36 protein-coding genes are annotated in these 41,118 nt (G+C 73.9%); 9 read left to right on the top strand and 27 right to left on the bottom strand.

The genetic code is table 11. The features are described from left to right. Positions 1-65 precede the first annotated feature (65 nt). The 3 genes from dapF to DLJ47_RS09625 are packed head-to-tail and all read right to left on the bottom strand — an operon-like array spanning position 66 to position 2,585. Positions 66-917: a diaminopimelate epimerase gene (dapF, locus tag DLJ47_RS09615; RefSeq protein WP_109899707.1), complete on the bottom strand. Its 852-nt coding sequence runs from the start codon at positions 915-917 to the stop codon at positions 66-68. 7 nt (positions 918-924) lie between these two features. Beyond that, positions 925-1,872, bottom strand: coding sequence for a tRNA (adenosine(37)-N6)-dimethylallyltransferase MiaA (miaA, locus tag DLJ47_RS09620; protein ID WP_109899708.1), 948 nt, complete (start codon positions 1,870-1,872; stop codon positions 925-927). After that, positions 1,869-2,585, bottom strand: a complete 717-nt coding sequence (locus DLJ47_RS09625) for a hypothetical protein (protein ID WP_109899709.1) — start codon at positions 2,583-2,585, stop codon at positions 1,869-1,871. Before DLJ47_RS09625 ends, miaA begins: the two co-directional genes overlap by 4 nt. A gap of 201 nt (positions 2,586-2,786) precedes the next feature. Here DLJ47_RS09625 and DLJ47_RS09630 point away from each other — a divergent pair, with 201 nt between their 5' ends. Beyond that, positions 2,787-3,995, top strand: coding sequence for a DUF349 domain-containing protein (locus tag DLJ47_RS09630; RefSeq protein ID WP_088995368.1), 1,209 nt, complete (start codon positions 2,787-2,789; stop codon positions 3,993-3,995). A 191-nt stretch (positions 3,996-4,186) separates the two neighbouring features. Here DLJ47_RS09630 and miaB read toward each other — a convergent pair whose 3' ends face one another. Next, positions 4,187-5,686 carry a tRNA (N6-isopentenyl adenosine(37)-C2)-methylthiotransferase MiaB gene (gene miaB, locus DLJ47_RS09635; protein ID WP_109899710.1) on the bottom strand — a complete coding sequence of 500 codons (1,500 nt, stop codon included), beginning with the start codon at positions 5,684-5,686 and terminating at the stop codon, positions 4,187-4,189. A gap of 52 nt (positions 5,687-5,738) precedes the next feature. On the opposite strand from miaB, the gene DLJ47_RS09640 reads away from it, so the two are divergent. Then, positions 5,739-5,969, top strand: coding sequence for a DUF2277 family protein (locus DLJ47_RS09640; protein ID WP_088995370.1), 231 nt, complete (start codon positions 5,739-5,741; stop codon positions 5,967-5,969). 110 nt (positions 5,970-6,079) lie between these two features. On the opposite strand, the gene DLJ47_RS09645 is transcribed toward DLJ47_RS09640, so the two are convergent. Both DLJ47_RS09645 and selD read right to left on the bottom strand, forming a co-directional pair. Then, positions 6,080-6,559 (bottom strand): hypothetical protein, encoded by a 480-nt coding sequence (locus tag DLJ47_RS09645; protein WP_088995371.1) that lies wholly within the window; start codon positions 6,557-6,559, stop codon positions 6,080-6,082. A 221-nt stretch (positions 6,560-6,780) separates the two neighbouring features. Further along, complete coding sequence (gene selD / locus DLJ47_RS09650; protein WP_396773535.1) at positions 6,781-7,776, bottom strand: selenide, water dikinase SelD; 996 nt, start codon at positions 7,774-7,776, stop codon at positions 6,781-6,783. A gap of 187 nt (positions 7,777-7,963) precedes the next feature. Between selD and DLJ47_RS09655 the strand changes: the two genes are divergently transcribed. The 4 genes from DLJ47_RS09655 to DLJ47_RS09670 all read left to right on the top strand — a co-directional run bounded on the left by DLJ47_RS09655 (position 7,964) and on the right by DLJ47_RS09670 (position 11,316). Next, on the top strand, positions 7,964-8,719 hold the full coding sequence (locus DLJ47_RS09655; RefSeq protein ID WP_109899712.1) for an amino acid ABC transporter ATP-binding protein: 756 nt from the start codon (positions 7,964-7,966) through the stop codon (positions 8,717-8,719). 57 nt (positions 8,720-8,776) lie between these two features. Further along, positions 8,777-9,712, top strand: a complete 936-nt coding sequence (locus DLJ47_RS09660; RefSeq protein ID WP_109899713.1) for a glutamate ABC transporter substrate-binding protein — start codon at positions 8,777-8,779, stop codon at positions 9,710-9,712. A 78-nt stretch (positions 9,713-9,790) separates the two neighbouring features. Continuing rightward, the gene (locus DLJ47_RS09665; RefSeq protein ID WP_109899714.1) at positions 9,791-10,447 is read left to right on the top strand and encodes an amino acid ABC transporter permease; all 657 of its coding nucleotides are present in this window, start codon (positions 9,791-9,793) and stop codon (positions 10,445-10,447) included. After that, on the top strand, positions 10,444-11,316 hold the full coding sequence (locus DLJ47_RS09670; RefSeq protein WP_109899732.1) for an amino acid ABC transporter permease: 873 nt from the start codon (positions 10,444-10,446) through the stop codon (positions 11,314-11,316). Before DLJ47_RS09665 ends, DLJ47_RS09670 begins: the two co-directional genes overlap by 4 nt. 61 nt (positions 11,317-11,377) lie before the next feature. Here the strand turns inward: DLJ47_RS09670 and rny are convergent, their stop codons facing one another. The 10 genes from rny to DLJ47_RS09720 form a co-directional block, all read right to left on the bottom strand. Next, complete coding sequence (rny, locus tag DLJ47_RS09675) at positions 11,378-13,144, bottom strand: ribonuclease Y (protein ID WP_109899715.1); 1,767 nt, start codon at positions 13,142-13,144, stop codon at positions 11,378-11,380. A 684-nt stretch (positions 13,145-13,828) separates the two neighbouring features. Further along, complete coding sequence (locus DLJ47_RS09680) at positions 13,829-14,545, bottom strand: 3-keto-5-aminohexanoate cleavage protein (RefSeq protein WP_109899716.1); 717 nt, start codon at positions 14,543-14,545, stop codon at positions 13,829-13,831. 94 nt (positions 14,546-14,639) lie between these two features. Further along, the gene (locus tag DLJ47_RS09685) at positions 14,640-15,335 is read right to left on the bottom strand and encodes a regulatory protein RecX (protein WP_109899717.1); all 696 of its coding nucleotides are present in this window, start codon (positions 15,333-15,335) and stop codon (positions 14,640-14,642) included. A gap of 8 nt (positions 15,336-15,343) precedes the next feature. Continuing rightward, a complete protein-coding gene (gene recA / locus DLJ47_RS09690) occupies positions 15,344-16,390 on the bottom strand; it encodes a recombinase RecA (protein WP_088995380.1) in 1,047 nt (348 codons plus the stop codon). A gap of 184 nt (positions 16,391-16,574) precedes the next feature. After that, complete coding sequence (locus DLJ47_RS09695; RefSeq protein WP_088995381.1) at positions 16,575-16,775, bottom strand: DUF3046 domain-containing protein; 201 nt, start codon at positions 16,773-16,775, stop codon at positions 16,575-16,577. A 4-nt stretch (positions 16,776-16,779) separates the two neighbouring features. Further along, a complete protein-coding gene (locus DLJ47_RS09700; protein ID WP_109899718.1) occupies positions 16,780-18,120 on the bottom strand; it encodes an MFS transporter in 1,341 nt (446 codons plus the stop codon). Positions 18,121-18,199: 79 nt separating this feature from the next. Beyond that, a complete protein-coding gene (locus DLJ47_RS09705) occupies positions 18,200-19,339 on the bottom strand; it encodes an acyl-CoA dehydrogenase family protein (RefSeq protein ID WP_109899719.1) in 1,140 nt (379 codons plus the stop codon). A 70-nt stretch (positions 19,340-19,409) separates the two neighbouring features. Next, positions 19,410-20,303, bottom strand: coding sequence for a GNAT family N-acetyltransferase (locus DLJ47_RS09710; protein ID WP_199235769.1), 894 nt, complete (start codon positions 20,301-20,303; stop codon positions 19,410-19,412). Positions 20,304-20,352: 49 nt separating this feature from the next. Next, a complete protein-coding gene (locus DLJ47_RS09715) occupies positions 20,353-21,057 on the bottom strand; it encodes a UdgX family uracil-DNA binding protein (RefSeq protein WP_109899721.1) in 705 nt (234 codons plus the stop codon). 243 nt (positions 21,058-21,300) lie between these two features. Next, on the bottom strand, positions 21,301-22,641 hold the full coding sequence (locus tag DLJ47_RS09720) for an aminotransferase class I/II-fold pyridoxal phosphate-dependent enzyme (RefSeq protein WP_109899722.1): 1,341 nt from the start codon (positions 22,639-22,641) through the stop codon (positions 21,301-21,303). 34 nt (positions 22,642-22,675) lie between these two features. Here DLJ47_RS09720 and DLJ47_RS09725 point away from each other — a divergent pair, with 34 nt between their 5' ends. Beyond that, positions 22,676-23,917 carry a bifunctional pyridoxamine 5'-phosphate oxidase family protein/GNAT family N-acetyltransferase gene (locus tag DLJ47_RS09725; RefSeq protein ID WP_109899723.1) on the top strand — a complete coding sequence of 414 codons (1,242 nt, stop codon included), beginning with the start codon at positions 22,676-22,678 and terminating at the stop codon, positions 23,915-23,917. Then, positions 23,917-24,585 carry a leucine efflux protein LeuE gene (leuE, locus tag DLJ47_RS09730; protein WP_109899733.1) on the top strand — a complete coding sequence of 223 codons (669 nt, stop codon included), beginning with the start codon at positions 23,917-23,919 and terminating at the stop codon, positions 24,583-24,585. Before DLJ47_RS09725 ends, leuE begins: the two co-directional genes overlap by 1 nt. Before the next feature lie 17 nt (positions 24,586-24,602). Here the strand turns inward: leuE and DLJ47_RS09735 are convergent, their stop codons facing one another. The 11 genes from DLJ47_RS09735 to DLJ47_RS09785 all read right to left on the bottom strand — a co-directional run bounded on the left by DLJ47_RS09735 (position 24,603) and on the right by DLJ47_RS09785 (position 36,914). Next, complete coding sequence (locus tag DLJ47_RS09735; RefSeq protein WP_109899724.1) at positions 24,603-25,529, bottom strand: sporulation protein; 927 nt, start codon at positions 25,527-25,529, stop codon at positions 24,603-24,605. 89 nt (positions 25,530-25,618) lie between these two features. Further along, entirely contained in the window at positions 25,619-26,683 is a 1,065-nt protein-coding gene (locus DLJ47_RS09740; RefSeq protein ID WP_109899725.1) for a hemolysin family protein, read from the bottom strand. 52 nt (positions 26,684-26,735) lie between these two features. Further along, complete coding sequence (locus tag DLJ47_RS09745) at positions 26,736-28,094, bottom strand: hemolysin family protein (RefSeq protein WP_088995390.1); 1,359 nt, start codon at positions 28,092-28,094, stop codon at positions 26,736-26,738. 194 nt (positions 28,095-28,288) lie between these two features. After that, a complete protein-coding gene (locus DLJ47_RS09750; RefSeq protein WP_109899726.1) occupies positions 28,289-29,851 on the bottom strand; it encodes a M28 family metallopeptidase in 1,563 nt (520 codons plus the stop codon). Positions 29,852-30,079: 228 nt separating this feature from the next. Continuing rightward, complete coding sequence (gene mnhG / locus DLJ47_RS09755; protein ID WP_109899734.1) at positions 30,080-30,412, bottom strand: monovalent cation/H(+) antiporter subunit G; 333 nt, start codon at positions 30,410-30,412, stop codon at positions 30,080-30,082. 94 nt (positions 30,413-30,506) lie between these two features. Further along, positions 30,507-30,770 (bottom strand): monovalent cation/H+ antiporter complex subunit F, encoded by a 264-nt coding sequence (locus DLJ47_RS09760; protein ID WP_109899727.1) that lies wholly within the window; start codon positions 30,768-30,770, stop codon positions 30,507-30,509. Further along, entirely contained in the window at positions 30,767-31,360 is a 594-nt protein-coding gene (locus DLJ47_RS09765) for a Na+/H+ antiporter subunit E (RefSeq protein WP_109899728.1), read from the bottom strand. Before DLJ47_RS09765 ends, DLJ47_RS09760 begins: the two co-directional genes overlap by 4 nt. Then, positions 31,357-32,862, bottom strand: a complete 1,506-nt coding sequence (locus DLJ47_RS09770; protein ID WP_109899729.1) for a Na+/H+ antiporter subunit D — start codon at positions 32,860-32,862, stop codon at positions 31,357-31,359. The genes DLJ47_RS09765 and DLJ47_RS09770 overlap by 4 nt, the downstream gene beginning before the upstream one ends. Before the next feature lie 34 nt (positions 32,863-32,896). After that, positions 32,897-33,376, bottom strand: a complete 480-nt coding sequence (locus tag DLJ47_RS09775; protein ID WP_109899730.1) for a Na(+)/H(+) antiporter subunit C — start codon at positions 33,374-33,376, stop codon at positions 32,897-32,899. Next, entirely contained in the window at positions 33,373-36,210 is a 2,838-nt protein-coding gene (locus DLJ47_RS09780) for a Na+/H+ antiporter subunit A (protein ID WP_109899735.1), read from the bottom strand. Before DLJ47_RS09780 ends, DLJ47_RS09775 begins: the two co-directional genes overlap by 4 nt. 317 nt (positions 36,211-36,527) lie before the next feature. After that, positions 36,528-36,914 (bottom strand): hypothetical protein, encoded by a 387-nt coding sequence (locus tag DLJ47_RS09785; protein ID WP_109899731.1) that lies wholly within the window; start codon positions 36,912-36,914, stop codon positions 36,528-36,530. Between the two features lie 237 nt (positions 36,915-37,151). On the opposite strand from DLJ47_RS09785, the gene DLJ47_RS09790 reads away from it, so the two are divergent. Further along, positions 37,152-41,118 (top strand): DEAD/DEAH box helicase (locus DLJ47_RS09790; RefSeq protein WP_446723547.1); only part of this gene is annotated, 3,967 nt, incomplete at its 3' end.

Genomic DNA, 41,118 nt, shown 5'->3' on the forward strand with positions numbered 1-41,118 from the left:
ACCTTCCCGAGATCGCCGCCGAGGCCTCCGCCACCCCCTGACCCACCCGGCCACCCGGCCGCCCGTCAGGCGGACGTGGTGAGGGCGGTGGGGGCGATCTCGCCGGTGGCGACCAGCACGGCCGGGCCGGCGAGCCAGCACGAATCCGCGGTGACGGTGACCGAGAGCCGGCCGCCGGGGACGTCCACCGCCACCACGCCGGTGTCCCGGCCGGCGTCGCGCAGGGCCACCGCGGCCACCGCGCAGGCGCCGGTGCCGCAGGAGAGCGTCTCGGCGGAGCCCCGCTCGTACACCCGCATCAGCACGTGTCCGTCCGTGCCCTCGACCGGGTCGCCGAGGGCGGTGAACTCGACGTTCACGCCGTCGGGGAAGGCGGCCGGGTCGACCTCGGGTGCCCGGGTGAGGTCCAGCCCGGCCAGGTCCAGCCCGGCCGGCAGCGCGCAGACCAGGTGCGGGTTGCCCACGTCCACCGAGGTGCCGGGCAGGGTCAGCCCACCCAGCGAGGCGGTCGACGGGTCGTACAGCCGGGGACGGCGCATCTCGACGGCGACGCTGTCGCCGCTCACCCGCGCCCGCACGACGCCGGCCCGGGTGGCCACCGGCAGCGTCCCGTCCGCCGGGTCGGCCAGGCCGGCGGCGATCAGGAAACGGACGAACACCCGGGCGCCGTTGCCGCACATCTCGGCGTACGAGCCGTCGGCGTTCCAGTAGTCCATGAACCACTCGGCGTCCCCGGCCTGCCCGGCCGCCTCGGGGTGCGCGGCCGACCGGACCACCCGCAACACGCCGTCCGCGCCGAGGCCGCGCCGGCGGTCGCAGAGCGCGGCGACCATCCCCGGCGTCAACTCCAGCCGCCCGTCCGGGTCGGGCAGGATCACGAAGTCGTTGCCGGTGCCGTGCCCCTTGGTGAACTCCACGCCCCCATCATCGCGCAGCGGCGGGGAGCAGCCCCAGGGCCTCGGCAACCAGGTCCGGCGCGGCCGCGTCGAGCCAGTGGATCCGCGGGTCGCGGCGGAACCAGGAGCGCTGCCGGCGGACGAACCGCCGGGTCGCCCGGATCGTCTCGTCGTGCGCCTCGGCCTCGGTCAGCTCACCGGCCAGGAACCGCAGCACCTGCTGGTAGCCGAGCGCCCGGCTGGCCGTACGCCCCTCGGGCAGGCCGCGGCCGACCAGCTCGCGGGTCTCGGCGACCAGGCCGTCCGCCCACATCCGGTCCACCCGCAGGGCGATCCGCTCGTCCAGCAGCGCGGTGTCCAGGTCGACCCCGACCTGCACCGACGGGTAGTACGGCGTCGGCTCGGGCAGTGCTGCGGTGAACGGCGCCCCGGTGAGCTCGATCACCTCCAGCGCCCGGACGATCCGCCGGCCGTTGCCGGGCAGGATGCCCGCCGCGGCGGCCGGGTCGGCCGCGCGCAGCCGCGCGTACAGCGGCGCCGGGCCGGCCTGGGCCAGCTCCCGCTCCAGCCGCTCGCGCACCGCCGGGTCGGTGCCGGGGAACTCGAACCGTTCCAGCACCGCCCGCACGTACAGCCCGGAGCCGCCGACCAGCAGCGGCACCCGGCCCCGGGCCAGGATGTCGTCCACCGCCGCCCGGGCCAGCCGCTGGTACTCGGCGACGCTGGCCGGCTCGGTGACCTCCCAGATGTCCAGCAGGTGGTGCGGCACCCCCGCACGTTCGGCCGGGGTGAGTTTGGCGGTGCCGATGTCCATGCCCCGGTAGAGCTGCATCGAGTCGGCGTTGACCACCTCGCCGCCCAGGGCGTGCGCGAGGGCGATGCTCAGCGCCGACTTGCCAGCCGCGGTCGGCCCGACCACGGCCACCACCGTGCCGGCCGGCGGGCGGCTGCCACCGGCCTCGACCGGCCCGCTCACGCCGGCTCCCAGCCGGCGACGAAGTAGGCCACGCCGTAGGGCGCGGCGTGGTAGCGCAGCTCGCCGCGCCAGGCGCCACCCGCCGCCCGGGCCGCGCCGGCGAGCACCTGCCAGGGGGCGCGCCCGGCGGCCTTCAGCTCCGCCGACAACTCCGGGTCCAGGCCGAGCAGGGCCGCGGCGTCCGCGTCGGCCAGCGCCCGGGCGACCCCCTCGTCGTACGGCTCGGCGCGCGGGTCGTGGTGGCCGGGCGACTTCTCCCCCCGGCTGGCGGACCCGTCCCCCATCACCAGCAGCGCCACCCGGGGGCGGTACCCGTCGACCTGCCGGGCGAGCTCGGCCACCTCGTCTGCGGTCGCGTCCGAGGCCACCTGGGCGGCGACCACCCGCGCGCCGACCCGGTGGCGGCCGAGCAGCCACGCGCCGACGGTCACGCTCGGCGGCAGCGCCGCCGGCCCGTCGGGCAGCCCGGGCACCAGCGGCACGGTGAGGTCCACGCCGAACGGGCGGAACGTGCCGACCGCGGGCGGGACGATCCAACCCGTCCCGGTGCCGGAGCCCAGCACCACGACGCAGTCCGGCTCGGTGGCCAGCAGCCGGGCGACGGCGGCGTCGCAGGCGGCCCGGAGGTCGGCCAACTCACCGGCGGCGGCGCCCGCCACCTCGGGCACGAGCAGGGGCGGATGCGGGCAGACGGCGGCGGCGACCAGTGGCACGGGTCCACGTTAGCGGGACGTTCCGGTGCGTCCCCGCGCCGATCCGGTCATTCGACGGCTAGGACACCGTATGGTCACGGTCGGCGATAGGCGCTCGACGCGGACGGGGGCGGACCTGTGACAATGCCGGGAGAAACTTTGCTGCGCCGTGGCGGCGATCGCGGGACTGCTCCCCGACGCCGGGAGAACGAGGATGGGCACATGAGCGACTGGACTGCCTTCGGACGGGTGGACGCGGACGGCACCGTGTACGTCAAGACCGCCGAGGGTGAGCGGGTGGTCGGTTCCTGGCAGGCGGGAGCACCGGAGGAAGGGCTGGCGCACTTCGCCCGGCGCTTCGCCGACCTGGTGACGGAGGTGGACCTGACCGAGGCCCGGCTCAACTCGGGTGCGGCGGACGCGGGCCACTCGCTGACCACGATCCGCCGGCTGCGTGCCTCGCTGGCCGAGGCGCACGTGGTCGGCGACATCGACGCGCTCGCCGCGCGGCTCGACAAGCTCGCCACCGTCGCCGAGGAGAAGGCCGGCGAGGCCCGGGCCGCCCGGGACGCCGCCCGCGGCGAGGCGCTGGCCCGCAAGACGGCCCTGGTCGAGGAGGCCGAGAAGATCGCCGCCGAGTCGACCGGCTGGAAGACCGCCGGGGACCGGCTCAAGGAGATCCTCGACGAGTGGAAGACCATCCGCGGGGTCGACAAGAAGACCGACGGTGAGCTGTGGAAGCGGTTCGCCGCGGCCCGGGACGGCTTCACCCGCCGGCGCGGCGCCCACTTCGCCTCCCTCGACGCGCAGCGCAAGCAGGCGCAGTCGGTCAAGGAGGAGCTGGTCACTGAGGCCGAGAAGCTGAAGGACTCCACCGACTGGGCGGCCACCGCCAACCAGCTCAAGGACCTGATGAACCAGTGGAAGGCCGCGCCGCGCGCCTCGAAGGAGGCCGAGCAGCGGCTCTGGGAACGGTTCCGGGCGGCGCAGGACGAGTTCTTCACCCGGCGCAGCGAGGTCTTCTCGGCCCGGGACAACGAGCAGCGGGCCAACCTCGAGCGCAAGCAGGCCCTGCTCGCCGAGGCCGAGGCCCTGGACGTCGACGGCGACCCCAAGGGCGCCCAGGCCAAGCTGCGGGAGATCCAGGCGCAGTGGCACGAGGCCGGCCGGGTGCCCCGGGAGGCGGCCGCCGGGCTGGAGCGCCGGCTGCGCGCGGTCGACGAGAAGGTCCGCGAGGTGATGGACTCGGCCTGGCGGCGGACCACCAAGGAGGACAACCCGCTGCTCGCGCAGATGCGGGCGCAGGTCGCCGAGGCGGAGGAGCGGCTGGCCCGCGCCCAGGCCGCCGGCGACGCCAAGCGGATCCGCGAGGCTGAGCAGGCGCTGGCCTCCAAGCGGCAGTTCCTCCAGCTCGCCGAGCAGTCCGGCTGACCTCTGACCTGAACGAGCATCGGAGCGCCGGTCCCGCACGGGACCGGCGCTCGTGCGCATCCTGGACGGCGCGCCCGCCGCCCGGATGGCCGCGCCGGTCCAAGATCGCGCTACAACACGGACAGTGGCCTCGACGTGCGGTCGAGGGCACGACATCCAGGTTGCAGCGTGATGGTGCGAACGGGCGAGGGTCAGTGGGCGGCGCAGCCAGTGGTCGGCGCGGGCGCCGCGGCCGGCGCGCCGATCGTGGGCAGCCCGAGCAGCACCCCGGGCGTACGCGGGGAGCGCCCCGCCTCGGCCGCGTCACCGGCCCGGGTACGCCGGTGCGACACTGGCTCGCCGTCGGCGTTGAGGTGGTGTGGGGCGGCGTACGTCACGGTGGTGTGCACGATGTCGCCGGGGCGGATCTGCCCGGCGTACGACCCGGCGTCGAAGTGCACGAGGCGGCCGTCCCGGGCTCGGCCGGACATCCGCCCGGTGCGCTCGTCCTTGCGCCCCTCGCCGACGGCGACCAGCACCTCGACGGTCTCCCCGACGAGCTTCCGGTTCTCCGCCCAGGTGATCTCCTCGACGCAGGCGATCAGCCGCTCGTACCGCTCCTGGACGACCTGCTTGGGCAGTTGGCCGTCCATCGTCGCGGCCGGCGTGCCGGGGCGCTTGGAGTACTGGAAGGTGAACGCGGAGGAGAACCGCGCCTCGCGCACCACATCGAGGGTGCGCTCGAAGTCGGCGTCGGTCTCGCCGGGGAAGCCGACGATGATGTCGGTGGTGATCGCCGCGTCCGGCATCGCCGCCCGCACCTTGGAGATGATGCCGAGGTAGCGCTCGGCCCGGTACGACCGGCGCATCGCCTTCAGCACGTCGTCCGAGCCGGACTGCAACGGCATGTGCAGCGAGTGGCAGACGTTCGGCGTCTCGGCCATCGCGGCGATCACGTCGTCGGTGAAGTCCTTCGGGTGCGGGCTGGTGAACCGGACCCGCTCCAGGCCCTCGATGTCACCGCAGGCGCGCAGCAGCTTGCCGAAGGCGAGCCGGTCGCCGAACTCGACGCCGTAGGAGTTGACGTTCTGCCCGAGCAGGGTCACCTCCAGCACGCCCTCGTCGACCAGCGCCCGGACCTCGGAGAGGACGTCGCCGGGGCGGCGGTCCTTCTCCTTGCCGCGCAGGGCGGGCACGATGCAGAACGTGCAGGTGTTGTTGCAGCCCACCGAGATCGACACCCAGCCGGCGTACGTGGACTCGCGGCGGGTGGGCAGCGTGGAGGGGAAGACGTCGAGGGATTCGAGGATCTCCACCTCGGCGGCGGTGTTGTGCCGGGCCCGCTCCAGCAGCACCGGCAGCGAGCCGATGTTGTGCGTGCCGAAGACCACGTCCACCCAGGGCGCCTTGCGGACGATGTCGCCGCGGTCCTTCTGGGCCAGGCAGCCGCCGACGGCGATCTGCATGCCGGGGTGCTTGTCCTTCACGGGGCGCAGATGACCGAGGTTGCCGTAGAGCCGGTTGTCGGCGTTCTCCCGCACCGCGCAGGTGTTGAAGACCACCACGTCCGGGTGCTCGTCGGCCTCGGCGGCGCGCACGTAGCCCGCCTGCTCCAGCAGCCCGGAGATGCGCTCGGAGTCGTGCACGTTCATCTGGCAGCCGTACGTGCGCACCTGGTAGGTGCGCGGGCTGCTCGCCGCTGCGGTAGTCATGACCCGGACAGCGTATCCGGGCCGGGTAGCCCGAACCGAACGAGGAGGAGCCGTGTGCCGGAGCATCAAGACCCTGCGTGAGCCGTACGTCGCCGAGGTGACCCCGGCCGACGTCGACGCCGCGGCGTTGCAGTACGTCCGGAAGATCTCCGGGTTCCGCAAGCCGGCCGCGCACAACGCGGCCGCCTTCGACGCGGCGGTGACCGCCGTGGCGGCGGCCACCCGGACCCTGCTGGAGCAGTTGGAGGTCCGGGGCGGGCGGTCCACCGGCCCGACCCGCTGACCGGCGGGTTCCGCCGGCCGGGGCTCGATCGGCCCGCCCGGGCCCGCCAGCCGACGCGCGATCCGCGGCCCGGCCCGGGCCGGCGGGTCCGTCGGCCGGGCGGCGGGCGGTCAGGCCGCGGCGAGCGCGGGCAGCACCGAGTCGGGCGCCCACCGCGAGCGGTGGCACTGGGACCAGCCCCGACAGCCGGCGTTGGCCTCGGTGCAGAGCCGCTGGTCGCCGAGGACCTCGCCGTCGTCGGTCTCCCGGACGGTGAAGTGCACCGGCCGGATCGTGCCGTCCGGCGCGACGAGCAGGTGCCGGCTGGCGTCGAGGGTGTCGTCGCGCAGCAGGCAGTTGCGGTCCAGCAGCCGCGCCAGGGCGGCGATGCTGGCGTGCTCGGGAAGCCGGTCCGGAACCCCGTAGCAGTCCACGATCGTGCCGAACTCGCCCGGCGCCTCCCAGACGTCGCAGATCACCGCGTACGTCGGCAACCGGGTCGGGTCAGCCACCGCCAGGGGCATCACCACCCGGCCGAGCGCCTCGGCCAGTGCGGGGTAGACCTGCACCGGCGCCGCCCGGTCGATTCTCCAGTTCCACAGCTCGGTCATGCCGCCTCCTCGCTGTGCTCGTCCCACCGGCCTCCGGATCGGGCCTTACTGACGATGGTGGGGTGCATTTGACCTCAGCCGGGGGCAAGTTACCGGTCTGTGACCATTCCGGGCAAAATTTACCCGAGCCGCGTTGCTCCGAGTAGCCGGAAAATGACAGTTTATCGGGTATGGTGCCGCGCCCGGCGCCACCCCGCGTCGCGTCTTCCGACCCGCGCCACTCACCCGAGGACCAGCAGATGCTCGCCCCGCGGACGCAGTTCGCCGACCACGGTGGCGCCCGGGAGTTCGCCGGCCACCAGCAGCCCGCCGGAGGTCTGCGCGTCGGCCAGCAGCAGCCGGTCGTCCTCGCCGACCCGGCCGAAGTCCGTCCACGGTGTCACCCAGTCCAGGTTGCGCCGGCTGCCGCCGCTGACGTACCCGTCCCGTACCGCCTCCCGAGCGCCGGCCAGGTACGGCACCCGGGCCGCGTCGAGGGCGACCGTGAGCCCGCTCGCCCGGGCCAGCTTGGCGGCGTGGCCGAGCAGCCCGAAGCCGGTCACGTCGGTGCCGCAGCGCACGCCGGCGGAGACCGCCGCCCGGGCCGCGTCGCGGTTCAGCGTGGTCATCGCGGCCACCGCCTCCGGAAAGCGCTCCCCGGTGTGCTTGTGCCGGGTGTTGAGCACCCCGACGCCGAGCGGCTTGGTCAGCGACAGCGGCAGGCCCGCCCGGCCGGCGTCCAGGGTGATCAGCTCGTCCGGCCGGACCACCCCGGTGACGGCCAGCCCGTACTTGGGGCCGTCGTCGTCCACGCTGTGCCCGCCGGCCAGGTGGCAGCCGGCGTCGCGGGCCACGTCCTGGCCGCCGCGCAGCACCTCCCGGGCCAGCTCCAGCGGCAGCACGTCGCGTGGCCAGCAGAGCAGGTTCAGCGCCACCAGCGGGGTGCCACCCATCGCGTACACGTCGGATAGGGCGTTGGTCGCGGCGATCCGGCCCCAGTCGTACGCGTCGTCGACCACCGGGGTGAAGAAGTCGGCGGTGCTCACCAGGCCGGTGCGCTCGTCCAGCCGGACCACCGCGGCGTCGTCGCCGTGGTCCAGGCCGACGAGCAGCTCCGCCGTGCCGGCGGCCGGGCCGAGGCCGGCGACCATCGCCTCCAGCTCCCCGGGCGGGATCTTGCAGGCACAACCGCCGCCACGGGCGTACCGGGTCAGCCGTACCGGTTCGGTCATCCCCACATGATTTACTCGACGCGCGCAGGTCGCCACACGGCGCACCAGGACGGTGGTCGAATTCGGACTTCGCGCCGTGATCACGAATGGTGTTACCGCTCCGTGACCAACTGAGTTGCATTCCGCCACATCCCCCCGCCTACAGTTGCCCAACCGGGGGTCATCCGACCCCGCTGGGGCGACGACAGGGACGGTGGACGACGTGACGACGGGCGAACCGCTCATCGTGCTGGACTCGGTCAACAAGTGGTTCGGGCCGCTGCACGTGCTGGACGACGTCTCACTCTCGGTCGGCAAGGGCGAGGTGGTCGTGGTGATCGGCCCGTCCGGCTCCGGCAAGTCGACGCTCTGCCGCACGATCAACCGGCTGGAGCCGATCAACTCCGGCACCATCACCTTCGACGGGCAGCCGCTGCCGGCCGAGGGCAAGGCGCTGGCGAAGCTGCGCAGCGAGGTCGGCATGGTCTTCCAGTCGTTCAACCTCTTCGCGCACAAGACCATCCTGGAGAACGTCACCCTCGGGCCGATCAAGGTGCGCAAGGAGAAGCCCGCGGCGGCCCGCGAGCGCGCCCTCGCCCTGCTCGACCGGGTCGGCATCGCCAACCAGGCCGACAAGTTCCCGGCCCAGCTCTCCGGTGGTCAGCAGCAGCGGGCGGCGATCGCCCGCGCGCTCGCCATGCAGCCCAAGGCGATGCTCTTCGACGAGCCCACCAGCGCGCTCGACCCGGAGATGGTCGGTGAGGTGCTGGAGGTGATGACCTCGCTGGCCCGTGACGGCATGACCATGGTCGTCGTCACCCACGAGATGGGCTTCGCCCGGCACGCGGCCAACCGGGTCATCTTCATGGCCGACGGCCAACTGGTCGAGGACGCTCCCCCGGCCGAGTTCTTCGGCAACCCGCGCAGCGAGCGGGCCAAGGACTTCCTCTCCAAGATCCTCACGCACTAGGCGTCCGTACCTGGAGCGCGCCGTCCCCCGGCGGCTTCGTCGAAGAAGGAGAAGAGTATGCGTATGAAGCGCGTGGCGGCGCTCGCCATGATGGCGTCGCTCGCCCTCTCGGCCGCAGCGTGCGGCAAGGAGGGGTCGCCGACCCCCAGCGGTGGCGGCAACGCCTCCGGTGGCGCTCAGTCCGACGCCTGCACCACCTCGGGCGTGACCTTCACCCCCAAGGCGGACGCCGCGGTCGCCGGCAGCCCCACCTTCGAGAAGATCAAGAGCGGCGGCAAGGTGGTTGTCGGCGTCAAGTTCGACCAGCCGAACCTGGGCTACAAGGACGCGCAGGGCAAGCGGTGCGGCTTCGACATCGAGATCGCGCAGTACATCGCGAGCACCCTCGGCGTGGACCCGGCGAAGATCGAGTACAAGGAGATCGCGTCGGCCAACCGGGAGACCGCAATCAAGGGTGGCGAGGTCGACTACTACGTCGGCACCTACTCCATCACGGACAAGCGGAAGAACGACATCTCCTTCGCCGGGCCGTACTTCGTCGCCGGCCAGGACCTGCTGGTCCGCAAGGACGAAACGTCGATCACCGGCAAAGATAGCCTCAAGGGCAAGAAGGTCTGCTCGGCCACTGGTTCGACTCCGATTCAGAAGATCCGCGACGAGGGCCTGACTGAGCCGGAGAACATCGTCGAGTTCAAGACCTATTCCGAGTGCGTCTCGCAGCTGCTCGACAACAAGGTCGACGCGGTGACCACAGACGACGCGATCCTCAAGGGCTACGCGGCGCAGAACCCGGACGAGCTTAAGGTCGTCGGCCAGCCGTTCAGCACCGAGAAGTACGGCATCGGCCTGCCGAAGGACGACAAGGCGCTGCGCGACTACGTGAACAACCAGATTGAGGCGGCCTTCACCGACGGCACCTGGAAGAAGATCTACGACGGCACCCTAGGCAAGTCCGGTTCGCCAGCTACGGCGCCGCAGCTCGAGCGGTACTGACGGCAGTTCGAAACGTGATGCGGCACCGGGCGGGGGTTCGTCCCCGCCCGGCGCCTGCCCGAGGACTGAGAGCGAGGCATGGGCGAGTTCTTCCGCGTACTGACGGACAATGCCGACCTGTTCCGCGACGGGTTTACCAACACCGTCAAATTGTTCCTGATCGCCGCCGTCGGCAGCCTCGTCCTCGGCACGCTGCTCGGCGCCATGCGGGTCTCCCCCGTGCCCGCGCTGCGGGCGTTCGGTGCCACGTACGTCAATCTCGTGCGGAACACCCCGCTGACTCTGGTCTTCGCGTTCCTTGTGTTCGCGGTGCCGAAGCTGGACGTCAACATCGACTACTTCCCCAGCGCCTGCATCGCCCTGACGATCTACACCTCGGCCTTCGTATGCGAGGTGGTCCGGTCCGGGGTCAACACGGTCGCCGCCGGCCAAGCGGAGGCAGCCCGGGCGCTCGGCATGACCTTCGGTCAGGTGCTGACACTCATCGTGCTGCCGCAGGCGCTGCGGGCGATGGTGCCGCCGATGATGAGCGTGTTCATCGCGATGCTGAAGAACACTACGATCGCCGCCGGCTTCTCGGTGCTCGAGGCGGGCGCCATCCCGGCGTACATGTCGGAGCGCGGTGAGCCGCAGTTCGCCGTCCTGCTCTGGATCACCATCGGTTTCCTGATCCTGATCCTGCCGCTGGTGGCGTTGCAGCGATTCCTCGAGCGCAAGTGGACGGTGGCGCGATGAGCACCCAGGTCTCGATCCTCTACGATTTGCCCGGTCCGAAGGCCAAGCGGCGCAACACGATCCTCGGCGTCGTCTCGACGCTGGGCATCATCGCGCTGATCGCCTTCGTTGGGTACAAGTTCGCCGACACCGGCCAGTTCGAGGCCCGCAAGTGGGAGCAGTTCCAGTACGCCTCGGTGCAGCGCGAGCTGCTCGGCGGCCTCTGGGCGACGCTCAAGGCGGCCGGCATCGCGGCGGTGCTGGCGCTGCTTTTCGGCGCGGTCTTCGCCGGCGCCCGATTGAGCGACAAGTGGATCCTGCGTGCCCCTGCCACCTTCGTGGTAGAGCTGTTCCGGGCCATCCCGCTGCTGATCCTCATTTTCTTCGGCTACTACGTGCCGCTGCAGTACGGCTGGTCGATCGACAAGCTCTGGGCCCTGGTCATCGGGCTGGTGCTCTACAACGGCTCGGTGCTGGCGGAGATCTTCCGCGCCGGCATCAACGCGGTGCCCGACGGGCAGTCCGAGGGCGCGTACGCGATCGGCATGCGCAAGAACCAGGTGCTCCGCCTGATCCTGCTGCCGCAGGCGGTCCGCTCGATGCTGCCGGCGATCGTGAGCCAGCTCGTCGTCCTGCTCAAGGACACCGCGCTCGGCTTCATCATCACGTACCCCGAGCTGCTGTTCGTCGGCAAGCAGATCGGCGGGCGGCTACCGTTCGGCCTGCCGTACGTCCCGACGTACCTGATCGTCGCGGCGATCTACATCGCCATATGCGGGATGCTGTCGATCCTCGCCTGGTGGCTGCAGAAGCGGATGGGTCGCGCCCGTACCTCCGCGAAGCCGCTGCCGGCCCTCCAGACCGGTGAGGACACCCCGCGGGGGATCTGACCGCATACGGCATGGGGCGGATGGTGTGGCCGCCCGCCCCATGCCGTATGCGTACGGCGCCTCAGCGGGCGATCTCGGTGACCCGGGACTCGCGGACCACGGTGACCCGGATCTGACCGGGGTAGGTCAGCTCCTCCTCGATCTGCTTCGCCACGTCCCGGGCCAGCACGGCGGCGCCGATGTCGTCCACGTCGTCCGGCTTAACCATCACCCGGATCTCCCGGCCGGCCTGCATGGCGAAGACCTTCTCCACGCCGAGCTTGCCGGCCGCGATCTCCTCGATCCGCTCCAGCCGCTTGACGTACGCCTCCAGGCTCTCCCGGCGGGCGCCCGGCCGGCCGCCCGAGCAGGCGTCGGAGGCCTGGGTCAGCACCGCCTCGATGGTCTGCGGCGGCACCTCGTTGTGGTGCGCCTCGATGGCGTGCACCACGTCCTCGCTCTCGCCGTACTTGCGGGCCAGGTCCGCGCCGATGATGGCGTGGCTGCCCTCCACCTCGTGGGTGAGCGCCTTGCCGATGTCGTGCAGGAACGCGCAGCGCTTGATGGTGGGCACGTCCAGGCGCAGCTCGGCGGCCATGACGCCGGCGATGTGCGCGGTCTCCACCAGGTGCTTGAGCACGTTCTGCCCGTACGAGGTGCGGTAGCGCAGCCGGCCGAGCAGGGTGACCAGCTCCGGGTGGATCTCGGTGATGCCGACCTCGACCAGGGCGTCCTCGGCGGCCCGCTGGCAGAGCTCCTCCACCTCGTGCCGGGCCAGGTCGTAGACCTCCTCGATCCGGTGCGGGTGGATCCGGCCGTCCAGCACCAGCTTCTCCAGGGTCAGCCGGCCGACCTCCCGGCGGACCGGGTCGAAGCAGGAGAGCAGCACCGCCTCGGGGGTGTCGTCGATGATCAGGTTGACCCCGGTGACCGACTCGAAGGCCCGGATGTTGCGGCCCTCGCGACCGATGATCCGCCCCTTCATCTCGTCACCGGGCAGGTGCAGGACGCTGACCACGCTCTCCGCGGTCTGCTCGCTGGCCACCCGCTGGATGGCGTCGACCACGATGTGCCGGGCCCGCTGCTCGGCGGTGCTGCGCGCGTCCGCCTCGATGTCCCGGACCAGCAGCGCCGCCTCCCGCTTGGCCTGCGACTCGATGGCCTCGATCAGCTCGGCCCGGGCCGCGTCGGCGGTGAGCCCGGCCACCCGTTCCAGCTCGCGCCGCCGCTGCTCCTCGGCCTCGGTCAGCTCTACCTCCCGGCGGGCCAGCTCGGCCTCCCGGGCGGCCAGCGCGGCCGTCGCGGCGGTCAGCTGCCGCTCCCGCTCGGCGAGCCGCTCGACCTCCTCGGTGTGCAGCCGCTCCCGCTCGTCCATCCGGGCCGCCCGGCGCTCGACCTCGGCCGCCTGCTCGCGGGTGGTGGCGGCGAGCACCGCCACCTCACGCTCGCCGCTGCGCCGGGCCGCCGCCCGCAGTTGCTCGGCGTCCGCCTCGGCCTGCTTGTGCGCCCGCTCCAGCACGGTGTCCGCCTCGGCGCGGGCGTCGTCGAGCACCCGGCGAGCCTCCGCCCGGGCCGCCTTCGCCTCGGCCTTGGCCGCGGCCGCCTCGGCCCGCGCCGCCGCGGCCGCGGACTTCGCCACGTCGATGGTGCTGTTCGCCTCGTCGGCGGCGCTGCGCAGCGCGGCCAGGGACTGCTCCTGCCGGTCCTTCTCGGCGATGAAGGCCGGATCCTCGGGGGCCGGCGCGGCCTGGAACCGGCGCAGCGTCCGGACGCCCAGCAGCACCGCCCCGACCACCACCACGGTCAGGATCAGCACCACCACGAGTAGCACGACGTCGAACCCGCTCATGCCGGCACTCCGCTCCGCTGCGTGCCGCCATGAGACACAAGCGCACCGCCCCGCTGATCCGCTCGCTGACGCTCCCTCATGCCGGGACCTCGTGGGGACCACCGGTGAACCTGTGCCGCCCCGCCATGGCCGCCTCCCCTGAACGTCGGCGCCGCAGTGACCGTGCCGGAAGGCACACTCCTGCGGCTCTGGACGCCCGACCGGAGCGACTGGCCGTGGGTAGCTCTCTCCGCCGGCGGTGCCCGAAGCATCGCCGGCGACCGGGTGCAGTTGTCTCCTCAACTCCCGACCGGCCTGTCCGGAGCTGCGGTGGTATGGCCGATGGTGCTGGCCAAAGTGATGCGGTTCTGTTACGCGATCTATGTTGTGCGCTTAGCCTGCGCTGGTCGGGCAATGTGAGCCTGTATGGCGAGGCTAGGTCGCGAGGGCCGGTCTGGTCAAGAACTCATGATCAAACCCCCCGAACGGAGCGAAGTTACGGCGTCACTTACCGCTGATGAAACGCCGGACACCAGCGGACAAACGCCACCGGTCGAGCCGGTGTCGGATGGATGTCATCGCTGCTCAGCCCAGGCCGACCGGGCCGCCGCGCCTCGGCCCAGGTTGATCGACTCCGGGTCGCCGGTGTGCGGTGTCCTTGGCCCGCCCGATACCGCCACCTCGCCGAGCTGGCGTCCGCGCGGCTCAGCGGGCGCCGGCGGCCAGCGCGGCGATGACGAGTGCCGGGTTGTCCGGGGCGGGCGTGCCGTCCGGTAGCTGGAGCGTGTCCTCCAGGCCGACCCGGGTGTGCAGTCCCCGGCGGACCGCCTCGGCGAGCACCGCCCAGGTGGCCGGCCCTTCGGCGTGCAGCAGCACCGACGGCTCGATCGGCCCCGCGGCGCGCGGCAGCGCGGCGAGCATCGCGGCCGCGTCCGCGAGCGCCACCGGCGGTTCCTCAGCCATGCACTCGATCAGCTGCCGCCCGGCCGGCACCCGCCAGGCCCGGTACGCCGCCACCGCCTCGACCGTCCAGAGCCCGGCCTCCACCAGCACGCCCCGCTCGTGCAGCGCGGCGGCGACCGCTTCCGCGCCCTCCTCGTGGGCGTTGACCGACGCGAAGTCGGGCAGGGTCCGCCAGTCGCGGACGGCAGCCACCCGGGCGGCCGGATCCGGCTCGATCCAGGCGCCGGTGCTCACCCCCACCGGCAGCCCGGGCCGGGCGGCCCGGATCGCGGTGAGGGCCGCCGCGATGACCTCGGGACGCAACGACTCGGCACCGTCGGTGTCGCGCGGATGGACGTGCACCGCCGCCACGCCGAGATCGGCGCAGCGGGCCGCGTCGGCGGCCAGTTCGGCCGGGGTGAGCGGGACCGCCGGGTGCTCGTCGCGACCCCGCCCGCCGTTGAGGCAGGCCTTCAGCATCGGCCGGCCCTCCCTGGCGCCGCCACCCGCCGACCGGCCGCCGGGAGTGGTTCGCTCGGCCGGTCGCCCGGCCACGTGAACATCGCCCGGCCGGTCATTCGGCCGCCCGGCTGTCGCGGTCCAGTTCGCCCTCGGCGTCGGCGAGGGCGTCGGCGTCGATCTGCTCAGCGAACTCGGCCGCCTCGGCGCTCTGCGCGGCGAGGGCGTCCTTCACCGCGCGGATGGCCACGCCGGGCGGGTAGCCCTTGCGGGCCAGCATGCCGACCAGCCGGCGGAACACCGCGTCGGGCTCGCCGCGGGCGACCCGGAGCTTCCGCTCGACCAGGGCGCGGGCCGTCTCGGCCTCGGTGGTCTCGTCCAGCTCGCCGAGCGCCTCGCGGGCCACGTCGCCGTCGACTCCGCGCTGGCGCAGTTCGTTGGCCAGCGCCCGGCGGGCCAACCCCCGGCCGGCGTGCCGGCTGCTCACCCAGGCGCGGGCGAAGGCGGCGTCGTCGATGATGCCGACCTCGTCGTAGCGGTCGAGCACCTCGGCCGAGACCTCCTCGGAGATGCCCCGCTTGGCGAGCGCCGTGGCCAGCTCGGCCCGGGTACGGGGCCGCACGGCGAGCTGGCGCAGGCAGATCTCCCGGGCCACCTCCGCCTCGTCGCGCGGCGCGGCGGCGGGCGCCTCGGAACCGGCCTCCTCGGAACGGCCGCGCCGACCGCGGCGGGGCCGCGGCGTACTGGCGTCACCCGTACGGGGTGGGCTGGCGTCCCAGCCCCGCCCCGTACGGGCGCGTCGTCCTGCCACGAGTCAGGTCAGAAGTCGACCGGCGGCAGCTCCGGGCCACCGGCGGCGTCGCCCGCGCCGACCCCGACGCCGAGCTTCTCCAGGATCTTCTTCTCGATCTCGGCGGCCACGTCCGGGTTCTCGCGGAGGAACTCGCGGGCCTTCTCCTTGCCCTGGCCGAGCTGGTCGCCGTCGTAGGTGTACCAGGCGCCGGACTTGCGGATGATCGCCTGCTCGACGCCGACGTCGATCAGCGAGCCCTCGCGGGAGATGCCCTTGCCGTACATGATGTCGAACTCGGCCTGCTTGAACGGCGCGGCGACCTTGTTCTTCACCACCTTGACCCGGGTGCGGTTGCCGACCACGTCGGTGCCGTCCTTGAGGCTCTCGATGCGGCGCACGTCGAGCCGGACCGAGGCGTAGAACTTCAGCGCCCGACCACCGGTGGTGGTCTCCGGGCTGCCGAACATCACGCCGATCTTCTCGCGCAGCTGGTTGATGAAGATCGCCGTGGTGCCGGTGTTGTTGAGCACGCCGGTGATCTTCCGCAGCGCCTGGCTCATCAGCCGGGCCTGCAGACCCACGTGGCTGTCGCCCATCTCGCCCTCGATCTCGGCGCGCGGCACCAGCGCGGCCACCGAGTCGATCACGATGATGTCGAGCGCGCCGGAGCGGACCAGCATGTCCGCGATCTCCAGCGCCTGCTCGCCGGTGTCCGGCTGGGACACCAGCAGCGCGTCGGTGTCGACGCCGAGGGCCTTCGCGTACTCCGGGTCGAGCGCGTGCTCGGCGTCGACGAAGGCGGCGATGCCGCCGGCCCGCTGGGCGTTGGCCACCGCGTGCAGCGCCACCGTGGTCTTACCGCTGGACTCCGGACCGTAGATCTCAACGACCCGGCCGCGGGGCAGACCGCCCACGCCGAGGGCCACGTCGAGCGCGATGGAGCCGGTCGGGATCACCGCGGTCTGGATGACCGGCCGCTCCCCCAGCCGCATCACCGAGCCCTTGCCGAACTGCTTGTCGATCTGAGCGAGAGCAAGGTCGAGTGCCTTCTCCCGGTCAGGCCCTGCTGCCATCGTTGCCACCCCTGCCTTCGCCGGCGTCTTTCCTGAGCTTCGCGTCACGCGGACACGCTAGGCGCTGGGTCCGACAGAAAACCAGCCGACGGGCCGCGAGCTGTGGACGAGCACCCCGCTGTGGACAATAGCCGAACAGGTGTACGAGTCGGCAAGCGACACGCGGGAGCGGCGAAAAGGCTGCTCAACGTAGCCGGGCGGGCACCCGGTCGGGATAGGCGGCGACCACCGCCCGCCACACCACGTGCGTCTCCTCACCCGCGGCGAGCGCCTGCTCGATGGTCCGCCCGCCGAGCTGGGGCAGCACCTGGTCGGCGGCGATGCTGGCCGCGTAGCCCGGCCCGAACGCCTCCTCCAACCGCGCCCAGAAGTCGGTCAGCCGCACGTGATCAGTCCTCCTCGTCCGGTGCGCTCGCCGGCACCGCCCGCAACGCTAGCGCCACCAGCGGCACCACCGCGATCGCCGCGAGCAGGGTGAGCACCGGATAACCGGCGGCCCGCATGACAAACCCGCTGACCGCGGCGGCCCCCGCGCCGGCCAGCCCCATGGTCAGGTCGGAGAACCCCTGCACGCTCGGGCGGACCGCCGCCGGCACCGACTCCGACAGCAGCGTGGAGCCGGCCACCATGGTGCCGGACCAGCCCAGCCCGAGCAGGACCAGCCCGATCGAGAGCCGGGGGGTGTGATGCCCGGCCGTGCCGGCCACCGCGCACGCGGCGAGCAGCAGCCCCACGCCGGTGAGGATCACCGCGCGCCGGCCGAGCCGGTCGGTCAGCCAGCCGACCAGCGGGGAGAGGGCGTACATGCCGGCGATGTGCAGGCTCAGCACGATGCCGACCACCCGCAGCACGTCGGCGTCGCCGTGCGACTCGCCGAGCCGGACCGGCGTCATCGACATCACCGCCACCATCACCACGTGGCCCACCGCCACCGCCGCGATGCCGAGCCGGGCGGCCGGGCGGCCGCGTACCACCTGCCAGGCCGCCCGCATCCCGGCGCCGCGCCGGGTGGTCCGGGCCGGCGCGGCGACGGCCTCCGCCGGCGGGGTGACGTCCGGCGTTCCGGTGGCCACCGGGGCCGCGGCCGCCGCCAGCCGGCGCGCGGTGAGCAGCGGGTCGGGCCGCAGCAGCGCCAGCAGCACGCCCGCGGCGAGCACGAACGCGGCAGCGCTGAAGGCGAACGGGCCGGCCAGCGGCGGCAGCCCCCAGCCGCTGGTGGTGCGGTCGGCGAGCGCGGCGAAGTTCGGTGCGGCCACCGCGCCGATGGTGGTGGCCCAGACGATCAGCGAGAGCTGCCGGCCCCGGCGGGCCGGCTCGGCGAGGTCCACCGCGGCGTAGCGGGCCTGGAGGTTGGCCGCCGTGCCGCCGCCGAAGAAGAGCATGCCGAGAAAGAGCAGCGGCACGGACCGGGTGACCGTGGCGAGCACCACCAGCACCGCCCCGACCGCGCCGGCCAGGTAGGCGAAGGCCAGCCCCGGCCGGCGGCCGTGCGCGTTCATGATCCGGGTCACCGGGACCGCCAGCAGCGCCCCGCCCACCACGGCGGCGCTCTGGGCCAGGCCGGCCACCGCGGTGCCGGCCACCCGGGCGGCGAGCAGCGCACCCACCGCGATGCCGATGGTGACGCCGATGCCGCCGATGATCTGGGTGCCGAAGAGCAGCCGCAGGGTCCGCCGCTGGATCGGCGCGACGTCGGGGGCGGCGACCGGGGCGGTCAGTTCCGTGGTCATCGCGGCTCCTGGGTGCGGTAAGGGGTGCTGGCCCCGTCCATCCTTGCGCAGCCACCGAACCCGATGGCACCCGGTTTAGCTACAGGCCGAGCCCGCGGCCGATGATCTCCTTCATGATCTCGGTGGTGCCGCCGTAGATGGTCTGCACCCGCCCGTCCAGCCACGCCTTCGCCACCGGGTACTCCAGCATGTAGCCGTAGCCGCCGTGCAGCTGCACGCAGCGGTCGGCGACCCGGTTCTGCAGCTCGGTGGTCCACCACTTGGCCTTGGCCGCGTCGGTCACCGAGAGCCGGCCGGCGTTGAACTCGGCGACGCAGTGGTTGACGAAGGTCCGCGCGATGGTCACCTCGGTGTCCAGCTCGGCCAGGAGGAACCGGTTGTGCTGGAAGGCGCCGATCGGCCGGCCGAACGCCTGCCGGGAGCGGGCGTAGTCCAGGGTGACCGCGAGCAGCTTCTCGGCGGCGGCCACCGCGGCGACCGCGATGCTCAGCCGTTCCCGGGGCAGGTTGGCCATCAGGTGGTAGAAGCCGTGGTTCTCGGTGCCGATCAGGTTCTCCGCCGGCACCCGGCAGTCGTCGAAGAAGAGCTCGGCGGTGTCGTTGGCCTTCAGCCCCACCTTGGCCAGCCGCCGACCCCGGGTGAAGCCGGGGGTGCCGGTCTCCACCGCGATCAGGCTCACCCCGTGCGCGCCCTGGTCGGCCGTGCGGGCGACCACGATCACCAGGTCGGCCAGCTCGCCGTTGGTGATGAACGTCTTCTGGCCGTTGAGCACGAGCGCGCCGCCGTCACGTACCGCGCTGGTGCGGACGCCGGCCAGGTCGGAGCCGGCGCCGGGCTCGCTCATCGCGATGGCGGTGACCAGGTCACCGGAGCAGAACCCGGGCAGCCAGCGCTTGCGCTGGTCGTCGGTGGTCAGCTCGGTGAGGTACGGAGCCACCACGTCGTTGTGCAGGCCGAAGCCGAGCCCGGAGCAGCCGGCCGCGACGATCTCCTCCACCAGCACCGCGTTGTACCGGAAGTCCCGCTGACCACCGCCGCCGTACTCGGGGTCGACGTCCATGCCGAGCAGTCCGGCGGCGCCGGCCTTGCGCCACACCTCCCGGTCGACGATCCCGGCGGCCTCCCAGCGCTCGTGGTGCGGTACCGCCTCGCGGGCGAGGAACTCCCGGCACAGGTCGCGGAACTCGTCGTGGTCACGCTCGTAGAGATGCTGCTGCATGGCGGCAAGTGTGGCACCGGCCACCCGTGCGGAACAGTGCCTGCCGACCGACCGGCGGGTGCCCGTGCGGTCAGGACCACCAGGTGGCCCTGCCGACCGGCCGGAAGCCGAGCGAGTCGTAGAGCGGGCGGCCGGCCCGGGACGCGGTCAGCGTGACCGGAGACCCGGCCAGCTCCGCCAGCACCGCGTGCAGCAGCGCCCGGCCGACGCCCCGGGACCGGTGCTCGGGCAGCGTGGTCATCCAGTACAGCCCGGCCACCTCGGCGCGCACGGTCAGGCAGGCACCGGCGGGTACCCCGTCGACCTCGGCGAGCAGGAACCGGACCCCGGGCCGGTCGAGCAGGGCCGCCGGGAACGCCTCGCCCGGACGGTACGGCTGCAGCCGGCTCAGCGGGAAGCCGGACACGACCACCCGCTCGACCGTCGCCAGCCGCTCCGGGTCGTCGACCGGCGTCACCCGCAGCGACGGCGCCGGGACCGGCGCGGGCGGGCGGATCATGACCGGCAGGTTCCGGGGGGTCAGGCCCGAGCCGGTCAGGTCCGCCCCGCCGAACGGGTCCTCGACCGTCACCGGGCCCTCGGTCCACTCCCGGACCAGCGCGGCGATCTCGACCAGGTCGTCCGCGGTGGGTTCCGGGGTGCGCAGCAGGACCCGCAGGCCGGCCCGGTCGTCGCCGCGTACGGCCAGGAAGCCGGGCCGGCGGGTCACCGGGTGCCGCCGGGTCTCGGCGAGCGCCGTCCAGAGCGCGGCGGCGTTGCCGGTGGCCAGCCTCAGCTCGGCGGCGTCGCCGGCCAGCCGGGGCTCGGCGTCCGGGGCGGTCGGCGGGGCGGCCGTGACGTCGACCGGGGACGGGATGGTGCGGTGGTCGGGCTCATGCCGCCACGGTAGGCGCCTGGGCGGCCGTTCCCGGAGAGCCGATCCCCGGCCGCCCGACCGGACCAATCCGGCTTCGTGGACAGTCACCGCCTCCCCGGCGACCATCCACGATCGACGGCCGTCCGTTGACCGGTGGTCAGGCGGCCAGCGCGCGGGCGGCCACGGTGAGGTCGGCGACCAGCCCGTCGTAGGCCTTGTCCTGGTCGTCGGCGCGCAGCACGGCGGACGGGTGGATGGTGGCCAGCAGCCGGGCCTCCGGCGCGTCGGCCACCTTGCCCTCGGTGTCCACCGGCACCCGCTGGAAGTCCTCGGGATGCTGGGCCGAGGCGGGCCACGGCAGCAGCTCGCCGCGCTGGCGGGTGACCCGGAAGGTCGGGCCGAGCAACGCCTTGGCGGCGGTGGCGCCCAGCACCACCACGATCTCCGGGTCCAGCCGGGCGAACTCGGCGACCAGCCAGGGGCGGCAGGCGGTGATGTGCACCCGGTCCGGGGTCTGGTGGATGCGCCGCTTGCCGCGCAGCTCGAAACGGAAGTGCTTGACCGCGTTGGTCAGGTAGATGTGCCGGGGGTCGAGGCCGGCGTCGTCGACCGCCTTGCGGAGCAGCCGGCCGGCGGGACCGACGAACGGCAACCCCTTCTGGTCCTCCATGTCGCCGGGCTGCTCGCCCACGAAGACCACCCGGGCGCTCTCGTCGCCCCGGCCGAACACCGTCTGCGAGGCGTCCCGGTAGAGCTCGCAGCCACGGCAGCCGATCGCCGCCGCGCGGAGCGCGTCGATGGTGTCCGCCTCGGGCGGGATGAACCGCTGGGCGCCGGGGGCGCTCCCGGTCTGCTCGGCCATGTCGACTGTTATATACCCGTTCGGGAGACTCCGCCGGGCCCGGCGGCGTCAGTATCCGCCGCCACCGCCGTCACCGTCACCGGACGCCACCGCGATGAGCACGATGATGATCACGATCACCGCCAGTGCGACGGCGATCCAGAGCCCCCGCTTCGATCCCGAAGCCATGGTCGCTCACCTCCGGCGCCGCGCTTACCCCCCCGGCCGGGCGACTCACGCCCGCGCGCCGCGCGGTGCCGCGGGTCAGGCGGTGAAGCCGGCGCCGGGGGCCGGGCGGACCGCGTCGGCCAGCGCGTCGGCGAGCGGCTCGACGTCGCTGTCGGCGAGCCGGCTGACGGTGATCCGCAGCCCGGGCGGGCCGGCGATCCGGTAGAGGGCGCCGGGCGCGACAGCCCAACCGGCGTCGCGCAGCGCGGTCAGCGCGCTGGTCTCGTCCGGCACCGGCAGCCAGACGTTGATGCCGCTGCGGCCGTGCGCGGCCAGACCGCGCCGGGCCAGCGCGGCGAGCAGCGCCCCGCGGCGCCGTTCGTAGCTGCCGGCCGCCCGGTCGACCAGCTCGGTCACCGCCGGGTCGCGCCAGAGCGCGAGGACCAGCCGTTGCAGCACGGTGGAGACCCAGCCGGCGCCGACCCGGGCCCGGCCGGCCACCCGGGCCACCGTCGTCTCGTCGCCCACCAGCACGGCCAGTCGCAGGTCGGGCCCGAAGGGCTTGCTCACCGACCGGAGGAAGGCCCACGTCGGGGTCGCCCCGGCCAGCGGGTGCAGCGGCACGCGGGCCAGCTCGGCGGCGTGGTCGTCCTCGATCAGCAGCAGGTCGGGCCGCCCGGCGAGCAACTCGCGCAGCTCGCCGGCCCGGTGCGCGGAGACCGCCGCGCCGGTCGGGTTCTGCGCCCGGCTGGTGACCACCAGCGCCCGGACACCGGCGGCCAGCGCCGACCGGACGCCGGCGACCAGCGGCCCGTCGTCGTCGACCGGTACGCCGATCGGGCGCAGCCCGAGGGCGGCCACCAGGTCGAGCAGGTTGGCCCAGCCCGGGTCCTCGACCGCCACCGCGTCGCCGGGGCGCAGGTGGGCGCCGAGCAGTCGCTCGATGCCGTCGAGCGCGCCGCCGGTGATGGTCAGCTCGCCGGCCGGTACGCCGTCGGCGGCCAGCCGCGCACGGGCCGCCTCGACCAGTTCGGGCAGCACCCCGGCGCCCGAGTAGCTCACCGGTGCACCGGCCGCCGCGGCGAGGGTGGCCAGGTGCGGGCCGAGCGGGGGCAGCAGCGTCGCGTCGGGTTCCCCGGTGGACAGGTCGCGCAGGCCGGGCGCCGGCGGCGGGCGCAGCGCCGAGCGGCGGGCCGCCACCGGCGGGCGGGGCCGCACGCGGGTGCCGTGCCGGCCGGCGGTGACCACCAGCCCGCGCTGGCGCAGCTCCTGATAGGCCCGGGCGACGGTGGCCGGGCTGACCGCCAGCTCGGCGGCGAGCGCCCGGACCGGCGGAAGCGCGGCGCCGGGCGGCAGGGCGGCGGCCCGGATGCCGGACTCGATGCTGGCCGAAATCTCGACGGCTGTCATACCGGTGACCTGATAGCGTGCTGACACAAACAGAAGATTGTACTAGAACAAAGGCGGGAGCATGTACCCACCGACCCCTCGGACCACCGCCAGCCGCAGCCGGGACCGGATGAGCTACGACCGCGCCGCCGCGCACGCCGTGCTGGACGAGGCGTACCACTGCGCGCTCGGGTTCAGCGTCGACGGCGAGCCACGGGTGCTGCCCACCCTGCACGTCCGCCTCGGCGACACCCTCTACCTGCACGGCTCCACCGGCAGCCGGCCGCTGCTCGCCGCCCGGGGCGACGGGCTGCCGGTCTGCGTCGCGGTCACCCTGCTCGACGGCCTGGTGTACGGCCGCTCCCAGTTCCACCACAGCGCCAACTACCGGTCGGTGGTCGCGCACGGCACCGCCCGGCTGGTCGCCGACGAGCGGGAGAAGGCCGCCGTGCTCACCGCACTGGTGGAGAAGGTCGGCGCCGGGCGCAGCGCGGACAGCCGCCCGCCGAGCCGCCGGGAACTGGCCGAGACCGCCGTGCTGGCGCTGCCGCTGCGCGAGGTCTCGGTCCGCGCCCGCACCGGGGGCGTACGCGACGACGAGGCCGACCTCGACCTGCCGCACTGGGCCGGCGTGGTGCCGCTGCGGCTGACCGCCGGGGCACCGGAGCCGGACGCCGGCGTCACCGCCCCGGTGCCGGCGTACCTGCGGCCGGACCGGTCGCCGTGGCTGGAGCCGGCGGTGCTGCGCGGCGAGCACGTGGTGCTGGAGCCGCTGCGCCTCGCGCACGCCGACGAGTTGCACACCGCCACCGCCGACCCGGAGGTCTGGCGGCACCTGGGCACCGCCATGCCGGCCGACCCCGCCGGAACCGCCGAGGTGGTCGCCGCCGCGCTGGCCGCGCACCACCGGGGCGAGCGGGTGCCCTGGGTGCAGCGCTGCGCGGTCACCGGCGCGGTGGTCGGCACCACCTCGTACTACGAGGTCGACCCGGACCGGCGGGCGGTGGCGATCGGGTACACCTTCCTGGGCCGGCCGTGGTGGCGCACCGGGATCAACACCGAGGCGAAGTTGCTGCTGCTCACCCGGGCCTTCGAGGAATTGGGCGCGCTGCGGGTGGTGTGGCACACCGACATCCGCAACGAGCGCTCGCAGCGGGCCATCGAGCGGCTCGGGGCGACCCGCGAGGGGGTGCTGCGGATGCACCGGCAGCGCGCCGACGGCTCGTGGCGAGACACCGTGCAGTATTCGATGACCGTCGACGAGTGGCCGAACGCACAGGTCACGCTGCGGGAAAGGCTTCGCCGGGCGGCTCCGGTGGCGTGATGATGTCGGGCGTGCTGGGCATCACCGACATCTGGACGTACGTGCTGGGCACCGTGGCGATCATCCTGCTGCCCGGGCCCAACTCGCTCTTCGTGCTCTCCACCGCCGCGCAGCGGGGCGTGGCGGCCGGCTACCGGGCCGCCGGCGGGGTGTTCGTCGGCGACGGGGTACTGATGGTCCTCTCCGCCGCCGGGGTGGCCTCGCTGCTCCAGGCGTACCCGCCGCTGTTCCTGGTGGTGAAGTACGCCGGCGCCGCGTACCTCGGCTATGTCGGGCTGACCATGCTGCGCGGGGCCTGGCGCCGCTGGCGGGACCGCAACGACCCGACCACGCCGCGGCTGATCGACGCCGCGGAGCCGGCCGCGCTGCGCAGCCCGTTCCGCAAGGCGTTGGTGGTCAGCCTGCTCAACCCGAAGGCGATCCTCTTCTTCATCTCCTTCTTCATCCAGTTCGTCGACCCCGGGTACGCCTGGCCGGCGCTGTCGTTCCTGCTGCTCGGGCTGATCGCCCAGGTCACCAGCGCGCTGTACCTGACCGCGCTGATCTTCGCCGGGACGTTCCTGGCGGCACAGTTCCGCCGGCGCCGCCGCCTCGCCGCCGGCGCCACCACCGGGGTGGGCGCCCTCTTCCTCGGCTTCGGCATCAAGCTCGCCACCGCCACCATGTGACCCGGGCACGGCACCGCTCAGGTGCCGTCGCCGCCGGATCCGCCGCCGATGCCGGCGCCGCCGGCCGTGCCGCCGAGGCCGAAGCCGGGGTGCAGCGGTTCGTCCGGCGGGCGGCTGACGTGCGCGGACTCGGTGATGTTCGCGGACCAGTCGGAGTGCGCGGCGGCGGCCGCGTGCCGGTTGATCGCGTGCCGCAGCCACCCGTCGACCGTCGCCACCCAGTCCCGCCGCTCCGCGCCGGCGTGCCAGACCCGGAACCGGCTGATGCTCTGGTGGGTGATCCCGGCCAGGGCCAGCCGGCGGTCCATCCAGAGGATCACCTCCAGCCCGGCCGAGTTCGTCACGAAGATCACCTCCAGCTCGGTGATCGGCCCGGCGTAGAGCGGCGCCACCCAGTAACCCAGCCGCTGGTGCAGCGGCAACGCCTGTTCCACCCCCGGCAGCCGGCCGTCCAGCAGGCCGGCCTGGCGCAGGCTGAAACCGAGCGTGTCCAGCGCGGCCAGGATGTGCGCCTGGGTGGGCAGCGGATGCACGAAGACCGGGACCATCGCGCCCTGGTCCAGCTGCGGCTCGACGGCCACCTCGGTACGCAGCCCCATCCGCAGGCTGAGCAGCGGGACCCCGCCGAAGATGGTCACCGGCGTCTCCCACGGCATCGGGAACGTGAACGGCATGGTGCGGGCCCGGCCGGCCCGCACCACGAACCCGCCGGAGACCGCCGCCTGGTGGAACTGCACCAGCCGGCGGGGCGCCTCCGGATCGTCCGGCTCGACGGAGGTGACCAGGCCGAGCCGGACGTGCCGGACCGGTACGTCGAACCGGCCGGCGGTGATCGTGATCCGCCCGGGCAGTCGCAGCCCGGGACGGGTGCTCGGGTTGGCCAGGGCGGTCTGCACCGACAGCCCGGTCCAGCCGGACTCCGGCGACACCCCGGTCAGCCGCACCGCGCTCCCCCGTCCCGGCGGACCGGGCGGGGCCGTCCCGCCCGGGGCGCGACCGCCCCGCCGCCGCCAGCCGGCTTACCCGGCGGGACTCACCGCAACCGCCGCCCGCGCGGCACCGGGTCGGTCTCGTCGTCGAACTCGCCGATGACCTCCTCCAGCAGGTCCTCCAGGGCGACGAACCCGATCGGCCGGGCCGGGCCGCCACCGTTGCGGACCAGCGCGAGCTGGGACTGCCGGGCCCGCATCGCGGCCACCGCCTCGGTGACCGACGCGGTCGCCGGCAGGGTGAACGCGGCGGTCATCAGTTCGCCCGCGGTGGCCGACCGGCCGGTCGTGGTGATCCGCACCGCCTCGCGGACGTGCACCAGCCCGCAGACGTCGCCGGCGGCATCCAGCACCGCCAGGCGGGACCGGCCGCTGTCCCGGCTGACCTGCTCGATCCGGTCGGCGGCGTCGTCGCGGCGCACCGTCACCATCCGGTCGAACGGCTCCATCACCTGCGCCACGGTGGTGCCCTGCAGCTCCAGCATGCTGGTCAGCAGCTCGTGCTGCTCGGCGCCGAGCAGGCCGTGCTCACGGGACTGCTCCAGCAGGATGCGCAGCTCGTCCGGGCCGTGCACCTGGGCGAGCTGGTCCTGCGGGTTCACCCGGAACAGCCGCAGGATCGCGTTGGCCAGCGCGTTCAGCGCGGACAGCACCGGCCGGGCGACCCGGGCGAAGGCCCGGAACGGCAGCGCCAGCAGCATCGCCGAGCGCTCCGCGTCGGTGATCGCCCAGGACTTCGGCGCCATCTCGCCGATCACCAGGTGCAGGAAGGTGACCAGGCTCAGCGCGAAGATCAGCGCGATCGCGTGGCTCGCCGCGTCGGGCAGACCGACCGCGTGCAGCAGCGGGCTGACCAGGTGCTCGATCGCCGGCTCGGCGAGCGCACCGAGGCCCAGCGTGCACAGGGTGATGCCCAACTGGGCGCCGGCCAGCATCAGCGACAGTTCGCGTACCCCGTCCAGGGCGGCCCGGGCCGCCCGGCCGCCACCCGCGGCCGCCTGCTCCAGCCGGTACCGCTTGCTCGCCACCAGGGCGAACTCGGCGGCCACGAAGAAGCCGTTCAGCGCCAGCAGCAGCACCGAGCTGAACAGCGCGATCCCGGGACTCATCGGAGCCGTCCTTCATTCGCGACTGCGGGGCTCGCAAGCTCACTCCTCGCGCTCATGCGGACACCTCCCGGCGCTCGCCCGGCTCGGCCAGCCGCAGCCGCACCGAGTCGGCCACGTGCCGATCGACAGCGAGCACCTCGACCAGGGCGCGCGGCTCCACCGCACCGTCCTCGCCGTCGGCGGGCAGGCTGATCTCCAGCCGGTCGCCGACCTCGGGCACCCGGCCCAGCTCGCGCATCACCAGGCCGGAGAGGGTGTCGTACTCGGGGGCCTCGGGCAGGGCGATGCCGGTGCTGTCGGCCACCTCGTCGATGCGCCAGCGGGCGGGCACCACCCAGGACCCGTCGTCCTGGCGGGCCGGGGCGCGCTCCGGCGGGTCGTCCTCGTCGCGGATCGGGCCCACCAGCTCCTCGGCGATGTCCTCCAGCGTGATGACGCCGGCGAAGCCGCCGTACTCGTCCACCACGCAGGCCATCTGCCGGTGCCCGGAGCGCAGCCGGTCCAGCACCGTGGGCAGCGGCAGGGTCTCCGGCACCAGCAGCGGCGGGCCGGCCACCGCGCCGACCGGGGTGCTCGCCCGCCGGGCCGGGGGTACGCCGAGCACGTCGGCGATGCCGACCACGCCGACCAGATCGTCGACGCCCTCGGCGCCGCGCACCGGGAACCGGGAGTGACCGGTGTCGAGCAGCTCGACCACCCGGCTCACCGGCTCGTTCGCCCGTACCGTGTGCACGTCGACCCGCGGCACCATGGCCTCGCCCGCGGTCAGCTGACGGAAGTCGAGACCCCGGTCCAGCAGGGTCGACATCTCGGCGTCGAGGTGCCCCTCCTGCCGGGACTCGGCGATGATCTGTTCCAGGTCCTCCGGGGTGGCGCCGCTGGGCAGCTCCTCGATCGGCTCGATGCCGACCCGGCGGAGCAGCCGGACAGCGGAACGGTCGAAGAGGGTGACCGCCGGCCCGGCCACCTTGAGGTAGATCAGGGTGGACCGGGCCAGTGCCCGGGCGACCGGCTCGGCCCGGGCGATGGCCAGGTTCTTCGGCGCCAGCTCGCCCAGCACCATCTGCACGACGGTGGCGATGAGCAGGGCCAGCGCCACGGAGAGCGGCAGGCTCACCGCGCGGGAGACGCCGGCCACGCCGAGCAACTCGGTCAGCCCGGCGCCGAGAAACGGCTCGGCGACGTAACCGACCAGCAGCGCGGTGACGGTGATGCCCAGCTGGGCGCCGGAGAGCATGAAGGAGAGCCGGCCGGTGACCTCCAGGGCCCGGGCGGCGGCCTGGTCACCGTCGTCGGCGAGCTGCTTGAGCTTGCCCCGGTCCACGGCGACGTAGCCGAACTCCTGAGCCACGAAGTAGCCGGTGGCGGCGGTGAGCACGATGATGAGAAGGAGACCGACGACGATCAGCACGGGACGCTCAGGGCTCCCCGGGACGTCGGGGTCGTCAGCTGCCGGGCACGACCCGGCTGGCTACTGCTGCCCTCCTGGGCAGAGGAGTCGATCATGCACGCCATTTTATCGGCGGCGGCTGTGCGTCCGCTGAAGGTGTGCGGAAGGACCCGGGGTCGCCCGGTACGGGCGGCCCCGGGCCCTGTCGTCCGGTTTCAGCTCTGGGTGACCGCCATGTCGTCCACGGCCGCCTCGACGAGGCTGGCGCTGCCGGCGTCCGCGGCCTCGACCAGGATCCGGACCGTCTGGCCGCGCAGCGCCGAGACGTCGGCGGCGGCGCTCTGCCAGGACGCCGCCCGGTTGCTCGCCGCCCCGGTCACGGTCAGCGCGGTGACGGTGCTGGTACCGACCACCCGTACCCGGAGGTAGTCGGCGCTGGTGGCGTTGTTCAGGTGGGCCAGGTACCAGGAGAACGAGAGGGTGAGCGTGCCGGTGGCCGGCAGCGTGATCGCCGGCGAGCGGATGCTGCTCACCCCGCCGTCCAGGTCGTACGCCCCGGCGCCGCTGCCCGCGGCCGCCCCGGTCACCAGGTCGTAGCTGCCGCTGACCGTGCTGCCCAGCTGGGTGGTCACGCCCGAGCTGCTGGTCGCCGCGGGGTCACCGCGCTCCCACTGGCCCAGGGTGGCGGTGTCGGTGCCGGACGGGTTGGCCGTCCAGCCGGTCGCCGTCTCGAAGGTGTCGCTCCAGACCGTGCTGCCCGGCGGCGTGCCGGCCCCGCCCAACGTCCAGACCGCGTACGCGATCGCGTCGGCGTTACGGTCCAGCGCGGTGTCGTTGATGTTGGCGGTGGTGTCGCAGGAGCGGTGGTAGCAGGGGTCGAACGCCTGACCCGCGGTGCCGCCCCAGAGCGACGCCTGGGCGCTGGACTTGATCCCCTCGGCGCCGGTGAAGGTGCCGCCAGCCGGGATGCCGACACTGATGAACGGGCCGTAGTCGCTGCGGCCGTCGAAGTCGGTGCCCCGGGTCGGCACCCCGATCGACGTGAAGTACGCCTGGATGGTCTGCTCGATCTGGGCGGAGCCGGCCGGGCCGGGGCCGGAGCCCACCCCGTCGGAGTTGTCACCGTCGTAGACGAAGTAGCCGGCGTTGGGCGAGCCGACCATGTCGAAGTTCAGGTACTGCTTGATCCTGGTGCGCTCCGCCGTCGGCAGGCTGTTCACGTAGTGCCGGGACCCGCGCAGGCCCAGCTCCTCCGCGCCCCACCAGGCGAACCGCAGGTGCTTGGCGGGCGCGAAGCCGGTGCGGGCCACCGCCAGCGCCACCTCCAGGATGGCCGCCGAGCCGGAGCCGTTGTCGTTGATGCCCGGTCCCGCGGTGACGCTGTCCAGGTGGGCCCCGGTCATCAGGACGGCGTTCGGGTCGCCACCGGGCCAGTCGGCGATCAGGTTGTAGCCGGTGGCGCCGTTGTAGCTGAACGACTGCACGGTGGTGGTGAACCCAACCGCGTCCAGCTGGCCCTTCAGGTAGTTGACCGAGGCCAGGTAGCCGGGTCGGCCGTGCGCCCGGTTGCCGCCGTTCGCGGTGGCGATGGACTGGAGCTGGGTGAGGTGTGCCTTCACGTTGGCCAGCGGGATGTCCGGGGCGGCGGCGAGTGCGGCGGGCACGTCGGTGGGCGCCGGCGCGGTGGGCGCGGCGGCGGCCGAGGTGGCGGTCAGCGCGGTCGCGGCCACGACGGCCAGCCCGGCCAGCCAGCCGGGACGGGGGGTACGGGATCTCATGGGTCCTCCGGGGTGCGGTGGTCCGGTTCCGCCGGGTGGGGCGTCGGCCGGATGGCGGTCATTTATCGATGACCATCACTGCGAAGCGTGCCGCCGGGCCCCGGAACCCGGCAAGAGGCAAGACGCAGAATCGCCGCAGTCCCGGAATTGGGACGCGGCGGGACGCATCCCCGCGAGCGGCTGCGGATGCCACCCCGCCGGGCGGCGGGGACGCGCGCCGCACCCGCCTCAGCGGTCGGCGAGCTCGTCCACGTCGAGCAGGCTCGGATCCACCCGACCGGTGCGGTACGCGGCGCGGCCGATCATCTGCGCGGCGACCGGGGCGGTGGCCATCTGGAAGATCCCGACCAGGGCCACCATGCCGAGGTCCTCCGGGTCGCGCAGTCGCAGCGCCACCCCGACGAGCAGCAGCAGCACCCCGAGCGTCTGCGGCTTGGTGGCGGCGTGCATCCGGTCCAGCACGGTCGGGAAGCGCAGCAGGCCGATGCCGGCGATCAGGCTGAGCAGCGCGCCGGCGACCAGGAAACCGGCGCCCACCCAGTCGGCGAACGTGCCGAGCATCAGGCCCACCTCGGCGGGACGGACGCGGCGGACACCGGGACCCGGCCGGCGGGTGGGTCGGGCAGCAGAACCCGGACGGCGGGCGCGGCGGGCATCAGGACTCCTCCCGGACGGCGAAGCGGACCAGCGACACCGCGCCGATGAAGCCGAGCAGCGAGAGCACCACCAGCACCGGCAGGCTGGTGGCGTTCCGGTTGACCGCCGCCTCGGCGCCCACCGCGCCGATCATGGTGGCGAGCAGCATGTCGGCAGCGATCACCCGGTCCAGCAGGGACGGGCCCCGGTAGAGCCGGACCAGCGCGAGCAGCGCGGTGATCGAGAAGAGTCCGGTGAGGACGGCGGCGAGGACGGCGGTCACGGTCGGGTTCCCTTCGGTACGGATTCGGACTGCACCAGCCGCAGCTCCGCGGGCGAGCCGACGGCCCGGACGAGCCGCTGCTCGACGGCGAGGACCCGGTCCCGGCTGCCGGTCAGGTCCTGCGGGCCGCGGACGTCGAGCACGTGCACGTAGAGGGTCCCGCTGTCCCGGTCCACCTCGATGATGAGCGTCCCGGGCACCAGCGAGATCACCTCGGCGGTGAGCGCCAGGTTCAGGTCGGTGCGCACCCGCAGCCGCACCGCGATGATCGCCCCCCGGGGCCGGAACCCGGGCCGCACGGCGATCCACGCGACGTGCAGGCTGGCGCTGACCAGCTCGCCGGCGAAGCGGACGGCGAACACCAGCAGCGCGCCGGGCCGCAGCCGGCCGCCGAAGGTCACCGGCGGCAGCGGGAAGAAGACCAGCACCGCGCCGCCGACCAGCAGGCCGCCCAGCAGGTTGCCGATGGAGAAGTCGCCCCACAGCAGGATCCAGATCAGCACCAGCCAGCCGTACGCGATCAGCTGGTCGCGCCAGCGGATTACCCGACCGCGTACGTCCCGATCCCGGTCCGCCGGCTGCGCGTTCACGGCGCTCCATGCGGCAACACGGCCCGGACGTACGGGGTGCGCTGGCGCAGGTCCACGGCCGCGTCGGCGGTGACCCGGAAGAGCGGACCGGCGACCACGGTCATCGCCAGCCCGAGGGCGACCAGGGCGACGGTGGCCCCGACCATCAGGCCGGGCGGCCGGGCGGCCGGCTCCTCGGTGGCCAGTTGGGGCGCCCGCCAGAAGGCGATGTTCCACACCCGGGACGCCACGTAGAGGGTGAGCAGGCTGGTCAGCGCCCCGGCCGCGATCAGCGCCCCGGGCAGCGGGCCGCCGGCGGCCACCCCGGCCTGGAACAGGCTGACCTTGCCGAGGAAGCCGGAAAACGGCGGGATGCCGGCGAGGTTCATCGCCGGCACGAAGAAGATCACCCCGAGCACCGGGGCCACCCGCGCCAGGCCGCCGATGCGGCGCAGGTCGGTGCTGCCGGCGCGGACCTGGATCAGGCCCACCACCAGGAAGAGCGTGGTCTGGATGGTGATGTGGTGCAGCACGTAGAAGATCGCGCCGGTGAGCCCGGCGACGCTGCCCAGCGCCACCCCGAAGATCATGTAACCGATGTGGCTGACCAGGGTGAACGAGAAGAGCCGCTTCAGGTCCGACTGGGCCACCGCGCCCAGGATCCCGACGATCAGCGTCAGCCCGGCCACCACCAGCAGCAGCGTCCCGGCGTGGCCGCCCGGGAAGAGCAGCGTCTCGGTCCGGATGATCGCGTACACGCCGACCTTGGTCAGCAGGCCGGCGAAGACCGCGCTGACCGGCGCGGGCGCGGTCGGGTAGCTGTCCGGCAACCAGGCCGACAGCGGGAAGACCGCCGCCTTGATGCCGAAGGCGAGCAGCAGGGTCAGCTCCAGCATCAGCCGTACGCCCGCAGGCAGGGCGTCCAGCCGGTGGGCGAGCTGGGCCAGGTTGACGGTGCCGGTCGCGGCGTACACCAGGCCCACCCCGGTCAGGAAGAGCATCGACGACAGGATGCTGACCACCACGTACGTCGAGCCGGTGCGGATCCGGGCCTCGGTGCCGCCGAGGGTGATCAGGACGAAGCTCGCGGCGAGCAGGATCTCGAAGCCGACGAAGAGGTTGAACAGGTCGCCGGCCAGGAACGCGTTGGTCACGCCGGCGGTCAGCACCAGGTAGGTGGGGTGGTAGATGGTCACCGGCGGGACGTCGCCGAAGTCGCCCTGGCCCTGCCCGATGGAGTAGAGCAGCACGCAGAGGGTGACCGCGGCGGAGACCACCAGCATCAACGCGGCCAGCTGGTCGGCGACCAGCACGATGCCCACCGGCGCCGGCCACGCCCCGATCTGCGTCACCACCGGCCCGTACCGGTACGCCTGCACCAGCAGCGCCACGGCCACCGTCAGGGTGGTGACCAGACAGGTCACGCTGATGGCGCGCTGCACCCGGGGCCGGCGGGCCAGCATCAGGGTCAGCGCCGCGCCCAGCAGCGGCACCACCACCGGCAGGGACACCAGGCGGCTCACCGGGCACCCCTGCGCGCTGTCGACGGATGCCCGGTCATCGGTCGCCGTCCGGTTCCGGCGGCCGGCGCGGCGGCTCCGGGTCGACCTGCTCGGGGTCGGAGTTCGGGCCCTCGCCGCCGAGATCGGCGGGGACCAGCTCGTCGCGCTCGGCCCGCCGCCTGACCTGCCGGTCCTCCAGGTCGTCCGGCACCTCGTCGTCGCCGGTCAGGTACCAGCTGCGGTAGCTGACGGCCAGCAGGAACGCGGTGAACCCGAAGGTGATGACGATGGCGGTGAGCACCAGGGCCTGCGCCAGGGCGCCGCTCATCTCGTCGGTCGGGGCGGTGCCCACCACCGGCGGGGCGCCCGGCCGGCCGCTGAGCAGGATGAGCAGGTTCACCCCGTTGCCGAGCATGATGACGCCGAGCAGGATCCGGGTCAGGCTGCGCTCCAGCAACAGGGTGACCCCGCAGGCGACCAGGATGCCGATGGCGAGCACCACGGTCAGCGTCGGACCCGCGCCGCCGTCCCTCACGGCCGCTCCCCCTCGGGTTCGGCGGCCAGCCCGCCACCGGCCCGATCGGCCGCCTCGATGTGCCGGTCCACCTGGGTGCCGAGGCTACGCAGGATGTCCAGCACCAGCCCGACCACCACCAGGTAGACGCCGACGTCGAAGAAGAGCGAGGTGACCAGGTAGAAATCGCCGATCAGCGGCAGCGACAGGTCGATCTTCGCGCTCTGCAGCACCGACCCGCCGGCGGCCAGCGCGATCACGCCACTGCCCACCGAGACGGCGAGCCCGGCGCCGAGCAGGGTGCCGGCACTGACCGGGGCCGCCTCGGCCAGCTCGTACCGGCCGCCGGCCAGGTAGCGCACCACCAACGCGAGGCTCGCCACCAGGCCACCGGAGAACCCGCCGCCCGGCGCGTTGTGCCCGGAGAAGAGCAGGAACAGGGAGAACAGCACCACGGTGTGGAAGATCAGCCGGGTGATCACCTCCAGCACCAGGGACCGGCGCCGCTCCTGGAGCCGGGCGCCGCCGCGCAGCCAGACCGGGCGGTCCGGGCGAGCCGGTCGGCCCGAGGGCTCCGGCCGGCGCGGACGCGGCCCGGTGCGGGACCGCTCGAAGATCAGGCTGGCCACCCCGGTCGCCGCCACCACCAGCACCGACAGTTCGCCCATGGTGTCCCAGGCGCGGATGTCGACCAGGGTCACGTTGACCACGTTGCGGCCGTGGCCCTCGCTCACCGCGAGTGCCGGGAAGGCGTCCGCGATGGGGGTCGCCTGGCGGGCGTTCGCGGCCACCAGGGCCAGGCCGGCGGTCACCGCGCCGGCCGCCACCCCGATCACCCGCCGTGCCCAGCGGCTGCGCCGTAACGGCCGGGCCGAGAACCGGTCCGGCAGCCGGCGCAGGACCAGCACGAAGATCGCGATGGTGGCCGTCTCCACCAGGAACTGGGTCAGCGCCAGGTCCGGTGCGCCGTAGAGCACGAAGAGCATGGCGGTGCCGTAGCCGGTGGTGCCGACGAGCAGCATCGCTGTCAACCGGCGGCGGGCGTTGACGGCGAGCACCGCGGCCACGGTGATCACCAGGAGCACGACCGGTTGCAGTGGCGTGTACCACAGCGCGACGCCCTGCGCCCGGGGCCGGGCGAGCAGCATCGCTCCGCCGGGGACCACGACCAGCGCCACCAGGATGACGCCGAGGTACTGCGGCAGCGAGCCCCGCTGGGTGACGGCGGTGACGTCGGCGGCGACCCGGTCGAAGCGGCCGATCACCCACTCGTACCCCTGGTTGCCGTTCACCGGCGCGCGGAGCCGGGCCAGCACCGGGGCCAGCGGACCGCGCAGCACGAAGAGCAGCGCGCCGCCGGCCACCGCGAGCGCGGAGAAGCCGAGCGCCGGGGTCAGGCCGTGCCACAGCGCCAGGTGCGCGCCGACGCCGCCGAAAAGCTCGGCGTACGGGTTGAGCAGGCCGTCCAGCGTTCCGGCGGCCGGGCCGGCGACCAGCCCGACCCCGGCCAGCAGGGCGGGCGGCAGCAGCATCGACCACCCGACCCGCCCGACGTCGGTGGTCGGCACCTGCGGCCGGGTGGCGAACGCGCCCCAGACGAACCGGGCGCTGTACGCCACCGTCAGCGCGGTGCCGGCGACCAGGACGGCCAGCGCGACCGGCCGGCCGGTGAACGCGGCCAGCACCGCCTCCTTGGCGACGAAGCCGACCAGCGGTGGCAGGCCGGCCATCGACGCCGCGGCCAGTACCGCGACGGTGGCCAGCAGTGGCGCGGCACGGCCCAGCCCGGACAGTTCGGTCAGATCCCGGGTGCCGGTGCGGTGGTCGATGATGCCCACGACGAGGAAGAGCGCCGCCTTGAACAGCGCGTGCGCGAGCAGCATCGCGACGGCGGCCAGCGCCGCGTCCGGGGTGCCCACCCCGGTCACCGCCATCAGCAGGCCGAGCTGGCTCACCGTCCCGTACGCCAGCAGCAGCTTCAGGTCGGTCTGCCGCAACGCCGCCCAACCACCGACGACCAGGGTGGCCAGGCCGGCGACCAGCACCACCGGCCGCCACGGGGCAACCGCGGCGAGCACCGGCGCGAGCAGCCCGACCAGGTAGACGCCGGCCTTCACCATCGCTGCCGCGTGCAGGTACGCGCTGACCGGCGTGGGCGCCGCCATCGCCACCGGCAGCCAGGTGTTGAACGGCAGCACCGCCGACTTGGCCAGTGCCCCGACCAGGATCAGCACCACCACCGTGCTGAGGTACGCCCCGTCGGGCAGCGGCCCGGCGGCGATCTCCGACCAGCGGTAGCTGCCAGCGTGCTCGCCGAGCATGACGAACCCGACCAGCATGGTCAGCCCGCCGAGCGTGGTGACGGTCAGCGCCTGGGCGGCCGCCCAGCGGCTGGACCGGCGCTCGGTGCTGTGCCCGATCAGCAGGTATGAGAAGACCGTGGTGAGTTCCCAGGCGACGTAGAGCAGCAGCAGGTCGTCGGCGAGGACCAGGCCGAGCATGGCCCCGGCGAAGGCCACCATGACCGCGGCGAACCGGGCCAGCCCGAGCGAGCCGGGCCCGAAGTAGCGGGCGCTGTAGACCAGCACCAGGGCGCCGACCCCGCCGATCAGCAGGGTCATCAGCCAGGACAGGGTGGTCAGCCGCAGCGCCAGCGCCATCCCGAGTTGGCCGACCCAGGGGTACGTCTCGACCACGGCGCCGCCGTCGCGCACCGCTGGCGTGCGGGCCAGGGCCCAGCCGAACGCGGCGGCCGGTGCCAGCGCCAGCGGATAACAGGCGCGCGGGCCCCACCACCGGACCAGCAGCGGCGCCACGAGGGCCGCCAGGAGGTGGAGGATCAGCAGTACGAGCACCCGCACTCCAGGTCGAGGTGGCAGCGGCACCGCTGTGGTGGGACGGCACCTACGAGCGATCAGACGCCAGTTCGCCGCTCGACGGGCGGTTTTGCCGGAAATCGCCCGCCGACGGCCGCGCCGTGCCGCCCGCGCCCCGCCGCTCCGTGATCGTCCGTCGGCTACCGAGTCGCCGACGTGCGGACGGACTCGTGATCGTCTGCTGGCTGGCAGGGCGTCGACGGGCGGGCGGGCCTGCCCGGCGACAGACGATCAACGGGACGATCGACTCCGGGCGGCCGGGACGTCTGGTGCTGTGAGCCGGGGCGCCCTCGGTGTCAGTGCAGCGCGACGTCGGCGGCGGGCAGCGCCGGCTCCCGGGCCGGCCGGTCCCACCGCGCCTCCACCAGCAGGTCGGGGCGGCCGAGCTGGCGCACCACCCGGTTGACCACCCGCTGGGCGGCGGTGAGCGACCGGACCGAGAGCAACCGGCCGCGGCTCTCCCGGCGGAGCACGAAGAAGTGCACAGCGGCGCGGACCTGGCCGCGGTCGGCGGCACTGGCCTGGGCGGTGGAGACCACCAGCTCGCGCAGGCAGTCGGCGAGGCGCTCGGCCAGCTCCAGCTCGGGGCCGGTGAGGCCGGCGCGGACGGCGGCGAGATGACTGTCGACCTTACGGATCAGCACGTCGGTGCCGGGCTCGAAGCTCCGCTGCTCGACCGCCATCCGACCCCTCCGCCCCGCTGCGCGTTGCGAGTGAAGTTACTTTATGTTGCGCCGCCCTAGCAAGCAGTTAAGTGAGACGTACCGCGTTCAACGTCGCATCCGTCGCGTATGAGCCGGACCCGGACAGACTCCCCGCCCGGCACGGGCGGGATGTCAGACCGCCGGGGCAGGATGGAAGGCGTGGCGAAGGTACGAGGCGGCGGCGGTCCGGCGGAGCGTCCGGGCGACGGTCCGGCGATCCCGGCGGGCGACCCGGAGGCGGCCTCGGTGCTCGCCGGCTTCGGCCCGGCCACGCGCGAGTGGTTCCGCGCCGCCTTCGCCGCCCCCACCACGGCGCAGACCGGCGCCTGGCGCTCGATCGCCGCCCGGCGCAACGCCCTGGTGGTGGCGCCCACCGGTTCCGGCAAGACGCTCGCGGCGTTCCTCTGGTCGCTGGACCGGCTGGCCCGCGAGCCGGCGCCGGCCGAGCCCCGGCAGCGCTGCCGGGTGCTCTACGTCAGCCCGCTCAAGGCGCTCGCGGTCGACGTCGAACGCAACCTGCGCGCTCCGCTGGCGGGCATCCGGCAGGCCGCCACCCGGCTGGGCGTCGCCCCGCCCGACATCACCGTCGGCATGCGCACCGGCGACACCCCGGCCGACGAGCGCCGCGCCTTCGCCCGTACCCCGCCGGACATCCTCATCACCACGCCCGAGTCGCTCTTCCTGCTGCTCACCTCCGCCGCCCGGGATTCGCTGCGCGGGGTCGAGACGGTGATCGTCGACGAGGTGCACGCGGTGGCCGGCACCAAGCGCGGCGCCCACCTGGCGCTCTCCCTGGAACGCCTCGACGAGCTGCTGCCCGCCCCGGCCCAACGGATCGGCCTCAGTGCCACGGTCCGGCCGGTCGACACCTGCGCCCGGTTCCTCGGCGGGGCCCGGCCGGTCGACGTGGTCGCCCCGCCCACCGCCAAGACGATCGAGGTCACCGTCGAGGTCCCGGTGGAGGACATGACCCGCCTCGACGAGCAGGAGCAGCCGCCCGAGGACGACCTCGGCGGCCCGGGTCCGCGCCGCGCGTCGATCTGGCCGGCGGTGGAGGAACGGGTCTTCGCGCTGATCCGGGCGCACCGGTCGACCATCGTCTTCACCAACTCGCGCCGCTCGGCCGAACGGCTCTGCGCCCGGCTCAACGAACTCGCCGTCGAGGAGCTGGCCGCCGCGGTGGCACCGGACGGCAGCCGCGCCGGGCCGGCGGGTGATGCGGATCCGTCAGTCCCCGGCGGCGATCCGGCGACTCGGGCCGGCCGGCCGCCGGACGGAGCGACCGGCCGGCGCGGTGCCGACGCCTGGGGTGGGCCGACGGGGCCGACGCGGGCGCCACGCCAGCCGGCCGAGCTGATGGCCCAGGCCGGCGCGGTGGCCGGGGCCCCGCCGGTGATCGCCCGCGCCCACCATGGCAGCGTCTCCCGCGAGGAGCGCAAGCAGATCGAGGAGGCGCTCAAGTCCGGGCAGCTGCCCGCCGTGGTGGCCACCTCCAGCCTCGAACTCGGCATCGACATGGGCGCCGTCGACCTGGTGGTGCAGATCGAGGCGCCGCCGAGCGTCGCCGCCGGGTTGCAACGGGTCGGCCGGGCCGGCCACCAGGTGGGCGCGGTCTCCCGCGGCGTGGTCTTCCCGAAGCACCGGGGAGACCTGCTCTCGTGCACCGTGGTGGCCGAGCGGATGGCCGGCGGCGCGATCGAGGAGCTGCACTATCCGCGCAACCCGCTGGACGTGCTGGCCCAGCAGATCGTGGCGATGGTGGCGCTGGAGCCGTGGCGGGTCGGCGACCTCGCGGTGGTGGTCCGCCGGGCGGCGCCCTTCGCCGAGCTGCCCGACTCGGCGCTGCACGCGGTGCTCGACATGCTCTCCGGCCGCTACCCGTCCACCGCCTTCGCCGAACTGCGGCCCCGGCTGGTCTGGGACCGCGCCACCGACCTGCTCACCGGCCGGCCCGGCGCGCAGCGGCTCGCGGTGACCAGCGGCGGCACCATTCCCGACCGCGGCCTCTTCGGGGTCTTCCTGGCCGGCGCCGAGCGTGCCGCGCGGGTCGGCGAGCTGGACGAGGAGATGGTCTACGAGTCCCGGGTCGGTGACGTCTTCCTGCTCGGCTCCTCCTCCTGGCGGATCGAGGAGATCACCCCCGACCGGGTGCTGGTGTCGCCGGCCCCCGGGCAGGCGGCGAAGATGCCGTTCTGGAAGGGCGACCAGCTGGGGCGCCCGGTGGAGCTGGGCCGGGCGATCGGCGCCCGGGTGCGGGCACTGCTGCGGCAGAGCGACGAGACGGCGGTCGCCGCGCTGCGCGCCGGCGGGCTGGACGACTGGGCCGCCGGCAACCTGATGGCCTACCTGCGCGAGCAGCGGGCCGCCACCCGCGCCCTGCCGGACGACCGCACGGTGGTGGTGGAGCGGTTCCGCGACGAGCTGGGCGACTGGCGGCTGGCCGTGCACAGCGTGCTCGGCGCCCGGGTGAACGGGCCGTGGGCGCTGGCGATCGGGCGTCGGCTGGCCGAGCGCTACGGGGTGGACGCCCAGGTGATGCCGGCCGACGACGGCATCGTCGTCCGGCTGCCGGACACCGCCGACGAGCCGCCCGGCGCCGACGTGGTGGTCTTCGACCCGGACGAGATCGCCCAACTGGTCGAGGAGTCGGTCGGCACGTCCGCGCTCTTCGCCGCCCGGTTCCGCGAGTGCGCCGCCCGGTCGCTGCTGCTGCCCCGCCGCGACCCGCGCCGCCGTCAGCCGCTCTGGCAGCAGCGCCAGCGGGCCGCCCAGCTGCTCGACGTGGCCCGCGAGTACGCCGACTTCCCGGTCACGCTGGAGGCCGCCCGGGAGTGCCTGCAGGACGTCTTCGACCAGCCGGCGCTGGCCGAGCTGATGCGCGACCTGGCCGCCCGGAAGGTGCGGCTGGTCGAGGTGGAGACGTCCCAGCCGTCCCCGTTCGCCCGGTCGCTGCTCTTCGGCTATGTCGGCGCCTTCCTCTACGAGGGTGACGCCCCGCTGGCCGAGCGCCGGGCCGCCGCGCTGGCACTGGACTCGGCCCTGCTCGGCGAACTGCTCGGCCGGGTCGACCTGCGTGAGCTGCTCGACCCGGCGGTGCTGGCCGAGACCGAGCGGCAGCTGCGCTGGCTGACCGAGCAGCGCCGCCCGCGCGACCTGGAGGACGCGGTCGAGCTGCTCCGCGTGGTCGGCGACCTGAGCACCGACGAGCTGGCTGACCGCGGCGCGCCGGCCGACTGGCTCACCGAGCTGGCGGCGGCCCGCCGGGTGCTGCGGGTGCGCATCGCCGGCGAGGAACGGTGGGTGGGCGTCGAGGACGCCGGCCGGCTGCGCGACGCGCTCGGCGTGGCCCTGCCGGTCGGGGTGGCCGAGGCGTACCTCGAACCGGTCGCCGACCCGCTCGGCGACCTGGTCGCCCGGTACGCCCGCACGCACGGCCCGTTCGCCGCCGCCAGCTGCGCCGCCCGGTTCGGGCTCGGGGTGTTCGTGGTGGAGCAGGCGCTGCGCCGGCTCGCCGCCACCGGGCGGGTGGTCTCCGGCGAGTTCGCCCCGGACACGGTCGGCACCCAGTGGTGCGACGCCGAGGTGCTGCGCCTGCTGCGCCGCCGGTCGCTGGCGGCGTTGCGCCGGGAGATCGAGCCGGTACCGCCCCGGGCGCTGGCCGCGTTCCTGCCGCGCTGGCAGCAGGTGGGCTCGTCGGCCCGCGGGGTGGAGGCGGTGGCCGCGGCGGTCGAGCAGTTGCAGGGGGCGGCGGTCCCGGCGTCCGCGCTGGAGCGGCTGGTGCTGCCCGGCCGGGTCGCCGACTACTCCCCCGCCCAACTCGACGAGCTCTGCGCCAGCGGCGAGGTGGTGTGGGCCGGCTCGGGGGCGATCTCCGGCGGGGACGGCTGGGTCACCCTGGCGTACGCGGACGCCGCGCCGCTCCTGCTCCCGCCGCCGGACGAGGCGCTCACCCGTACCCCGCTGCACGACGCCGTGCTGGACGCGCTCGGCGACGGTCAGGCGCTGTTCTTCCGGTCGCTGGCCGACCGGGTCGGCTCGACCGACGACGCCGCGCTGGCCGCCGCCGTCTGGGACCTGGTCTGGGCCGGTCAGCTGACCAATGACACGCTCGCCCCGCTGCGCGCGGCGCTCGGCGGCGGCGGCGCGCACCGGTCCCGCCCGACCGCGGCGCGCACCCGCTACC

The sequence above is a fragment of the Micromonospora sp. S4605 genome, assembly GCF_003176715.1.
Classification (GTDB): Bacteria; Actinomycetota; Actinomycetes; order Mycobacteriales; family Micromonosporaceae; genus Micromonospora; species Micromonospora echinaurantiaca.

Bases quoted from the DNA above. Each gene is read 5' to 3' on its own strand.
- miaB (WP_109899710.1), bottom strand. From the start codon at position 5,686: ATGACTACCGCAGCGGCGAGCAGCCCGCGCACCTACCAGGTGCGCACG.
- DLJ47_RS09725 (WP_109899723.1), top strand. From the start codon at position 22,676: ATGTACCCACCGACCCCTCGGACCACCGCCAGCCGCAGCCGGGACCGG.
- DLJ47_RS09680 (WP_109899716.1), bottom strand. From the start codon at position 14,545: ATGCTGAAGGCCTGCCTCAACGGCGGGCGGGGTCGCGACGAGCACCCG.
- recA (WP_088995380.1), bottom strand. From the start codon at position 16,390: ATGGCAGCAGGGCCTGACCGGGAGAAGGCACTCGACCTTGCTCTCGCT.
- rny (WP_109899715.1), bottom strand. From the start codon at position 13,144: ATGAGCGGGTTCGACGTCGTGCTACTCGTGGTGGTGCTGATCCTGACC.
- DLJ47_RS09700 (WP_109899718.1), bottom strand. From the start codon at position 18,120: ATGACCACGGAACTGACCGCCCCGGTCGCCGCCCCCGACGTCGCGCCG.
- DLJ47_RS09670 (WP_109899732.1), top strand. From the start codon at position 10,444: ATGAGCACCCAGGTCTCGATCCTCTACGATTTGCCCGGTCCGAAGGCC.
- DLJ47_RS09665 (WP_109899714.1), top strand. From the start codon at position 9,791: ATGGGCGAGTTCTTCCGCGTACTGACGGACAATGCCGACCTGTTCCGC.
- DLJ47_RS09660 (WP_109899713.1), top strand. From the start codon at position 8,777: ATGCGTATGAAGCGCGTGGCGGCGCTCGCCATGATGGCGTCGCTCGCC.
- DLJ47_RS09715 (WP_109899721.1), bottom strand. From the start codon at position 21,057: ATGGCCGAGCAGACCGGGAGCGCCCCCGGCGCCCAGCGGTTCATCCCG.
- DLJ47_RS09645 (WP_088995371.1), bottom strand. From the start codon at position 6,559: ATGACCGAGCTGTGGAACTGGAGAATCGACCGGGCGGCGCCGGTGCAG.
- DLJ47_RS09750 (WP_109899726.1), bottom strand. From the start codon at position 29,851: ATGAGATCCCGTACCCCCCGTCCCGGCTGGCTGGCCGGGCTGGCCGTC.
- DLJ47_RS09630 (WP_088995368.1), top strand. From the start codon at position 2,787: ATGAGCGACTGGACTGCCTTCGGACGGGTGGACGCGGACGGCACCGTG.
- DLJ47_RS09785 (WP_109899731.1), bottom strand. From the start codon at position 36,914: ATGGCGGTCGAGCAGCGGAGCTTCGAGCCCGGCACCGACGTGCTGATC.
- leuE (WP_109899733.1), top strand. From the start codon at position 23,917: ATGATGTCGGGCGTGCTGGGCATCACCGACATCTGGACGTACGTGCTG.
- DLJ47_RS09740 (WP_109899725.1), bottom strand. From the start codon at position 26,683: ATGAGTCCCGGGATCGCGCTGTTCAGCTCGGTGCTGCTGCTGGCGCTG.
- mnhG (WP_109899734.1), bottom strand. From the start codon at position 30,412: ATGCTCGGCACGTTCGCCGACTGGGTGGGCGCCGGTTTCCTGGTCGCC.
- DLJ47_RS09705 (WP_109899719.1), bottom strand. From the start codon at position 19,339: ATGCAGCAGCATCTCTACGAGCGTGACCACGACGAGTTCCGCGACCTG.